General features: G+C 58.4%; 51 protein-coding genes (1 of these 51 cut by a window edge). 22 read left to right on the top strand and 29 right to left on the bottom strand.

Features of this window, described 5'->3' with window-relative positions:
- The 3 genes from ACR0MS_RS15620 to parC all read right to left on the bottom strand — a co-directional run.
- Positions 1 to 111, bottom strand: a 111-nt coding sequence (locus ACR0MS_RS15620; RefSeq protein ID WP_170744588.1) for a GTP-binding protein, incomplete at its 3' end; no start/stop codon positions are given.
- 113 nt (positions 112 to 224) lie between these two features.
- The gene (locus ACR0MS_RS15615; protein WP_480574735.1) at positions 225 to 818 is read right to left on the bottom strand and encodes a hypothetical protein; all 594 of its coding nucleotides are present in this window, start codon (positions 816 to 818) and stop codon (positions 225 to 227) included.
- A 97-nt stretch (positions 819 to 915) separates the two neighbouring features.
- Positions 916 to 3264: a DNA topoisomerase IV subunit A gene (gene parC / locus ACR0MS_RS15610; protein ID WP_480574738.1), complete on the bottom strand. Its 2349-nt coding sequence runs from the start codon at positions 3262 to 3264 to the stop codon at positions 916 to 918.
- A gap of 65 nt (positions 3265 to 3329) precedes the next feature.
- On the opposite strand from parC, the gene ACR0MS_RS15605 reads away from it, so the two are divergent.
- The 6 genes from ACR0MS_RS15605 to ACR0MS_RS15580 all read left to right on the top strand — a co-directional run bounded on the left by ACR0MS_RS15605 (position 3330) and on the right by ACR0MS_RS15580 (position 7703).
- Positions 3330 to 4076 carry an SH3 domain-containing protein gene (locus ACR0MS_RS15605; protein ID WP_480574741.1) on the top strand — a complete coding sequence of 249 codons (747 nt, stop codon included), beginning with the start codon at positions 3330 to 3332 and terminating at the stop codon, positions 4074 to 4076.
- A gap of 69 nt (positions 4077 to 4145) precedes the next feature.
- Positions 4146 to 4973: an SDR family NAD(P)-dependent oxidoreductase gene (locus ACR0MS_RS15600; RefSeq protein ID WP_480574744.1), complete on the top strand. Its 828-nt coding sequence runs from the start codon at positions 4146 to 4148 to the stop codon at positions 4971 to 4973.
- A gap of 80 nt (positions 4974 to 5053) precedes the next feature.
- Entirely contained in the window at positions 5054 to 5257 is a 204-nt protein-coding gene (locus ACR0MS_RS15595) for a twin transmembrane helix small protein (RefSeq protein WP_171125224.1), read from the top strand.
- A complete protein-coding gene (locus tag ACR0MS_RS15590) occupies positions 5258 to 5830 on the top strand; it encodes a cob(I)yrinic acid a,c-diamide adenosyltransferase (protein WP_480574747.1) in 573 nt (190 codons plus the stop codon). It begins immediately after the preceding gene.
- Between the two features lie 185 nt (positions 5831 to 6015).
- Entirely contained in the window at positions 6016 to 6774 is a 759-nt protein-coding gene (locus ACR0MS_RS15585) for an electron transfer flavoprotein subunit beta/FixA family protein (RefSeq protein WP_480574750.1), read from the top strand.
- A complete protein-coding gene (locus tag ACR0MS_RS15580) occupies positions 6774 to 7703 on the top strand; it encodes an electron transfer flavoprotein subunit alpha/FixB family protein (protein ID WP_480574753.1) in 930 nt (309 codons plus the stop codon). The genes ACR0MS_RS15585 and ACR0MS_RS15580 overlap by 1 nt, the downstream gene beginning before the upstream one ends.
- Before the next feature lie 48 nt (positions 7704 to 7751).
- Here ACR0MS_RS15580 and ACR0MS_RS15575 read toward each other — a convergent pair whose 3' ends face one another.
- Positions 7752 to 8573: a DUF6473 family protein gene (locus tag ACR0MS_RS15575; RefSeq protein WP_480574756.1), complete on the bottom strand. Its 822-nt coding sequence runs from the start codon at positions 8571 to 8573 to the stop codon at positions 7752 to 7754.
- A 162-nt stretch (positions 8574 to 8735) separates the two neighbouring features.
- Between ACR0MS_RS15575 and ACR0MS_RS15570 the strand changes: the two genes are divergently transcribed.
- The gene (locus tag ACR0MS_RS15570) at positions 8736 to 9611 is read left to right on the top strand and encodes a 3-hydroxybutyryl-CoA dehydrogenase (RefSeq protein ID WP_480574759.1); all 876 of its coding nucleotides are present in this window, start codon (positions 8736 to 8738) and stop codon (positions 9609 to 9611) included.
- Positions 9612 to 9684: 73 nt separating this feature from the next.
- Here ACR0MS_RS15570 and ACR0MS_RS15565 read toward each other — a convergent pair whose 3' ends face one another.
- From ACR0MS_RS15565 to ACR0MS_RS15535, 7 genes are read right to left on the bottom strand one after another with little or no spacing between them, the layout of a single operon-like run.
- On the bottom strand, positions 9685 to 10584 hold the full coding sequence (locus ACR0MS_RS15565; RefSeq protein WP_480574763.1) for a lysophospholipid acyltransferase family protein: 900 nt from the start codon (positions 10582 to 10584) through the stop codon (positions 9685 to 9687).
- Between the two features lie 39 nt (positions 10585 to 10623).
- Complete coding sequence (locus tag ACR0MS_RS15560; protein ID WP_170428736.1) at positions 10624 to 10893, bottom strand: HPr family phosphocarrier protein; 270 nt, start codon at positions 10891 to 10893, stop codon at positions 10624 to 10626.
- A gap of 2 nt (positions 10894 to 10895) precedes the next feature.
- Positions 10896 to 11303, bottom strand: coding sequence for a PTS sugar transporter subunit IIA (locus ACR0MS_RS15555; RefSeq protein WP_480574766.1), 408 nt, complete (start codon positions 11301 to 11303; stop codon positions 10896 to 10898).
- Positions 11300 to 12181, bottom strand: coding sequence for an RNase adapter RapZ (rapZ, locus tag ACR0MS_RS15550; RefSeq protein WP_480574770.1), 882 nt, complete (start codon positions 12179 to 12181; stop codon positions 11300 to 11302). Before rapZ ends, ACR0MS_RS15555 begins: the two co-directional genes overlap by 4 nt.
- A complete protein-coding gene (locus ACR0MS_RS15545) occupies positions 12178 to 12648 on the bottom strand; it encodes an HPr kinase/phosphorylase (RefSeq protein WP_480574773.1) in 471 nt (156 codons plus the stop codon). Before ACR0MS_RS15545 ends, rapZ begins: the two co-directional genes overlap by 4 nt.
- A 3-nt stretch (positions 12649 to 12651) precedes the next feature.
- Positions 12652 to 14370 (bottom strand): sensor histidine kinase, encoded by a 1719-nt coding sequence (locus ACR0MS_RS15540; protein WP_480574776.1) that lies wholly within the window; start codon positions 14368 to 14370, stop codon positions 12652 to 12654.
- 33 nt (positions 14371 to 14403) lie between these two features.
- Positions 14404 to 15108: a response regulator transcription factor gene (locus tag ACR0MS_RS15535; protein ID WP_480574779.1), complete on the bottom strand. Its 705-nt coding sequence runs from the start codon at positions 15106 to 15108 to the stop codon at positions 14404 to 14406.
- Between the two features lie 345 nt (positions 15109 to 15453).
- Between ACR0MS_RS15535 and ACR0MS_RS15530 the strand changes: the two genes are divergently transcribed.
- The 3 genes from ACR0MS_RS15530 (at position 15454) to ACR0MS_RS15520 (ending at position 18278) form a co-directional block, all read left to right on the top strand.
- The gene (locus ACR0MS_RS15530) at positions 15454 to 17052 is read left to right on the top strand and encodes a phosphoenolpyruvate carboxykinase (protein WP_480574782.1); all 1599 of its coding nucleotides are present in this window, start codon (positions 15454 to 15456) and stop codon (positions 17050 to 17052) included.
- 359 nt (positions 17053 to 17411) lie between these two features.
- Positions 17412 to 17702 carry a hypothetical protein gene (locus ACR0MS_RS15525; RefSeq protein WP_171125248.1) on the top strand — a complete coding sequence of 97 codons (291 nt, stop codon included), beginning with the start codon at positions 17412 to 17414 and terminating at the stop codon, positions 17700 to 17702.
- Positions 17703 to 17735: 33 nt separating this feature from the next.
- Positions 17736 to 18278 (top strand): hypothetical protein, encoded by a 543-nt coding sequence (locus ACR0MS_RS15520; protein WP_480574785.1) that lies wholly within the window; start codon positions 17736 to 17738, stop codon positions 18276 to 18278.
- Here the strand turns inward: ACR0MS_RS15520 and ACR0MS_RS15515 are convergent.
- Positions 18275 to 19039 carry a sulfite exporter TauE/SafE family protein gene (locus tag ACR0MS_RS15515; protein WP_480574788.1) on the bottom strand — a complete coding sequence of 255 codons (765 nt, stop codon included), beginning with the start codon at positions 19037 to 19039 and terminating at the stop codon, positions 18275 to 18277. The genes ACR0MS_RS15520 and ACR0MS_RS15515 overlap by 4 nt on opposite strands.
- Before the next feature lie 144 nt (positions 19040 to 19183).
- Here ACR0MS_RS15515 and ACR0MS_RS15510 point away from each other — a divergent pair, with 144 nt between their 5' ends.
- The 3 genes from ACR0MS_RS15510 (at position 19184) to ACR0MS_RS15500 (ending at position 22005) form a co-directional block, all read left to right on the top strand.
- Positions 19184 to 20875, top strand: a complete 1692-nt coding sequence (locus tag ACR0MS_RS15510) for an acyl-CoA dehydrogenase family protein (RefSeq protein WP_480574791.1) — start codon at positions 19184 to 19186, stop codon at positions 20873 to 20875.
- A 169-nt stretch (positions 20876 to 21044) separates the two neighbouring features.
- On the top strand, positions 21045 to 21599 hold the full coding sequence (locus ACR0MS_RS15505) for a hypothetical protein (RefSeq protein ID WP_480574794.1): 555 nt from the start codon (positions 21045 to 21047) through the stop codon (positions 21597 to 21599).
- A gap of 13 nt (positions 21600 to 21612) precedes the next feature.
- Positions 21613 to 22005: an META domain-containing protein gene (locus ACR0MS_RS15500; RefSeq protein WP_480574797.1), complete on the top strand. Its 393-nt coding sequence runs from the start codon at positions 21613 to 21615 to the stop codon at positions 22003 to 22005.
- On the opposite strand, the gene recO is transcribed toward ACR0MS_RS15500, so the two are convergent.
- From recO to era, 3 genes are all read right to left on the bottom strand, one after another.
- A complete protein-coding gene (gene recO / locus ACR0MS_RS15495) occupies positions 21989 to 22714 on the bottom strand; it encodes a DNA repair protein RecO (protein ID WP_480574800.1) in 726 nt (241 codons plus the stop codon). The genes ACR0MS_RS15500 and recO overlap by 17 nt on opposite strands.
- 154 nt (positions 22715 to 22868) lie before the next feature.
- The gene (locus ACR0MS_RS15490; protein ID WP_480574804.1) at positions 22869 to 23198 is read right to left on the bottom strand and encodes a DUF1491 family protein; all 330 of its coding nucleotides are present in this window, start codon (positions 23196 to 23198) and stop codon (positions 22869 to 22871) included.
- Positions 23195 to 24103, bottom strand: coding sequence for a GTPase Era (era, locus tag ACR0MS_RS15485; protein ID WP_420586268.1), 909 nt, complete (start codon positions 24101 to 24103; stop codon positions 23195 to 23197). Before era ends, ACR0MS_RS15490 begins: the two co-directional genes overlap by 4 nt.
- A gap of 289 nt (positions 24104 to 24392) precedes the next feature.
- Here era and ACR0MS_RS15480 point away from each other — a divergent pair, with 289 nt between their 5' ends.
- Positions 24393 to 25082 (top strand): hypothetical protein, encoded by a 690-nt coding sequence (locus ACR0MS_RS15480; RefSeq protein WP_480574807.1) that lies wholly within the window; start codon positions 24393 to 24395, stop codon positions 25080 to 25082.
- Positions 25079 to 25837, top strand: coding sequence for a hypothetical protein (locus tag ACR0MS_RS15475; protein WP_480574810.1), 759 nt, complete (start codon positions 25079 to 25081; stop codon positions 25835 to 25837). The genes ACR0MS_RS15480 and ACR0MS_RS15475 overlap by 4 nt, the downstream gene beginning before the upstream one ends.
- Before the next feature lie 3 nt (positions 25838 to 25840).
- Here the strand turns inward: ACR0MS_RS15475 and rnc are convergent, their stop codons facing one another.
- The 9 genes from rnc to folK all read right to left on the bottom strand — a co-directional run bounded on the left by rnc (position 25841) and on the right by folK (position 32928).
- Entirely contained in the window at positions 25841 to 26518 is a 678-nt protein-coding gene (rnc, locus tag ACR0MS_RS15470; RefSeq protein WP_480574813.1) for a ribonuclease III, read from the bottom strand.
- On the bottom strand, positions 26515 to 27354 hold the full coding sequence (gene lepB, locus ACR0MS_RS15465; RefSeq protein ID WP_480574815.1) for a signal peptidase I: 840 nt from the start codon (positions 27352 to 27354) through the stop codon (positions 26515 to 26517). The genes rnc and lepB overlap by 4 nt, the downstream gene beginning before the upstream one ends.
- Positions 27355 to 27407: 53 nt before the next feature.
- Entirely contained in the window at positions 27408 to 27830 is a 423-nt protein-coding gene (acpS, locus tag ACR0MS_RS15460; protein WP_480574818.1) for a holo-ACP synthase, read from the bottom strand.
- The gene (locus ACR0MS_RS15455) at positions 27827 to 28291 is read right to left on the bottom strand and encodes a hypothetical protein (RefSeq protein WP_480574821.1); all 465 of its coding nucleotides are present in this window, start codon (positions 28289 to 28291) and stop codon (positions 27827 to 27829) included. Before ACR0MS_RS15455 ends, acpS begins: the two co-directional genes overlap by 4 nt.
- A gap of 6 nt (positions 28292 to 28297) precedes the next feature.
- Positions 28298 to 29044, bottom strand: coding sequence for a pyridoxine 5'-phosphate synthase (locus ACR0MS_RS15450; RefSeq protein ID WP_480574824.1), 747 nt, complete (start codon positions 29042 to 29044; stop codon positions 28298 to 28300).
- Positions 29037 to 29735 carry a DUF2062 domain-containing protein gene (locus tag ACR0MS_RS15445; RefSeq protein WP_480574827.1) on the bottom strand — a complete coding sequence of 233 codons (699 nt, stop codon included), beginning with the start codon at positions 29733 to 29735 and terminating at the stop codon, positions 29037 to 29039. The genes ACR0MS_RS15450 and ACR0MS_RS15445 overlap by 8 nt, the downstream gene beginning before the upstream one ends.
- Before the next feature lie 16 nt (positions 29736 to 29751).
- Positions 29752 to 31884, bottom strand: coding sequence for a RelA/SpoT family protein (locus ACR0MS_RS15440; protein ID WP_480574830.1), 2133 nt, complete (start codon positions 31882 to 31884; stop codon positions 29752 to 29754).
- 26 nt (positions 31885 to 31910) lie between these two features.
- On the bottom strand, positions 31911 to 32264 hold the full coding sequence (rpoZ, locus tag ACR0MS_RS15435; RefSeq protein ID WP_142639234.1) for a DNA-directed RNA polymerase subunit omega: 354 nt from the start codon (positions 32262 to 32264) through the stop codon (positions 31911 to 31913).
- 94 nt (positions 32265 to 32358) lie between these two features.
- Positions 32359 to 32928, bottom strand: coding sequence for a 2-amino-4-hydroxy-6-hydroxymethyldihydropteridine diphosphokinase (gene folK, locus ACR0MS_RS15430; protein WP_480574833.1), 570 nt, complete (start codon positions 32926 to 32928; stop codon positions 32359 to 32361).
- Positions 32929 to 33068: 140 nt separating this feature from the next.
- On the opposite strand from folK, the gene ACR0MS_RS15425 reads away from it, so the two are divergent.
- The 6 genes from ACR0MS_RS15425 to ACR0MS_RS15400 all read left to right on the top strand — a co-directional run bounded on the left by ACR0MS_RS15425 (position 33069) and on the right by ACR0MS_RS15400 (position 36892).
- The gene (locus ACR0MS_RS15425; RefSeq protein ID WP_239344490.1) at positions 33069 to 33641 is read left to right on the top strand and encodes a LabA-like NYN domain-containing protein; all 573 of its coding nucleotides are present in this window, start codon (positions 33069 to 33071) and stop codon (positions 33639 to 33641) included.
- A gap of 187 nt (positions 33642 to 33828) precedes the next feature.
- Entirely contained in the window at positions 33829 to 34779 is a 951-nt protein-coding gene (gene ispH, locus ACR0MS_RS15420) for a 4-hydroxy-3-methylbut-2-enyl diphosphate reductase (protein WP_480574837.1), read from the top strand.
- Positions 34776 to 35228, top strand: coding sequence for a DUF3429 domain-containing protein (locus ACR0MS_RS15415; protein WP_480574840.1), 453 nt, complete (start codon positions 34776 to 34778; stop codon positions 35226 to 35228). The genes ispH and ACR0MS_RS15415 overlap by 4 nt, the downstream gene beginning before the upstream one ends.
- Entirely contained in the window at positions 35225 to 35812 is a 588-nt protein-coding gene (locus ACR0MS_RS15410) for a class I SAM-dependent DNA methyltransferase (protein WP_480574843.1), read from the top strand. Before ACR0MS_RS15415 ends, ACR0MS_RS15410 begins: the two co-directional genes overlap by 4 nt.
- On the top strand, positions 35805 to 36272 hold the full coding sequence (rnhA, locus tag ACR0MS_RS15405) for a ribonuclease HI (protein ID WP_480574846.1): 468 nt from the start codon (positions 35805 to 35807) through the stop codon (positions 36270 to 36272). Before ACR0MS_RS15410 ends, rnhA begins: the two co-directional genes overlap by 8 nt.
- On the top strand, positions 36269 to 36892 hold the full coding sequence (locus ACR0MS_RS15400) for a trimeric intracellular cation channel family protein (RefSeq protein WP_480574849.1): 624 nt from the start codon (positions 36269 to 36271) through the stop codon (positions 36890 to 36892). The genes rnhA and ACR0MS_RS15400 overlap by 4 nt, the downstream gene beginning before the upstream one ends.
- A gap of 52 nt (positions 36893 to 36944) precedes the next feature.
- On the opposite strand, the gene ACR0MS_RS15395 is transcribed toward ACR0MS_RS15400, so the two are convergent.
- Genes ACR0MS_RS15395 through def (ACR0MS_RS15375) form a run of 5 tightly spaced genes read right to left on the bottom strand, consistent with a single transcriptional unit; the run spans position 36945 to position 39392 of the window.
- Positions 36945 to 37181: a GlsB/YeaQ/YmgE family stress response membrane protein gene (locus ACR0MS_RS15395; protein ID WP_480574852.1), complete on the bottom strand. Its 237-nt coding sequence runs from the start codon at positions 37179 to 37181 to the stop codon at positions 36945 to 36947.
- Between the two features lies 1 nt (position 37182).
- Entirely contained in the window at positions 37183 to 37419 is a 237-nt protein-coding gene (locus ACR0MS_RS15390; protein ID WP_480574855.1) for a hypothetical protein, read from the bottom strand.
- A gap of 6 nt (positions 37420 to 37425) precedes the next feature.
- Positions 37426 to 38340 (bottom strand): methionyl-tRNA formyltransferase, encoded by a 915-nt coding sequence (gene fmt / locus ACR0MS_RS15385; protein ID WP_480574859.1) that lies wholly within the window; start codon positions 38338 to 38340, stop codon positions 37426 to 37428.
- A gap of 42 nt (positions 38341 to 38382) precedes the next feature.
- The gene (def, locus tag ACR0MS_RS15380) at positions 38383 to 38877 is read right to left on the bottom strand and encodes a peptide deformylase (RefSeq protein WP_480574862.1); all 495 of its coding nucleotides are present in this window, start codon (positions 38875 to 38877) and stop codon (positions 38383 to 38385) included.
- On the bottom strand, positions 38874 to 39392 hold the full coding sequence (gene def / locus ACR0MS_RS15375) for a peptide deformylase (RefSeq protein ID WP_171125297.1): 519 nt from the start codon (positions 39390 to 39392) through the stop codon (positions 38874 to 38876). The genes def (ACR0MS_RS15380) and def (ACR0MS_RS15375) overlap by 4 nt, the downstream gene beginning before the upstream one ends.
- A gap of 94 nt (positions 39393 to 39486) precedes the next feature.
- Here def (ACR0MS_RS15375) and ACR0MS_RS15370 point away from each other — a divergent pair, with 94 nt between their 5' ends.
- A protein-coding gene (locus ACR0MS_RS15370; protein WP_480574866.1) for a MalY/PatB family protein crosses the window boundary here: on the top strand, positions 39487 to 40404 show its 5' portion. The gene runs 255 nt beyond the window's last position; the window shows 918 of its 1173 coding nt (coding positions 1–918); the start codon lies at positions 39487 to 39489; its stop codon lies off the right edge, out of view.

The following is a 40404-nucleotide window of genomic DNA, read 5'->3' as shown; positions in this document are numbered from 1 at the left end:
ACCGAAATACTTGGTGATCGCTGCGGTCAGCGTCGTTTTACCATGGTCAACGTGGCCAATCGTGCCGATGTTGACGTGCGGTTTTGTACGCTCAAACTTTTCCTTTGCCATTCCTCAGGCGCCCTTTTGCGATTTGGGGGACCCTTGGTCCCGTGGTTACATCTGCGCGCGCGAGATATTTGGTTCGCAGGGGAAAATCAAGCACATCCTGCGTGAAAAGACGGTTAAGACGCCGGATTTTGCGTCAGCTCACCGGATTCCAGAGGCTGTATCAGGTCGGGGCGGCGTTGGAACCAGCCGTTCTCTTCATGTTCTTCGGCCAACCACTCTTCGACTCGGTCCGCAACCTTCAGGGCCAAACCGCTCATTTGCTCTTCTCTGGTCCGCGTATTGCCCGACCCGGTCAGGGCACTTTCACCGGTTGTATCTTCCAGAACCTGAAACTGTTTTCCCTTGGCCAGGAATTCCTTGTTCTTCACGTCATAGACGTTCACCAGAACAATCGCCGTGCTTTTTGGGTTGTAGATGACCGGAATACCCGGTGGGGCCAGCATGTACCCTTCGAGACTGATACCGATATCGTATTCCTGCGCGCCCTCATACCGGCCCAAGCGGATATCCACGGCGTTCTGAATTGCCGCCGTCCATTCATCCGGCGTGGCATCGCGCGAGACCGGGCCCTGCACGGCCTTGTCAGCAAAGGCATAGTTCACGCGCAACTTGAATTCCCCCAGCGACTCGGGCTCTTCATATAGCTGCGTCTGCGCGCACGCGCCCAGCAGGGTCAATCCGGTTATCAAGGTCAGAATGCGTAACATGATCTCGTCTCGATAGGCCTGTTTTTCTTTGACTTAGCGCACCAACCCGGCTTGTGCCAAGCTGCATCGACGGAATTCGACTGTTGCGGCTGCGCGATCACGAGAATTTATAGTCGCGCGGGAAGCCATATGGCGGTTTTTTCCCGACACTGGCACGTTTCGCAAGCCACTGGGACATATCGGCCTCATGCCGTGTTTTGTCCCCGCCCATGGACCATTTGAGCCCTTCTTCCCAATTAAAGGTCGTAAGGTCCGACAGCCCGCCATCCAGTTCCAGCGTGCCCTGCCGTCCGCGCGCCATATTGTACTTTTGTAGACGCACACCTTTGCCGCGCCCCATTTCAGGCAGCTCCTCGACGGGAAATACAAGGAACTTACCGTTTTGCGATACCACGGCCACGTGGTCGCCTTCGACCGGCTTGCAGATAACGGCTGTTTCTTCACCCTTGACGTTCAACACCTGCTTGCCGTTGCGGGTCTGGGCCAGAACGTCATCCTCGGGAACCATGAAGCCGTTGCCCGCATCCGAGGCCACCAGCAGCTTGCGCCCCGGCTTATGGATCATGATGTCGATAATCTGCGCCTCGTTCGGCAAGTCCACCATCAGGCGCAGCGGCTCGCCCATGCCGCGTCCGCCGGGCAGGTTGGCCGCGCTGACCGTGTAGAACCGTCCGTTCGACGCAAACACCAGCAGACGGTCGGTCGTTTCAGCGTGGAAGATAAAGCGGGGGCCGTCGCCATCCTTGAACTTGAGCTCGCGCTTCAGGTCGATGTGACCCGTCATAGCGCGGATCCAGCCCATCTGAGAGCACACGACCGTGATCGGTTCGCGGTCGATCATCGCCTCAAGCGGCACTTCTTCGACATTCCCGGCTTCGGCAAACTGGGTGCGGCGCGCGCCGCCTTCGTAATCTTTGCCGAAGGTCTTCTTGGTCTCTTTCAACTGCTCGGCGATCTTGGCCCATTGCAGGGCAGGATCGGCCAGCAGGTCTTCGAGGTTGGCGCGTTCCAGCATCAGCTCATCGCGCTCGCGGACCAGTTCCATCTCTTCGAGACGGCGCAAGCTGCGCAAACGCATGTTGAGGATCGCGTCAACTTGGACCTCGGACAACTCACCCTCGCCCGGTTTGGGCGAGACATAATCATTTTCGTCGGTCGCGCGAACGTGGTCGATACCCCAATCCTCGCGCATCAGCGCGGCTTTGGGATCGTCGTCATAACGGATGATGTCGATCACCCGATCAAGGTTGAGGAAGGCGACGATAAAGCCCTCCAACACCTCCAACCGATGGTCGATCTTCGCCATGCGGTGACGCGAGCGGCGGATCAGTACCTCTTGACGGTGATCGAGGAAGGCGCGCAGCACTTCCTTCATCGAGCAGACCTTAGGCGTTACCCCGTCGATCAGCACGTTCATGTTCAGGCTGAACCGGATCTCAAGGTCCGAGTTGCGATAGAGCATCCCCATCAGCACCTCGGGGTCCACGTTCTTTGATCGCGGCTCGAGGATCAGACGGATGTCATCGGCGGATTCGTCCCGTACATCCGCGAGGATCGGAATCTTCTTGGTCTGGATCAGTTCCGCGATCTTCTCGATCAGCTTGGATTTCTGAACCTGATAGGGGATCTCTGTGACGACGATCTGCCACTGGCCGCGGCCCAGATCCTCGACCTCGAACTTACAGCGCAGACGGAAGGACCCACGCCCGGTGCGATAGGCTTGCGCGATGTTCTCGGGCGGTTCGACAATCACGCCGCCGGTCGGGAAATCCGGGCCGGGCACATAGTTCAACAGCGTGTCGTCACGCGCATCCGGCGTTTTGATCAGATGCAGACAAGCATCGCAGAGTTCCGAGATATTATGCGGCGGGATATTCGTCGCCATGCCCACGGCAATTCCGCTGGCACCATTCGCCAACAGGTTCGGAAACTGAGCGGGCAGCACGACCGGCTCGGTCAGCGTTCCATCATAATTGTCGCGGAAATCAACGGCGTCTTCGTTCAGCCCCTCAAGCAGCGCTTCGGCCACGATGGTCATCCGCGCTTCGGTGTAACGCGAGGCCGCCGGGTTATCGCCGTCGATATTGCCGAAATTCCCCTGCCCGTCGACCAGCGGGTAGCGCACGTTGAAGTCCTGCGCCAGACGCGCCATTGCGTCGTAAATCGCGGCGTCACCGTGCGGGTGATAATTACCCATCACGTCGCCGGAGATTTTCGCCGACTTACGGAAACCGCCTGTCGCGCTGAGTCGCAGCTCGCGCATCGCATAAAGGATTCGCCGGTGAACCGGCTTCAGACCATCGCGCGCGTCGGGCAAAGCCCGATGCATGATGGTGGACAAAGCATAGGTCAGATAGCGTTCGCCAATCGCGCGGCGCAGCGGTTCAGCTACCTCGCCCCCACCTTCGGGGGCCTCCATGTTGGGGTCGTCGATCGTGTCGTTCATATATGATGTGATACGACGCAAGCGCGCCGCGGTAAAGCAACCCGCGCGCATTTTGCTGGGGACAAGTGGCGCTTTTTGCAACAGGGGGAGGCAAGCTCAGGATTTCCCCCAATCTTTCGACTCCGACCCCGGATTATGGTAGGCTCTCTTCAATTGAACTGCTGCCTATTTTACCTTTTTTGATTACCGGGGGATGCGCCATGTCGCGCCTTGTTCTTGTTACCTTTGCCGCGCTCGGGTGGTGTTTTTACGTCATGAGCGGCGGCCCCGATTTTGAACCGCGCGGACTGCGCGCCGCCCAACCAGAGCGCGTGGCCGCCGCACCCAAACCTGTGCCGTTGCAACATACCCGAGCCGAGCAATTGGTGACCAATGTCGCCCTGCGCACACCAACCGTTCAGGTAAAGCCGATTCTGGCGAAAGAAGACATCGTGGAAATCCTGCCGGAACCTGCCAGCCTCGAGACATTCTCGGGCCTGTCGGCTTTCGCCGATCAAAGCGCCAATATCACCTTGGCCTCCCTCGAAGACGGCATCACAGGACTGCGCCAGATCGCTGAAACCCAGCCGGAAGAATCCTCAGAATCGCTTGCGTCCGCTGAACCGCAAAAAGACATCCGCGAGATCTCGGGCACGCGGGTGAACATGCGCGACGGTCCGGGGACGATCTATCCGGTCATCGGCAAAGTATCCATCGGCCAAAAGGTTGAAGTCCTTAGCGATTCCGGCACCGGCTGGCTCAGGCTGCGCGTGTTACCCGAGCAACAGGTCGGATGGATTTCCGCATCTCTGGTCAGAAAATCCTCAGATTGACGCTGCGCTGACATTGTCCTGACCCCTGCCCCGCCATAGCTTTGGTGCAAGGTTAGGATCAGGAAGATCATGCAGAAAACAATTCTCATCACCGGCTGCTCTTCGGGTATTGGGCTGGACGCGGCACATGGTATGCGGGCGCGCGGTTGGCGTGTCTTTGCCTCCTGCCGGCAGCAACGTGACTGCGACCGCCTGAAGGCACAGGGATTCGAGAGCCCCCGGATTGACTATACCGACAGTGACAGCATCACGTCCGGCCTGCAGGATGTTCTGGATAAGACAGGCGGCACGCTCGATGCGTTGTTCAACAATGGCGCGCACGGCCTTCCGGGTGCGGTGGAGGACCTTCCGACAGATGGCCTCCGCACGATTTTTGAGGCCAATTTCTTTGGCTGGCACGAACTCACGCGGCAGGTCATCCCTGTCATGCGCGCGCAGGGGCACGGGCGAATCGTACAAAACTCGTCAGTTCTCGGCCTTGTCGCCTATCCCTGGCGGGGCGCTTACGTGGCAACCAAATATGCGGTCGAAGGGTTGACCGACACGTTGCGGCTGGAACTCGCCGACACGGACATCAAGGCCATCCTGATCGAACCCGGCCCGATCACATCCAAAATCCGCGAAAACTCGATCCCGGTATTCGAGCGTTTCATCAACTGGCAGAACTCGGCCCTCCGCGACCGGTACGAATCCTCCTTGTTGAAAAGACTGTACGAATCCTCGGGGCCGGACCGGTTCGAACTGCCAGCCTCGGCTGTGACGGACAAGCTGGCTCATGCCGTGGAATCCAAACGCCCACGCGCCCGCTACTATGTTACCACGCCGACCTATATCGCCGGATGGCTGCGCCGGGTCCTGCCCACACGCACAATCGACCGCATCCTATCGGACGTCTGAGGCGAAATTACCCGTTCGCTTTTTGACCGACTGAGGCTAGATGATAGCCCAACGAAACAAGTAACGCGGACGGTGTACTCATGGACCTATTGATGGTCGTTCTCCTGTTGGCCATGGCTGCTGTTGTTGTCGTGCTGGCGATCGGCATCTCGAATTTCGGCAAAAGCGGCAAAGAAGCCGCGATGAAAAGCAACAAGATGATGCGCCTGCGCATCCTGTTTCAATTCATTGCCGTCGTTCTGATCGTGCTCTACGTCTGGCTGCGCGGACAGGGAGTTCAATAGATGGTCGTTCTCAATAAAATCTACACACGTACCGGCGATGACGGGAAAACCGCGCTTGGCAACGGCGAACGCGTCGCGAAATATTCGGGCCGCGTGGCCGCCTATGGCACCGTGGATGAGCTGAATTCCTTTGTCGGCGTCGCCCGCACCGAGGCCGAAGGCGAAGTTGAGGCCGCGCTGTCGCGCATCCAGAACGACCTGTTCGATCTGGGCGCTGATTTCTGCCGTCCCGACATGGAAAAGGACGCCGAAGCCGACTATCCACCGCTGCGAATCGTACCTGCTCAGATCGACCGCCTTGAGGCTGAAATTGATGCGATGAACGAAACACTTGAGCCGTTGCGCAGCTTTATCCTGCCGGGCGGGTCGCGTCTGGCCGCGCAACTGCATGTCTGCCGCACTGTGTCGCGCCGGGCTGAACGGCTGGCGGTTGAGCTGACGAACATGGAGCCCGTCAACGATGTCGCGGTGAAATACCTTAACCGCCTCAGCGATTGGTTTTTCGTTGCAGCCCGCTGCGCCAATGAAAATGGCACGCAGGACGTATTGTGGGTCCCGGGCGCGAACCGCTGAACCCCTTAATGACACAGCAATAATCTTGCGCGCCGTTGCGTCAAAAAATACGAAACGCGACGTCCCAAGGCCATGACGTGACGATTTTGCTCTGTTGCCATTCGAATTGAGTCGTTATTCAGACCCCCGAGAGCATTGGTGGAGTCGCTTCGCGGCTTACCGGATTTGTAAGGAGAAAGCGCAAAATGAAGGTACTCGTGCCTGTCAAACGCGTGATTGACTATAATGTGAAGGTCCGCGTGAAAGCGGACGGTAGCGGTGTCGATCTCGCCAATGTCAAAATGTCGATGAACCCGTTCGACGAGATCGCAGTTGAAGAGGCGATCCGCCTGAAAGAAGCAGGCAAGGCGGACGAAGTTGTTGCCGTTTCCATCGGCGTCAAGCAGGCGCAGGAAACGCTGCGCACCGCGCTGGCCATGGGTGCCGACCGCGCTATCCTGGTTGTAGCCGCCGATGACGTGCACACCGATATCGAACCGCTGGCGGTTGCCAAGATCCTGGCCAAAGTGGTCGAGGAAGAGCAGCCCGGTCTGGTTCTGGCGGGCAAGCAGTCGATCGACAACGACATGAACGCCACCGGTCAGATGCTGTCGGCCCTGCTGGGTTGGAGCCAAGGCACCTTCGCATCCGAAGTCGACATTGAAGGCGACAGCGCCAAGATCACCCGCGAGGTGGACGGCGGTTTGCAGACCATCAGCGTCAAGATGCCGACCATCGTGACCGTTGACCTGCGCCTGAACGAGCCGCGCTATGCGTCGCTGCCCAACATCATGAAGGCGAAGAAAAAGCCGCTGGACGAGAAAACCGCCGCCGATTACGGCGTCGACGTCACTCCGCGTCTGGAAATCGTCAAAACCGAAGAGCCGCCGGCACGTGCCGCTGGTATCGTCGTAGGCTCGGTCGACGAGCTGGTTGCGAAACTCAAAGAAGCGGGGGCTGTGTAATGGCTGTTCTTCTTCTCGCCGAAGTCAACAATGGTGAACTGACGCTGGACGCCACCGCCAAGGCCGTCAACGCTGCGAAAGCACTGGGTGACGTGACCGTTCTGGCCGCGGGTGGCTCTGCCGCTGCTGCTGGCGAAGCCGCTGCCAAGATCGACGGTGTGGCCAAGGTTCTGGTTGCCGAGGATGCCTCGCTGGGTCACCGCCTGGCGGAATCGACCGCAGCCCTGATCGCAGGTCTGGCCGATGGCTACGAGCATATCGTTGCCCCCGCCACCACCGACGCCAAGAACGTGATGCCGCGCGTTGCAGCACTTCTGGACGTTATGGTCATCTCGGATGCGTCCGGCGTGGTTGACGGCTCGACTTTCGAGCGTCCGATCTATGCAGGCAACGCGATCCAGACCGTGAAATCCTCTGACGCCAAAAAAGTCGTCACCTTCCGTACCGCGTCCTTCGATGCGGCGGGCGAAGGCGGTTCGGCTGCGGTTGAGACCATCTCGGTCGGTGCCGATGCTGGCCTGTCCTCGTGGGTTGAAGACAAGGTTGCCGAAAGCGACCGCCCCGAGCTGACCTCGGCTGGCGTTGTTGTCTCGGGCGGCCGTGGTGTCGGCTCGGAAGAGGACTTCAAACTGATCGAAACCCTGGCCGACAAGCTGGGCGCTGCTGTTGGCGCATCGCGTGCCGCTGTGGACTCGGGCTATGCGCCGAACGACTGGCAGGTGGGACAGACCGGTAAGGTTGTTGCACCAGACCTGTATGTCGCTGTCGGTATCTCGGGCGCGATCCAGCACCTGGCGGGTATGAAAGACTCCAAGGTCATCGTTGCGATCAACAAAGACGAAGAAGCGCCGATCTTCCAGGTTGCCGATTTCGGTCTGGTTGCCGACCTGTTCCAAGCGGTGCCGGAACTGACCGAGAAGCTGGGTTAAGCCCACGCTTCGCATTGAAAAGAAGGCCCGCCAAATGGCGGGCCTTTTTCATTGCAGGTCCCGAATGCAGCGCGACAGGTTTTCAGCAATTGTCCTATGCGCGGCCGGACCGATCATGTGCTCGGCCATCGGCTGTTGCAATGTTCCGAACAACATATCTTCCAGTTCCTCCGATTGGCCCGAGACGTTGACGGACAGATCCACAACATCAAGGCAATAGGGACAGACAGCCTCCAGCATGTCTGCCGATACAGGAACCTCGGCACCTGTGCCATCTTCGTCTCCACCGGTCTGCCGTCGGACGTCCAGATTCAACAGGATCACAGGTGACTTCAGTGTATTCAGCACATCACTCAACAATTTGACCCAATTCTTGCGCAGGTCTTCCGCGACCGCCTCAAACCGCGCGTCCTGATGCCCTTTCAACAGCGCCACAAGATGATGCACGAAATGTACATCCGCAAAGTCGATCTCGGGATACAGCGAAATCAAATCCTCAGTCGGTGCAAGGAACCGGTCATTCCGCCGCGGATGCACGCGGTAAAACCGACTTGATTGCCCCAGAACGTCAGGGGCCTGCAGGACACACATCTCAGCCCCGCTGAGCAAGGAGCGCAGTCCGACGTCCTGCGTCAACGCGTCCACGCCACAAAAAAGACTGCCCAGATTCAGACAGCGGCGATCCAGTTGGTCCTCGAGAAGCGAGGGGAAAGGGCGCTCCACAAAGCGCCCAAAAGTCTCGGTTCCGCCGACACATGCCATGTAAGGCGTATCCAAAGATCGCTGCGGCCCCCGAAACCAAAGCCGTGATCCATCATATTGGCACACGGTATCCTCGGGTTCCCCCGAGCCTGTTTGATGATAGCTCATAACACTCACCCATTTTTCACCCGGGTGCCATCATGCAGCCGCAAGTCTTGAGAATTTCCTAATGTGCGCATTTGAAGCAAATTCCAGGGGCTTGATCCCCTTGCCGCCCACCCCAAACTGCCGATACTGTCGCCGTAACCCGTGGCACAAAGGCACCTGAATATGGATGTAAAATCGGTCGGAGTGATTGGCGCAGGCCAGATGGGAAACGGTATTGCCCATGTCCTTGCGCTGGCGGATTACGACGTTCTGCTGAACGACGTGAGTGAAGACGCGCTTAACAGCGCCATCGCAACGATCGAAGGGAATATGGCGCGACAAGCGTCGCGTGGAAAAATCTCGGACGACGCGATGCAGGCCGCGCTGAAGCGCATCAAGACGACCCTTGACTTGCCAGAACTGGGACAGACCGATCTTGTGATTGAGGCCGCCACAGAACGCGAGGCGATCAAACAGGCGATCTTCGAAGACCTTCAGCCGCATTTACAGCCACATACGATTCTGACATCGAACACGTCGTCGATTTCCATTACGCGGCTGGCAAGCCGAACAGACCGACCCGAACGCTTTATGGGTTTCCACTTTATGAACCCGGTTCCGGTCATGCAGCTGGTCGAGTTGATTCGAGGAATTGCCACCGACGAAGAGACATTCAGCGCGTGTAAAACCGTCGTGGACCGGCTTGGCAAAACTGCGGCCAGCGCCGAGGATTTCCCGGCCTTTATCGTGAACCGCATTCTGATGCCGATGATCAACGAGGCTGTTTACACCCTGTATGAGGGGGTCGGCAATGTACAGTCCATCGACCAGTCAATGAAGCTGGGCGCAAACCATCCGATGGGCCCGTTAGAGTTGGCGGATTTTATCGGACTGGACACGTGTCTGGCGATCATGAATGTCCTGCATGATGGATTGGCCGACACCAAGTATCGCCCGTGTCCTTTGTTGACGAAATATGTCGAGGCCGGATGGTTGGGTCGCAAGACGCAACGCGGTTTTTATGACTACAGGGGCGATATGCCTGTGCCGACCCGGTAAGGGGGCCAGCCCCCTCGCCCGGATTTCATCCGGGCTCACCCCCGGGATATTTTTGGCCAGATGAAGAGACGGATCAGGGTTTCAGCGACTCGCCAAGCCCCAACGTGTGCTTGCGGAGCCAGGCCATGAAGCCGCGCGGGTCACGCTCGAGCAATTGCATGTCTTCTTCTGAAACCGGATCACCGATAACCGGGGATTGCGGTTTGTTGCAGGAGCGGACGATCTCGTGCAACAGAAGCCCCTGGCGCAGAATCGCGGACATTTTATTGGCGATCTGGTAAGCGCGTGAGTTTCTGCCCGGAAAGAAGATCGGCACCACACGGGCACCTGATCGACGAATCATCTTGGCCGTGAATACGTTCCACTCGCGCTCGATCGCCGGGCCGAACCAGTCGTCAGACGACATCACCACACCGGACGGAAACAAGGCAACCACACCGCCATTTTTGAGGTGGTCCATCGCCTTGCCGCGCATTTCCAGCATTTTGGCCTGTGCTTCGGGATCATGCGGGAACGGGACAGGGATCATGAACGACGTCGCGGCCTCGTCCAGACCAGTCAGAACAGAGCGGGTCAGGATACGGTAGTCACTGCGCACCTGACCGATCAGCTCGGCCAGAATCATGCCGTCGACCATTCCATGGGGGTGGTTGGCGACCACAACCACCGGGCCGGTTTTCGGGATGCGGGCAATTTGTTCCTGAGGCGTGGTCAGGTCGATACCCATAACCTCAAGCGCGCCGCCCCAGAACCGTTGGCCGCGATAGTATTCGTTCTTCTTCTCGAACTTGTTGACCATACGCAAAATGGTCAGCTTGCCCGTGCACCATTCGATGGCGCGGATAGCTGTCGAAGTCCAGGCATCGTCGAAAGAGTTTGCGTAGGTCAGGGTTCTACGGTCGTAGATTTCGCCCTGGTCCTCGGTCCCATCCACAACCGGGCCTGTCTTGGTCTCGTGCGTCGTTTCCGCCAATTCCTGGTCTTCCCGTTCTTCATGTCGCGGCAGGCGCCGTCAGAACCCTTCCCCGAACTTGTCGTTCACCAAGGTTTCCAGCGCATCAGCCAACGCCTCAGCATCCGGTCCGGACGTCTCGACGTCAATAGTCGTTCCACGCGATGCTGCCAACATCAAAAGACCCATTATGCTGTCGCCTGACGCAGAAAGCCCGTCTTTTGACACTTCGGCCTGGGCGTCGAAGCCTTCGACCACCTCAACCAATTTGGCCGAGGCACGGGCGTGCAAGCCCTTTTCATTGATTATTTTCAAGCTTCGGTTCGTCATTCTTAATCAATCCGGTCTTCGTCCAACGTCACATTTTGCGCATTGATATACTTGCGTCCAGCCTCCATCGCCTGCCGCACGGCATCGCCGATTGGCAGGTGGCGGGATTTGGCCAGTTTTATCAACATAGGCAGATTTGCACCGTAAAGGATACGGCGATCCTGCGGGGCGCAGGCGCGTAAGCTCAGGTTGGATGGGCTGCCACCAAACAGATCGGTTACGACAACAACCCCGTCACCGACATCAACCCTGTCCGCGGCAGCGCAGATTTCATTCTGCTTGGCGTCGCGATCATGATCCGCTTCGATCGAGATCGCGGCCAAGCCGGGCTGTTTTCCGACCACATGCTGCATTGCGGCCAGGTATTCCTGAGCCAGCCCACCATGTGCAACAAGTACGATCCCGATCAATCCGGCCTCACATTCAACGATCGACGTTCCATTTCGCGGTGCCTAATTGCCACTTGCTGCCCCTGCTCTGCAAGGGCCTTTGCAACCGCCTCGGCAGTGGCAACTGATCTATGCTGTCCCCCGGTACATCCAAAGGCCACCGAAAGGTGCGCTTTCCCTTCGGCGCGGTAGGCGGGCAACAGGAGTTCAAGCAAATCAACAACCCGGTCAAAAAACGGCGCATAGTTTGCGTCAGACTGAACATAGCGCGCCACGTCCGGGTTTCGACCATCTTCGGCGCGAAGTTCCGGACGCCAGTATGGGTTGGCGAGAAACCGGCAGTCGAACACCATATCCAACCCCCGGGGCAAGCCGCGCTTGTACGAGAAGGACTCGATGGAAACCGCCAGATGGCGTCCACCTTGCGGTGCGAACCACCTCTCTACCTCTTCGCGCAGCTGGTGCACGTTCAGCGGACTGGTGTCGATCAACGTGTCCGCAATTTCACGGATCGGGGCAAGCAGCTCTTTTTCCTGCCGAACACCAGTTTCAGGGCTTGCATCCGACGCAACAGGGTGGCGTCTACGGGTTTCGGAAAATCGACGCACCAAAACCTCGTCGCTGCAATCGAGGTACAAGGTTGAAATGTCGACATGGTCCATACGTTGAACCTTGGCGATCAATTCGATGAACCCGATCGTCGAAAAATCGCGATTTCGCGCGTCTATTCCCAGCGCCATGGGGCGGTCGGTTGCAGGCCCTTCTAGCAGGCGCAGCAAAAGCCCCATCGGAAGGTTGTCGATGGCCTCGAAGCCAAGATCTTCGAGGACGCGGATCGCCGTAGATCTGCCTGCGCCCGAAGGTCCTGTCACCAGAACGATGCGCCGCTGAGTTGTCATTTGCTGGGCCATTCAGGGTCTACACGCCCCATTTTAAGTAGTTGTATCAGAGCTGGTGCCAAATTGGGGACACCCGCGCCGCGTAGCAAGGGAACAGTTTGCCTCAGGGCACGGATTTCCATTACTTCGGGCAAGCGCGCCAGCTCTGTCTGGTCCAGATCGACCACATAGCTCAGGTTTGCTGGTCCAACCGGTTGCGCGCGCAACAAGCCGATGCCACGCGCCTCAATCAACCCTCGGATCGCTGGCGGCGCGTCGGCCAGAACCTTTTCAGCCTCCATGCTAAGAACGACCCGGTCATCTGCAACCAAGCCTGCCCCAAACCCTATCAATTGCAGGGCAAGGGCCGATTTTCCTGCCCCTGAAGAACCAATAATCAGCAAACCCCGTCCGTCGATAGCAACGCACGTGGCATGAATAATGGCTGTATCCTGATCTATGACGTCCGAGAGGGCCTGACCGCTCATGACTTACACAGGCAGCCCCACGACAAAGCGCGCACCAAGTGGGTCGGACGTGACATCAGCCTCGGTCGGGCGAATGTTCTCGGCCCAGATCACGCCGCCATGCGCCTCGACGATCTGTTTCGAAATCGCAAGCCCAAGACCCGAGTTATTGCCAAAATGTTCCGCCGGGCGCTGCGAGTAGAACCGTTTGAAAACCTTGGTCAGGGCCTGCTCCGGAATGCCCGGCCCAGTATCTTCGACGACGATCAGAACACGGTTTTCACGGCGACGCACCCAGACGCGAATGGCGTCCCCGCTTTCACAGAAGGAGATCGCATTCGTGATCAGGTTGACAAACACCTGCGCCAGCCGCGCCTCAAGCCCGTGTATTTCGATCGGCTGAGACGGCAGATCGGTGATGTAATCCACACCCTTGCCGCGCGCCTCTTCCCCCAGATACTGGCTGATGTTACCCAACAGTTTCAGCAGGTCGAAGAGCTGCTCTTCTTCCTTGACCAGTTCCGCATCCAGGCGTGACGCGTTCGAGATATCGCTCACCAGCCGGTCCAACCGGCGGACGTCATGTTCGATAACGCTCAACAGTTTTTCGCGCTGATCTTCCCGTTTGACCATGCGCAGCGTGCCGACGGCGGATTGCAGGCTGGCCAATGGATTCTTGATCTCGTGCGAGACATCGGCCGCGAATTGTTCGTTCGAGTCGATCCGGTTGTAAAGCGCGTTCACCATACCCCGCAACGCACGACTGAGGCGGCCGATTTCATCGGGGCGTGCACTTAGATCGGGAATGCGAATTCGTCCCGGGTTCACCCCCGCACCGCGGTCTTTGCCCGACTCGGCGGCGGCGGCCAAGTCTGCCAGCGGGTTCGCTATTGTCGACGCCAGAACAAGGCTCAGGCCGATGGAAACCAAAAGCGCGACCACGAACATCTGCAAAATGCGCTCTTGCTCACGCCGGGCCAATGCGTCGATTTCTCCGGCAGGCCCGGCCATCGCGACCGCGCCAACAGGCGACCCCTTCAACAAAATGGGCGAGGCTGCAACGATAACCGTTTCACCTGCCGCATCTTTTACAGCCTGTACCTGCATCTGCCCTTCCAACGCAGTTGGAATCAGGGATTGCACACGCTGCGCCAATGTTGGCGCGTCATCCGGGTTGGCGTTGGTGAATACTTTCGACAGGCCAGTCCAGACGGCGTTCAACGCGTCGCTGATCAAGGTGCTGCCCGTCTGAACTTCGGCTTCCGACCTTAGAAGAATGGGCATAGGGGTGGTTGTTGTACTGCCCCGGGTCCACCCGATCAGAGTTCCCGACCCGTCGTAGACAAAAACCTCGCCGCCGACGGGAAGGCTCAGACCGGCAAGGGTGTCCTTGACGTCAAGCTCGGCTGCGCTCAGCGAAGGCGTGGCAGAGTTCTGGCGCAACTGCGCTTCGAACACGTTACTGACCAGTTGTGCGTCGCCCATCAGATTGCGCGCGGTTTGCTTGACCTGTTCGTCCCGCGAGTCATCCAGATAAAGCAAGCCGGTTACCAGAATAACCAGTGCAATCAGGTTGAAGGTGATGATTTTACGGGCCAAAGGCGACCCGCGCAGCGAAAAGAGGTTTCGACCGCGGTGCGATGCACGCAGTTCGGCCGAGTCTGGATCCTGTGGGATGACCCAGTCATCGCCCAGAACCACATCCCCGTCCCGCATTTCGCTGGCTTGTTCCGTATCGCGCACGAGACCCAACTACCCTTCGTTAAGCGGTCAAATTTATTCTTCGTTGTACCGGTAGCCTATCCCGTACAGAGTTTCGATCGCCGAAAACTCTGAATCGGCTGCGCGCATTTTCTTGCGCAGGCGCTTGATGTGGCTGTCAATCGTACGGTCGTCTACATACACCTGATCGTCGTAAGCGACGTCCATCAACTGATCACGGCTTTTGACAAAGCCGGGGCGTTGCGCGAGCGCTTGCAGCAGCAGGAATTCAGTCACTGTCAGGGATACGTCCGTGCCCTTCCAGCTCACCGCGTGACGCAGCGGGTCCATCCGCAACTCGCCACGCTCCATTACCTTGGCATCGCCTGTGCTGGCTGTTGTAACATCGCCCGAGGTCACTTCCTGCCGACGCAGCAGCGCACGGATGCGTTCAACCAGCAGGCGTTGTGAGAAGGGCTTCTTGACGTAGTCGTCGGCCCCCATGCGCAGGCCGAGCACTTCGTCGATTTCATCATCCTTCGAGGTCAGAAAAATCACCGGCATCTGGGTTTTCTGCCGCAGGCGCTGCAACAGATCCATGCCATCCATGCGCGGCATCTTGATATCCAAAACGGCCATGTCCGGCAGTTTCTTGTTAAACGCGTCCAACGCAGCCTGTCCGTCGTTATACGTTTCGACCTCAAAGCCTTCGGCCTCAAGCGTCATGGACACAGACGTCAGTATGTTTCTGTCGTCGTCCACCAGTGCAATCTTTGACATCGGGTTTGCCCCTATTCCTGCTCACTCATGCTTTATATCGTTATTAGTAAGGTATTTCTGGCGTTTTTAAGGCCGCGAATCAATCCGTATCTGCGAATCGTGCGTTTGTTGTCACACAGTTGCGGCAAAAAAGCCGTTAATGTTGCCAGAAAAGCGCCCTGATTTCCGACAGGAAATTCGTGATGGCGCTAAACCTGAACTTGGTTGCGCTAACTGCGCCAAACCGTCCTGTTCATGCCCCAAACGACCGTGATAAGACCCGGCTGTCCGCCGGAACGATCCGGTAAATTGCCCCAAGAGCGCACCCGGCCCAAAGCCTTCGCGCCGCCACAGGAGAAGACACACATGACATCTGGACGGGTTAACCCGCAATTCCGCCTCGAAGATCAGGGCATCGAGGGTCTGGGCAATGTCTATTACAACTTCATGGAACCGGCGCTGATCGAAGAGGCGCTGAAGCGCGGCGAAGGCACCCTTGGCAATGGCGGGGCCTTTCTGGTCACCACCGGCAAATTCACCGGCCGGTCGCCCAAGGACAAGCACGTCGTCAAGACTGACAGCGTTGCCGACAGCATCTGGTGGGAAAACAACGCGGAAATGAGCCCCGAAGGGTTCGACGCATTGTACGACGACATGCTGGCCCACATGAAAGGTCGCGACTATTTCGTGCAGGACCTCGTTGGCGGGGCAGACCCGGCCTACTCGATCAACGTGCGCATGGTCACCGAGCTGGCGTGGCACAACCTGTTCATCCGTCACCTGCTGCGCCGCCCAGATCGCGAGGATCTGGACGAGTTCACCGCAGACTTCACCATCATCAACTGCCCCAGCTTCCAGGCCGACCCGAAGAAACACGGCTGCCGGTCCGAGACCGTGATCGCGCTGAACTTCGACCGCAAGCTGATCCTGATCGGCGGTACCGAATATGCAGGCGAGAACAAAAAATCCGTCTTTACCCTGCTGAACTACATGCTGCCCGAAAAAGGCGTCATGCCGATGCACTGTTCGGCCAACCACGCCGTTGGCAACCCGGTGGATACGGCGGTGTTCTTCGGCTTGTCAGGCACTGGCAAGACCACGCTGTCTGCCGATCCGTCGCGCACCCTGATCGGGGACGACGAGCATGGCTGGTCGGACCGCGGCACCTTTAATTTCGAAGGCGGCTGCTATGCCAAGACGATTAACCTGAACGCCGAGGCCGAGCCGGAAATCTACGCGACCACCAGCAAATTCGGCACCGTGATCGAGAACATGGTCTTTGATCCCGAAACCAAGGAACTGGATTTCGAGGACGACTCGCTGACCGCGAACATGCGCTGCGCCTATCCGCTGGAGTACATCTCGAACGCGTCCAGCAGCGCGCTGGGTGGCCACCCCAAGAACATCATCATGCTGACCTGTGATGCGTTCGGCGTGCTGCCTCCGATCGCGCGGCTGACCCCGGCGCAGGCGATGTACCACTTCCTGTCGGGATTCACCTCGAAAGTCGCAGGGACCGAGCGCGGTATTACCGAGCCCCAGCCCACCTTCTCGACCTGTTTCGGCGCACCGTTCATGCCGCGTCGCCCGGAAGAATACGGGAACCTGCTACGCGACAAGATCGCCCAGCACGGCGCGACCTGCTGGCTGGTGAATACGGGCTGGACCGGCGGCGCCTATGGCGTTGGCAGCCGGATGCCCATCCGCGCAACCCGCGCCTTGCTGACCGCCGCGCTTGAAGGCTCGCTGCGCGACGCCGAGTTCCGCAAGGACGCCAATTTCGGCTTTGATGTTCCCGTATCGGTCCCCGGCGTTGCCGAAGTTCTGCTGGACCCACGGCGCACCTGGGACGATCAGGCCGCGTTCGACAAGCAGGCCGAGAAACTGGTCCAGATGTTCGCCGAAAACTTTGAACAATACCTACCGTTTATCGACGAGGACATCAAAGCCGTCGCAATCGGATAATCAGACAGGGGGCGATTTTCGCCCCCTTTTCTTTTGGCGGGACTCACAGAATCGTAATCTCTTAAAAGTTGTATTACGCTGTAAGCGCATACAAATGCGTTGCTCGGTTTTGAGGATTACGGTAACTCTACGTGTCATTGTGACGAAAAAGCCCGGCGCTTTGGCACCGGGCGGAAAGTGAAAAAAACATAGTGGTGGCTCAAGCGTACACTCACAAACACGCGAACTGAGCAACCCAATCGGAAGATAAGTTTAGAAATCAGGGGATGAGTGTCAATACGAGACTCGCTGAATACTGCGCACGTTTCGACCCGCTGAAATTGCATGGCGGATGACACAGGCAAGGAACAGGTAAGATCATGACGGAAATCTCGAAACTGACCGAACTGCGCAAGCTGATGCAGAGCATGGAGCGCACGCTGGGGCTGGAACAACTCTCTCCGGTGGAACGCGACATCTATTACGCGGCCGAGGAACTCTCGAAGGCCGATCAGGAAGTCCGCACATTCGGCCTGATCGAACATACGCTGGTTCAAAGTGTTTCGCGCCCCACATTTTTCCGCGCGCTGAAATCGCTGGTGCAGAAAGGCTATCTTTCGCAAAGCGGCAGCGCGAACCGGGGTCGGTATATCGTTCATGCACCCAGATGATGGCCACAGCCTGCACGATGGTGGTTGATCGTCGTGCAAAAATGGGCCTCTGACACATTCTACGCATCGCTGGCTTATGTCGTAGCATCCTTCCTCACGTTCGAGGTTCTGATGCCGCTGCAGAATGTTTTCTTTCCCGAATACCCCAGCCGGGCCAGCCTTTTGTTTCTGCCGCACGGGGTGCGCGTTCTGTCGGCGTGGCTGCTTGGCTGGCGTTCGATCTACGCGCTGCTTCCCGGCGTATTTATCGTGTTCGCGTTTCTGGGTGGCTCTGACGTATTCCTGCCCAGCCGCCTTATGGCTATCGCAATTGCTGTAACCACTGTTCCCGCGGTATTTTACCTATTGAAATGGGTGGGTTGGGATTTGTTCCCGCGCGCTGACCGCAAACCCTGCTGGTCCTGCATCATGGGCGTTGGTATCATTACCTCATTCCTCGTATCGGGGCTGACCAACATGGCCTTCGGCAGCGCGCGCGTGGAATATGTCGCCTACCTGATCGGCGATATCTCGGGCCTGTTCTTCCTGATGTTGGGGTTGTATTTCGCGTTTCGCTTTGCGGACAGCCGCCCCTAGCCAAACATGCCGCGCCGCAGCAGGTTCAATCCGGCAATCAGCAAGACAAGCAACGTGACCTTTTTAAACCGCGCCTGGTCAATGCGCGACTGAAGCCGCAAACCAATCCACATTCCGATCAGTGCAGGCAGTACCAAAGCCGCCGAAAACGGAGCCGTCTGGGAATTGAAGATGCCCGACCCCAGATGCGCCGCCAACAGTGCAATGGCACCCAAACTATAGATCACGCCCTGAACCCGCATCTGCACGGCTTTCGGCGTGTTAAGCGCAGTCAGGTAAAGAACGGTGGGCGGTCCCCAAACCCCGGACAATCCGCCGACAAACCCGGCAACGGATCCAATACCCGCCTCGATCCGGGTTGAGGGTTTTTCGAGGGTCAGCTTCAAACCCAAGACCTGAATCAAGGCGAAAAAGGTTACCGGAATACCAATTATCAAGAGAAACGTCCGCGCCGGGACAATGCTGACCAGTTGCGCACCCCAAAGCAGAAAAACCAGGCCGACGCTCAGGTAAACCCGAAACTGCCGGATGGCATCACTGGCTGCAGGCACCCCTTCACGAAGCGCCTGAAAACCGTTCGTCACCAGCGTTGGCAATATCAACCCGGCAATGGCCAGATCAGGCGGCAATATCATACTCAGCCCGGAGACCAGGATCATTGGCATCGCAAACCCGACCATGCCTTTGATCCAACCCGCAAGGAATGCGACGCCGAAGGCGAGCAGCAACTCCTGCGAAGAGAGGGCGGAAAACAACGTCATGGCACTGTGATACCATCCTTGAGTTTCTCTGCATTGCAAAAATGCTCAAGCAATTTTTGAACTTTTTCGTAGCGTAATTCGTATTTTTGTTGCGCTGCACGTGCAGCATGGTAAGACCATACGACCCAGAAAAGGACGTGATTCATGGCCCATGACGGACAGGATATGACCCAGATGACGACATCCGCGATTTTGCCCGACCTTCTGACTCTGACCCGCTCCGCCGTGCCCGCTGTCGAAGCGGTGTTCGAGCGCGCGCGCGAGTCGGTCCGGGCGATGGTAACCGAAGAGGATCGTGTATCTGGCGCGCTGATCGAAGCGAACCAAACCGCGGCACATGGGCTGGCTTGGCTTGCGACATACCAGCAATCCCTGCAGCAAATGCAACGCTGGGCCGAAGCACTGGACGCCGATGGCAAGTTTGGCGAAATCGAGCAGTTGCTACATCAGATCGCCTTCGGTGAGTACCTGCATCAGGTCGCTGGTGGCATCCCGATGAACCAGGGCGAGGTCGTTCGCCTGCAGGATATGGGTCTTGGCTGGGACGCGCTGTCAGGTTTTCAAATCCCCGAAATCCAGACACTGATGGCGCAGGCCAATTCTCAGGCCGCGCGCAGCCGTCTGGTTGAACTGATGGAAGATCAGGCCGGCGCCACGATGTTCGGCGCGTCCGGTCTGGACGAAGAACTCGAAATGATCCGCGACCAGTTCCGCCGCTATGCGCAGGAAAAAGTGGAACCCAACGCCCATGACTGGCACCTGAAGGATGAGTTGATCCCGATCGAGATCATCGAAGAGCTGGCCGAAATGGGCGTCTTTGGTCTGACCATCCCCGAAGAGTTTGGCGGGTTCGGTCTGTCCAAAGCCTCGATGTGTGTGGTGTCCGAGGAACTCTCGCGCGGTTACATTGGCGTCGGTTCGCTGGGCACGCGGTCCGAGATTGCCGCCGAGTTGATCATCGCTGGGGGCACCGACGAACAGAAGGCCCAATGGCTGCCTAAGATCGCCAGCGCCGAGATCCTGCCGACCGCCGTTTTCACCGAACCCAACACCGGATCGGACCTTGGCAGCCTGCGCACCCGCGCAACCAAGACCGAGGATGGCAATTACGAGATCACCGGCAACAAGACCTGGATCACGCACGCGGCGCGCACTCATGTTATGACCCTGCTGGCCCGCACCAACCCAGACACCACCGACCACCGTGGCCTGTCGATGTTCCTGGCCGAGAAGACGCCGGGCACCGACGAGAATCCCTTCCCCACCGAAGGCATGACCGGCGGCGAGATCGAGGTTCTGGGCTATCGCGGCATGAAAGAATACGAGCTTGGTTTTGATGGCTTCAAAGTCAAAGGTGAAAACCTGTTGGGCGGCGAAGAGGGCAAGGGCTTCAAACAGTTGATGGAGACGTTCGAATCCGCCCGCATCCAGACCGCTGCCCGCGCCATCGGTGTAGCGCAAAGCGCGCTGGATATCGCCACGCAATACGCGCAGGACCGCAAACAGTTCGGCAAATCGCTGATCAACTTCCCGCGCGTCTCGGGCAAGCTGGCGATGATGGCGGTCGAGATCATGATTGCGCGTCAGCTGACCTATTTCAGCGCGTGGGAGAAAGATCACGGCCAACGCTGCGACCTTGAGGCTGGCATGGCCAAGCTGTTGGGCGCCCGTGTTGCGTGGGCCGCCGCTGACAACGGCTTGCAGATCCACGGCGGCAACGGCTTTGCGCTGGAATACAAGATCAGCCGCGTCCTGTGTGACGCACGGATTCTAAACATTTTTGAGGGGGCGGCCGAAATTCAGGCACAAGTGATCGCTCGGCGTTTGCTGAGCTGACATTTTTGGCAACCCTGTTTCCCCAACTTGACCCGGCGTTCGCGCCGGGTCTTTTTTGTCGGCAGGCGACGGCTGCCTTTGGCCGGTCGCTCAGTTCGTTCTATGAATCCTGACAAAACGACGATACAGCAGCCAAGACGTTCAAACAGTTCCAAATGCGAAAATCAGAATGATCCGATCTTTACTGGTACTTGGCGCGACCTTCCTGACCCTTGCGCTTGGCGGCTGCACGACCACGCAACCCAGCGCCGGTCAGACCGAAATCGACACGCTTGCCGCGGCCATTACGGATCTTGACCCAAGCGTCGATCCCGCCGAGGCGCAAGAGGCTGCCCGCATTTCATACACGTATTCGCAGCAATTGGCGCGGGACTGGAATGTCACGGACCCGGCGATCATTCACAACGCCAAGGTCATCAACGGGTTTCGGGAGCGAGGATTGTGCAATGACTGGGCCGAAGCCATGTCCGCACGTCTGCGGCAGGAGGATTTTCGGACGCTGGACGTGCATTGGGCCACATCGCCGCCAACGTCGTTTCGTATCATCCACCACTCGGCCCTGATCAGCGCCAAAGGTGCCTCGATGTATGACGGTGTCATTCTTGACCCCTGGCGAAACAGTGGTGCGTTGTTCTGGGCCCCCGTCCGCGAAGACACACGGTATAACTGGCGACCTCGTAGCGAGGTTCGCGAAGAGCTGTTGAACGGCGCAATACCGTATTGATAAGGATACCGGCATGATACGCCTCGTCTTTGCCTTTCCCCTACTGGCACTATTGCAATGCGACAAGGACGAAACGGTGGCCGCCTATGGCGCTGCCGACCAGACTTGGGTGCTGCAGGAAATCGACGGTGAACGCTTTCCGGCAAGCGCCCTGCTGAGGTTCCCCGAAGACGGCAAGATCGCAGGCAATGCCCCCTGCAACAGCTACAGCGGCACGCTGAACGCGCCTTACCCTTGGTTTGAAATCACCGACCTGACGGCCACGCGCGCGGCCTGCGCCGGGCTTGAGGCCGAAGGGTTCTACTTTGCGGCGCTGCTGGCCATGACCCAGTCCGAAGTGTCCGGCGATGTCCTGATCCTGCGCAATGACGACGGGCATGAAATGGTGTTCAAAGCCGCCGAGTAAACTGATCCACGAAACGGGCCCGCGCCTCGGGCAGAGGGTTATGACCAAGTGAAGGGGCCAGATGATGCTCCAGAAAGTAACCTGTGGTCCGCAAGCCCTGCGCAATCTCAGTATCCGGGGCTGTTCCTTCTCCCTTCAGACACGGCGGCAATGGGAGCAGCCGGTCAGCCCATTCCCCCGCGCCTTGCCCACTGACCGCGCGGCCGGTTTTCGGCGAGACAAAGATCAGCCCCTCGGTCGCGCCGGTCACAGCACAGGCTGACAAGTCGAGGCCAAAACCCAGTTCCTCAAGCAACGCCAGTTCCCACCGCAGGTAGGCCAGTGGCCAAATCTCATCGTGGCCCAGCAGGTCCATCAACTGTTCGGTTTGCTTATAGACCCCCGGATGCGGCTCACGCTCGGGCAGGCTGAAGGACAGCAACGCCACCACCGCGTTCAGACCAGACAGCGCCAGCCGACCAGAGAACGCCGCCGCTGCGCGGGACCGCAGGGGTTCAACCTGAAACGTGCCTAGATGTTCCTCTAGCCGGGCCCGCCAGAGCACATCCACCTGTGCCCCCGATTGCAGGATCGGAGATATCTTGCGGCTGGCCCCACCGCGAACAACCCCGGCATGACGACCGTGGGCTTCGGTAAAGACCTCGATGATCGCTGAGGTTTCGCCATGTTTGCGAGACGTCAGAAGGATGCCATGATCGCGCCAGTCCAAGTTTTGATCCTGTGGAAGATTGTGCTGTGCGCAGCAAATCCCAAGCTGGTGTAGTGTGCAAGGGTATCAGACGTGGGCACCCCGGTGTCATGACGTTTTGCGCTTGGATTCGTCGATGCGAGGGGCCCGAATTGCGTCGCGCCCTGCTGGATCATCACTCCAGCCCGTCCTCACCCAAAAGATGCCGTCCTTGCCGGTCTTCAACCTCGATCACCCAAAGATCGGGGTCAAAACTGCGTTGGCGCTGAATGGCGTGGTCCACGTCTGTCTCCGCACCACTGGATAATTCCACCCATTTGCGCTCACCGCTCATCAGGTCAAAGCTGCGTTGGAATGCCACTGCCTGACCATCCAGCGTGTTCATCTTGACCAGTACGGCGCCCGCCGTATCGTCGCCATGGGCCACGACAAAAGCCGGAATATCCTGAAGCCGCAGCCGCGCGATATAGGCGTGAACCCAGAAATCTGCGGTCAGTCGGGTCATGCGTTTCCGTCTTTGAAATCCAGCCCCATTTCCGAATACCGCTCAGACTCTTCCAGCCAGTTCGGTCGGACTTTGACTTGCAGGAACAGGTGGATTTTCCGGTCAAGGAACTCTTCCAGTTCGGCGCGCGCCGCTTGACTGACTGCCTTGATCGTCTCGCCGCGTTTGCCCAGAACGATCCCTTTGTGGCCGTCGCGCATGACATAGATGACCTGATCAATCTTGGCCGAGCCGTCCTTGCGCTCTTCCCAGTTCTCGGTCTCGACGGTCAATTGATAGGGCAGTTCCTGATGCAGGCGCAGCGTCAGTTTCTCGCGGGTCATCTCGGCCGCAATCATCCGAAGCGGCAGATCGGCAATCTGATCCTCGGGATAGAGCCACGGGCCCTCGGGCAACTCTGCCGCCAGCCATTTGCGCAAGTCGTCAACGCCGTGGCCTTTCTCGGCCGAGATCATGAAAGTTTCGGCGAAGGGATAGCGCGCGTTCAGATCGCTGGTCAGCGCCAGCAGCTTTTCACTGGGCACCTTGTCGATCTTGTTGATCGCCAGTGCGATGGTGCGGCCTTGCCCGATCTCTTCCAGCCCTTCCAGGATACGCTCGACCCCTTCTGTGATGCCGCGATGGGCCTCGACCATCAGAACGACGACATCGGCATCTGCGGCCCCACCCCACGCGGCGGCAACCATGGCACGGTCCAGACGGCGACGCGGTTTGAACAGGCCGGGTGTGTCCACGAACACAAGCTGCGCGTCCCCTTCCATCGCAACGCCACGAATACGGGCCCGCGTGGTCTGAACCTTGTGCGTCACGATCGAGACCTTGGCCCCGACCATTCGATTCAGAAGGGTGGATTTGCCTGCGTTGGGCTCTCCGATCAGAGCGATAAATCCGGCGCGTGTGGTCATGTGTCCTGCGATCCTGTTTGCAAGTGCGCACCCCTATATCAGAAAGACCCAATGGGCCAGAGGCATTTGTTGCAAGACAGCCATGCGCAGCCGCCCCGGACCTTCGCTTAAATTGCGCAGACGAAAAAAGGCCAACGGCAGGCCCGAAACTCTGTTAGCGTGAAACTGTATTATTCAGGTGGAAAACGTGTTTTCAGCTTTTACCGGCATCAGGAGCAGGACAGGCATAATCTTTGCTGTGCTGCTTTGTTCTCTGACTATGGCCGCAGGGCTGGCACAGGCTAAAGAGGTGAAATTTCGCATCGCTGAAACCGTGCAGGTCAAGGACAAAGACCTACCCTACACCCTTTTCGTTACTCTGAAAGACACAGGCGAAACCCGGTTGGGAATAGATGCGTTTTTGGATCTTCGCTCGCTTCAGGACCTCGCACCGTGGCTGTTTTCCAGCATTCTGAAAGAAACCTGCCAGCAAAAGTTTGCATTGGCCGTTTCAAAGGTCTCAGCCCAGGCAAACGCGCTGGTGGCAGACGGTCAGGTTCAGGCCAAATTCTATGCCTGCGACACGGAGGATCCCAAAACGCATTACCGAGGGGTTTTGCTGTTTGGACAAAATGTGGATGTCGTGGTCAAAGCCGCGGCCGAGGTTAAACAGAACTGTCTTCACTTGCGTCTGCAAGATGTGGATCTGGACTTGCAGGGGTTTGTCGGAACGGTGTCTGACATGATCGGGCTCACGGAAAAGGCCCGCTTGTTGATCCTTGAAAAAGGCGCCGAAGTCTTGGCGGAAAACCCCGTTTGCCCGGAACTTCCAGGTGAATTGAAAGGCTTGTATCCGCGCTTCACCGCTGGCGGGATCAGGGAAATTGGAAGCGACGGGGTGGGTGCTGCACTCAGCGGGTCGGTCGACACCAGTGCAAGAACGCTGTTGGATCTGCTCGCGGTGCTGCAGGAAAACCAACGGTTCGGGGTCGTGGAATGACGCGGTTTTCTGCCCTTGTTCTTGGCTTCGCCCTGGCCTTCCAGCCAGCGAACGCCCGTGACGTGCAGCTCGATTTTGAGCGGGCACTGGGATCGGATGGCACCGAATTGCCATACCGGTTGAGCCTGACACTGAATGAGGTCGCACCGACCCGTATCTCAGTGGATGCTCTTCTGGATCTGCGGGACCTTCAGGCTTCGTTGATACGGGGCCTGAAGGATACTGAATTGGCCGACTTATGTAATGCCGAAGCGACTTTGGACAGCATTGATGTGGTCGCCAAAGGACAAGATGTGAATGTCCAGGGCCAAATTGCGATGGAAGCGTTCCAATGCGATCGTCAGCTTGGGCAGCCCCCTAGACGTCAGGAAAGTATTGCAGCGAATACTATCGCATTTTCCGGCGCGGCCTCTGTTCGGGTGCAAAACCAATGCGTGTATTTCGAATTGACCGGGCTGGAGCTAACCCTCGAAACCCCGATCCTCGACGCCGACGCGAAACAGGGATTTTTGCAGGATGCGCGCAGCATCATCGAAAAGGCCGCTGAAACCCTGCTGAAGCGCAACCCAATTTGTCCTTCTTTGCCGCCGGAACTGTCGTCGATCGACCCGCGCTATGACTCGGGCGGCACGGTCGAAATTGATGACGGTGGGGTTGGCGTTGCGCTGGAAGGGTCTTTCGACGTCAGCCCGGAAACGATCCTGAATATCTTGAAGGTGCTGCAAGAGCAGGGGAAACTACCGCCCGCACCCTGATCATCAGGTCAATCTGTCCAGCAGCGCTTTTGCGGCTGCCTGCTCTGCCTGACGTTTTGACCCGGCGGTTGCCTGCGCCTCGGTGCCGTCCTGAAGGCGGGCTGCAATGGTGAAAACCGGCGCATGATCCGGGCCGCTGCGCTTTACTTCGACGTAGGACGGGGGTTTCTGTCCCCGCGCCTGCGCCCATTCCTGTAGCGAGGTTTTCGCGTCGCGCGCATCCGCTTCGACATTGTGAATCCGGTCGCCCCACAGCCTCAGGATAACCTCGGCCGCTGTCTCGAAACCGGCATCGCGATATACGGCGGCAATGACCGCTTCCATCGCGTCCCCCAGCAGGGCCTGTTTGCGACGACCGCCTGACAGCATCTCGGACCGGCCCAGTTTCAACACCGCGCCCAGATCTATCTGGCGCGCCACATCTGCGCAGGCCTCTTTTCGGACAAGGGCGTTAAAACGCGGGGCGAGCTGACCCTCGGACGCTTTTTTGTCGCTTTCCAAAAGCGCCGTCGCCATCACAAGGCCCAATACCCGGTCGCCCAGAAACTCCAACCGCTGGTTGTCCGGTCGTGTCGGCGAGGACACGGACCCATGAGTCAGCGCGCGCACCAGAAGTTCGGGGTTCGAGAACTCGTACCCCAATCGCTGCTGAAAAGCCTTTATTTCAGCCGATAGCTTCAATTGACCGACTTGAAGAACCGATCGCCCCGCCAGGTCCAGAAGAATAGCATCGAGCGGCCAGCGGACGAGAACATGATGCGGTCAGCGCGACCGATCAGGTCTTCATACGGGACATACCCAACACCCCCAGCCGATTGCGGCAAACGGCTGTCACTGGAGTTGTCACGGTTGTCGCCCATAAAGAAATAGTGGCCTTCGGGCACGGTGTAGATGCCGGTATTGTCCGACCCCTGATTGCCGATATTAAGCACATCGTAAGACACGCCATTGGGCAAAGTCTCAATCACACGGGACTTTTCGCAAAGACCGCCAAAGCCGACCGGACCGTTTTCGCACCGTGGTCGCAGCCCTTGCGAGCCCTGAGGTTCAGAAATTTCGGTGAATACCCCGTCGGGTTGCTGTGGGACCGGGGTGCCATTCAAAATGATCTGCCCCTCGCGGATCTGGATACGATCACCCGGCAAACCGATCAGGCGCTTGATATAGTCGCGCCCGTTCACCGGATGGCGAAACACGATCACGTCGCCGCGCTGGGGCTCTCCACCCCAAATGCGCGTGTTTTCTTCGCCCTGCATCCATCCGCAGATGTCTTCGGCGTCAATATTCAGGCCAACGCTGGGAATGATCAGGCTGGGGCAGGACGCGTAGGAGTACCCATAGGCCATCTTGTTGACGAACAGAAAATCCCCGATCAGCAGGGTCTGTTTCATCGAGCCCGACGGAATCCAGAAGGGCTGAAAGAACAGCGTGCGGAAAACACCTGCGATCAACAGCGCGTAGACGATGGTTTTGATCGTCTCCCACACGGGATTTCCGGTTTTGACGTCCTCGGCCATACTGCTCTCCGGTCCTTGGTTTGTTGGGGTGCTACATGCGCGGCGCGGCAGGGTTAGTCAAGGCTGGCCGCTGCGTTCGTGATGGCGCGCGCCTCGATCACCACAAACGCCTGCGCCCACGGGTGGTCATCGGTCAGAGTGACGTGGATGATCGCCTCATGGCCTTCAGGTGTCATCTCGCGCAGACGCTCGGCCGCCCAACCCGTCACATGCATCACAGGCTGGCCGGTTTTCAGGTTGGTAACCGACATGTCCTTCCACGCGATCCCCATACGCAGCCCGGTGCCCAAAGCTTTGGAACACGCCTCTTTCGCAGCCCAGCGTTTTGCATAGGTGCCAGCTGTGTCGGCACGGTTTTCGGCCTTGCGCTGTTCAATCTCGGTAAAGACGCGGTTGCGGAACCGGTCGCCGAACCGGTCGAGCGTGCCCTGAATGCGGTCAATATTCGCGAGGTCTGTGCCGATGCCGAGGATCATTTGCCGCCTTCTTCCTTACGCAAATAGGCGGAATAGCCGGATTGGACGCCGAAAATAAAAGAGAACCGGCAAATGACGATCAGAGCGGCCAAAAATGCTAAAAGCTTGATGCTGATCCAGATGAAGGCTCCTAAGCTAAGACCCGGAAACCTCAAGTCGTCAAAGACATAGAGAAACGCTGCCATAGCAAGCACTGCGCTGAATGCAGTCAGGACCATTTGTCGAGCGAGTATCCAGCTTTTGATCGGTGGGCCGCACTGCATCCCGCGTCGCCCCGCATCCAACCCATACATCAACGCAGCAAAGAACATTCCCGCAACAATTGGAAACCCTTGGAATGGCCATTCAAAGTCAAAAGTGCTTCGCAACCAACCAAGCGACAAATAATTCACCCACAAATAACCGAGAAACCATCCCCGGTGCAGGCCGACCTCGTGATTTTTGGCAAATAGAGCTCTCACGAATTTCTAGCCCCGCGCCTCATCCATCAGCCGGCGCATTTCGGCAATGGCGGGGGTGAGGCCGCGGAAGATGGACTCGCCGATCAGGAAGTGGCCGATGTTCAATTCCCGAACCTCGGGGAAAGCAGCCACGGGTTGAACCGTGTCATACGTCAGGCCGTGGCCCGCGTGGACCTCAAGGCCCAGCGAATGGGCAAAGGCGGACATCTCGCGCAGGGCTTGCAACTCTTGGTTGGCTTCGTCCATGTGACCCTCGGCAAAGGCGTCGCAATAAGCTCCGGTGTGCAGCTCGATCACTTCTGCGCCAATGCGGTGGGCGGCCTCGATCTGGCGCTGGTCGGCGGCGATGAAGATGGACACGCGGCAACCGACGTCCCGCAACGGTGCAATGAAATGCGCCAGCTTGTTTTCCTCGCGCGCGACCTCAAGCCCGCCTTCGGTGGTACGTTCCTCGCGCTTTTCGGGGACGATACAGACGGCGTGCGGCTTATGGCGCAGGGCGATTTTCTGCATCTCCGGCGTGGCGGCCATTTCAAAGTTCAGCGGAACGGTCAGAGCGTCCATCAATGCCTCGATATCGGCATCAACGATGTGGCGGCGATCTTCGCGCAAGTGAGCGGTGATCCCGTCGGCGCCAGCTTCCTCTGCCAGTTTTGCGGCGCGCATCGGATCGGGATACGCCCCGCCCCGCGCATTTCGAATGGTCGCAACGTGGTCGATGTTCACGCCCAGACGCAGATGATTGTCAGACATCGCCTGATTCCTTTCCCGAACTTTTGCCCGAGCCTAGTGCGTTTGAAACTGGAACGGCAGCCTTGGTTTCGGCCAGCAGTTTGATTTCATCGAACTTTGCCTTGATCTTGGCACGGCGGCGCTGCTGATAGGTGCGGATCAAAGGCAGGCTGAGGTAGTAACAAATCGCACCGGCCAAAAGGCCGGGAAGAATACCCCCAATCAGATAGGGGTAAAACACCTCGCGATAGAAGATGCCAAGCCCGTGCCAATCCGCGACACGGTCGGTGAACATGGCGATCAGGTTGTCCTTCAGGTCGCGCAGGGCATTGGCGAATTTGCCCATCAACCCCTGCGTGTCGCCTTCCTGAAACTCGGTCCCAAGCAGGAAGTGTCCGGTCTGCAGACATACAACCCCAATCGGAACATAGGTCAGCGGGTTGCCAAAGAATGTCCCACTCAAAGCGGCCAGAATGTTGCCATTGATCAGACGCGCACACACCGCGGCCACGACAAAGTGCAAACCATAAAAAGGTGTGAACGCGGCAAAGACCCCTGCCCCGATCCCGCGCGCAATACGCTCAGGCGAATCCGGCAGACGGCGGACACGATGTTTGACGTAGTGAAAGGCACGCGTCCATCCGCCTCGGGGATAGACGAATTCGGATGCGATCTGGACAGGCGAGCGTCGATCTCGGCGCTTGAAAACCACTCCTGATCACCCCTTCCTAGCCAGCCGCCATAGCGGTTTTGGTCCTGTCCCTGTAGCGTTCGACCGCGGCAACATCGCTTTCGGCCTCAAGCATCAGCATCAGCGAATGCAATTGCTCCAGATCTCGCAGTTCGACATTGATCAGCAAGCGGTAAAAATCCGGTTTGCGGTCGACAAATTCCAAGTTTGAAATATTGGCCTTTTTCTCGCCGATCAATGTGCAAATACGCCCCAGTACCCCGGCGTCATTTCCAATGGTCAGGTCCAAGGTCGCACCATAAACAGCCGGGTGCGTTCCGGTATGCCAGTGCAGATCAACCCAGCGGTCGGGCTCGCCCTCAAACTCGGTCAGGCGGTCGCAATCAATGGCGTGGACCACCACGCCTTTCCCGCGATAGGTGATGCCCACGATCCGCTCGCCCGGCAGCGGCTGACAGCAGGGCGCGCGGTCGAATTTCTGCCCGGGTTCCAGACCGATCACAGCACGGCGCAGCGGGATCGCGTCGCCATCATCCTGTGTCAATTCCGGGTAAACCGCGCTGACCACATCATGGGCGGTTAGTTCCGCGCTGCCGAGCCGCGCCAGCAACTCGTGCCGGTCTTTCAGGCGAAGGTGTTTGGCGGCTGTATCCAGCGCCTTGTCGGTCGCTTTGCGCCCGACGTGATCAAAGCCGGACCGCGCCAGCTCCTTGCCCAGCTTGATGAACCGCTCACGATCCACTTCGCGCAGGGCACGGCGAATGGCGGTTCGGGCCTTCCCGGTCACCGCGATCTCAAGCCACGTGACCTGCGGGGTTTGCCCGTCGGCGGTGATGATATCCACCGATTGCCCATTCTTGATCCGTGTCCACAACGGAACCCTGATGCCATCCACCTTGGCACCAACGCAGGCAGACCCGATCCGGGTGTGGATCGCATAGGCAAAGTCAATCGGCGTAGCCCCACGCGGCAGCTTGACCACATCGCCCTTAGGCGTGAAGCAGAACACCTGGTCGGAATACATCTCCAACTTAACCGCTTCGAGGAAATCTTCGTGATCCTCTTCGCTGTCAAACTGTTCGGTCAGGTTGGCGATCCATTTCGCCGGATCGACCGCAAACGGGTTTTCCGAGCGGACACCGTCGCGATAAGACCAATGCGCCGCCACACCGGTTTCTGCCACATCATGCATCTGTCGGGTACGAATCTGAACCTCGACCCGTTTGCCATCGCGCCCCGACACGGTTGTGTGGATCGAGCGATACCCGTTCGATTTCGGCTGGCTGATGTAATCCTTGAACCGTCCCGGCACAGCGCGCCACCGCTGGTGAATTGCACCCAGCGTCCGATAACAATCTTCTTCGGTCTGGGTGATGATGCGGAACCCATAGATATCAGACAGGCGCGAAAAGCCCTGATCCTTTTCCTGCATCTTGCGCCAGATCGAATAAGGCTTCTTGGCGCGACCGAACACCTCGGCTTCGATCCCGGCCTTTTCCAGCTCGCGCCGCATGTCGCCCGTGATGCGATGAATCACGTCGCCGGTTTCGCGCTGCAATGTGATGAAGCGGCGAATGATCGACTGGCGGCCTTCGGGGTTCAGAACGCGGAATGCGAGGTCTTCCAACTCCTCTCGCATCCACTGCATCCCCATGCGTCCTGCAAGCGGCGCGTAGATATCCATCGTCTCGCGCGCTTTGACGACCTGCTTTTCCGGGCGCATCGCCTTGATCGTGCGCATGTTGTGCAGACGGTCAGCGAGCTTCACAAGGATAACCCGCAGGTCCTTGGACATCGCCATGAACAGTTTGCGGAAATTTTCGGCCTGTTTGGTTTCGCGACTGGAAAGCTGCAGGTTCGTCAGCTTGGTGACACCGTCCACCAGTTTGGCGACCTCATCGCCGAACAAATCTGACACCTTTCCGTAATTGGCCTTGGTGTCCTCGATCGTGTCATGCAGAAGGGCGGTGATGATCGTCGCATCATCCAGACGCTGTTCGGTCAGGATGGCAGCAACGGCAACCGGGTGGGTAAAGTAAGGCTCTCCCGAGTGGCGGAACTGGCCTTCATGCATCTGCATGCCGAACTCGTAAGCTCGGGCGATGCGGTCTGCATTTGTCTTAGGGTTGTAGTTGCGGACCAGCGCAATCAGATCGTCAGCAGAAATCATCCGGTCCGCACCTTCGTTCGAGGGGATTACCCCTGGCCTTGAGCCTCCATCAGAGCGCGCAGCAGCTTTTCTTCGGACATGTCATCGTCCGCAGGCTTATCGGTTTCCGCACCCATCAGCAGAGCCATCTGATCTTCTTCCGGCTCGTCAACCTCGATCTGGGTCTGGTTGGCTTCGATCAGGCGCTCGCGCAGCTCATCCGCGCTTTGGGTTTCATCCGCGATTTCGCGCAGCGAAACGACCGGGTTCTTGTCGTTGTCGCGGTCCACGGTGATCGGGCCACCAGCGGAAATCTCGCGCGCACGATGGGCGGCAAGCATCACCAGCTCGAACCGGTTTGGCACTTTGTCTACGCAGTCTTCAACCGTCACGCGGGCCATAGGGCGCTCTCCGTTACTGAATCCATGTCAGGAAGAGGTTTATCTAAGCGCGAATCCCCGCCTTGACAAGCAGGAAATGCTGCAAATGCACCGTTCACATTGGGGTGACTGCCGCAACATCGTCGGCAGGAAGGTCCGCCAACAATTCCGCTATGGTGCGCCCTAACACCGGATGACGCCAATCCGGGGCGACATCTGCCATGGGAACCAGCACAAAAGCGCGGTCCTGAAGACGTGGATGCGGCAGGATCAACTGATCCGGTGCTTGTTGCTTTTGATCTTCTGCCGACAGGGTTCTCCACCGCTCGTAACCCTCACGATCGGGCAACACCTGATCTTCATAGCACACCAGATCCAGATCCAGCGTCCGCATGCCCCAGCGCTGAATCCGCTGGCGGCCGTGGTCATGCTCGACCTCATGCAGCAGATGCAAAAGCTCTGCCGGTGTCTTTTCGGTTTCGATCAGCGCGGCCGCATTGACATAGTCCGGCCCCGCTCCGGCTGGGAAGCACGGCGTCTCAAAAAAGCGGCTGACGGCGCGAATCACCACCCCCTGACGCGGAATTGCGTCAAGTGCCTTTTCCAGTGTCACCTTGGGCCCTTGATCCCTCAAATTGAGATTTGCGCCCAGTGCGATCACCGCTTTTGACGTAAATTTGCGCATTCTACTCCCTATATTCGGTGAATTGCATACTTGCGATACACATTAAATGCCCTAATTATAGGCGTATCAGCGCGCCGCCTATTTCCTAGACTCACTCACGTAACACTCGGCGCTCTGGTTTGTACCGGAAGGAACTATTTATGTTTTATAAAGACGAACGGCTAGCGCTGTTCATCGACGGCTCGAATCTTTATGCGGCCGCCAAAGCACTGGGGTTTGATATCGACTACAAGCTGCTGCGTCAGGAATTCATGCGTCGCGGTAAAATGCTCAGAGCTTTCTACTACACAGCGCTCTTGGAAAACGACGAGTATTCGCCGATCCGTCCTTTGGTTGACTGGCTGCATTACAACGGCTTCACCATGGTGACAAAACCGGCAAAGGAATACACCGACAGCATGGGGCGTCGGAAAGTCAAAGGAAACATGGACATCGAACTGACCGTCGATGCAATGGAACTGGCACCGCGCGTGGATCATATCGTGCTGTTTTCGGGCGATGGGGATTTCCGCCCGCTGATTGCCAGCCTGCAACGTCAGGGCGTGCGTGTATCGGTCGTCTCGACCATTCGCAGCCAGCCGCCGATGATCTCGGACGAACTGCGCCGCCAGGCGGACAACTTCATCGAGTTGGAGGACCTGCGCGACGTGATCGGCCGCCCTCCGCGTGAGGTGCCCATGGAGCCGCGCAGCGTTGCGGCCGGTGGGCAATAACACCCGGTCACTCACAGCCGAGTTGAAAACGGCGCGGTCAGGCTCAACACCTGACCGCGCTTCTTTAACTAGAAACAGGTGCTAAAACACCTTTTGGCTAACACTGATTCATGTCAGATCAATGACGCAGTCCTGTCTGGACCAAGGCCGGGAAAAGACTTACCTGTGGCCTTAAGGAGACCGAGACATGAACAAGCCCCCGCTGACTTTGTACCTTGCCGCGCCGCGCGGGTTCTGCGCCGGTGTCGATCGGGCCATCAAGATCGTTGAAATGGCCCTGCAAAAATGGGGCGCACCGGTCTATGTGCGCCACGAGATCGTGCATAACAAATTTGTCGTCGACGGGCTGCGCGACAAGGGTGCCGTATTTGTCGAGGAACTGGACGAATGCCCGGATGACCGGCCAGTGATCTTTTCCGCCCACGGCGTGCCAAAATCCGTTCCGGCCACAGCCGCGCAGCGCGAGATGATCTATGTGGACGCGACCTGCCCCTTGGTGTCCAAGGTCCATGTCGAAGCCCAGCGCCACTCGGACGCGGGCCTTCAGATGATCATGATCGGTCATAAGGGGCACCCGGAAACGATTGGGACCATGGGCCAACTGCCATCAGGCGAAGTGCTGCTGGTCGAAACGGTCGAAGATGTTGCAAAGGTTCAGGTTCGCAATCCCGAAAAGCTGGCTTTTGTGACCCAGACCACCCTGTCGGTCGATGACACAAAGGACATTATCGCAGCCCTTCAAGCCCGGTTTCCTGCTATTGTCGGACCGCACAAGGAAGACATCTGCTATGCGACGACCAACCGGCAGGAAGCGGTCAAGGCGGTTGCGCCAAAATCCGACGCCTTGCTCGTGGTTGGTGCTCCCAATTCATCCAATTCCCGGCGTCTGGTCGAAGTCGCCTCGCGCGCCGGGTGTGACTATGCCCAGCTTGTGCAACGCGCGACCGATATCGACTGGCGCGCGCTGGAGGGGATCTCCAGCATTGCCATCACCGCAGGCGCCTCGGCCCCCGAAGTGCTGGTCAACGAGGTGATAGATGCCTTCCGCGACCACTATGACGTGACGGTCGAGATGGTGGAGACCGCCGTCGAAAACGTCGAGTTCAAGGTCCCGCGCGTGCTGCGGGAACACGCATGAGCGGCATACCAAGAGCGCCGCTGTTTCTTGGATTGGCCGACCTCATCCCGTTTATCTGGGGCGCTCTGACCTATCTGAACGGTGATCTGAACGACTGGGGTAAAGAAGCGCTGGGGCCTCGGTTCGTCGGCCCATATGTCCAGTTGTTTTATGGCTCTGTCATCCTGAGCTTCATGTCAGGTGTTTTGTGGGGGTTCGCGACCAAGACGTCTGGCAGCAAGGCAGCAACCTGTTACACGCTTTCGGTCCTGCCCGCGCTGTGGGCGTTCTTCAAGACAGGCGGCGGCCCGGTCAGTGCCGGAACAAATCTGATGTACGGATTTGCCGGGTTGCTTTTATTGGACGCCATGTTTTCATACTGGCGACTGACCCCGGTCTGGTGGATGCGGTTGCGCATGTTGCTGACGGCCGTTGTCTTGGCCTGCCTTGCCGTCGGAGTATACCTGTGACCGATAAAAGAACGATCGACGCTTACACAACCCGCGTTGCAGAATACCTGAGTATCCCCCTGCCCCCCGAACAGATCGAAGCGCGCATGGCCTTTGCCGAAGCGGTTGCAGATGGCGGCTATGTTCTGGACCTCGGCTCTGGCCCCGGTTCAGACAGTGCCTTCTTGCAACGCGAAGGGCTGCGGGTTCGCGCGCTGGACGCAACACAGGCCTTTGTCGATCACGCCCGGGAAAATGGCATAGATGCGCATCTCGGCACGTTCGATGACGTGACCGAGGTTTCAGAATATGACGGCATCTACGCCAGTTTTTCGCTTTTGCACGCCCCGCGCGAAGATTTTCCACGTCACTTGACAGCGATCCACCGCGCTTTGAAACCTCAGGGCGTTTTCTTCCTCGGCCTGAAACTCGGCACGGGGGAACATCGCGACGAGCTGGATCGGTTCTATACCTATTTCTCGCAGACCGAGATCGAAGCAGCCCTCGTAGCCGCCGGATTTACCATCGACCAGATTACCACCGGCGTTGGCGCGGGGCTGGCCGGGTCTTACGACGGCTTCATTCTGGTGCTCGCCCATGCCTGACCTGTTTGCCTATACAGACGGGGCCTGCTCCGGCAATCCCGGTCCCGGCGGGTGGGGCGTGTTGCTGCGCGCGATGGACGGCGACACCGTTCTGAAAGAACGCGAACTGAACGGCGGAGAGGCCGAAACCACCAACAACCGCATGGAACTGCTGGCCGCGATCAGCGCGCTGGAAACACTGGAACGGGCCTCGAAGATCACGGTCGTCACAGACAGCGCCTATGTAAAGAACGGGGTGACCGGCTGGATATTCGGATGGAAGCGCAATGGCTGGAAAACCTCGAACAAAAAGCCCGTCAAGAATGTCGATCTGTGGCAACGACTGGATGAAGCGCAGACCCGCCACGATGTAACGTGGGAGTGGGTCAAAGGGCATGCCGGTCACCCCGAGAACGAAAAGGCAGACGAACTGGCCCGTGCTGGCATGGCCCCGTTCAAGCCGAAGAAGGAAAAGGCGTGAGCGGGCTGGCACTGCTCGACTATGCCTCGGTCTTTGTGTTCGCGTTGACGGGTGCCTTGGTTGCAAGCCGGGCGCAATTGGATTTGGTGGGCTTTGCGTTCATTGCCTGTCTAACCGCGGTCGGCGGCGGCACCGTGCGCGATCTGCTGCTGGACCGGCACCCTGTTTTCTGGGTTGGGCAACCCAATTATATCCTGATCGCAACGGGTGCTGCCGCGCTGGTGTTCTTCACGGCGCACCTTATGGAAAGCAGATATAACTGGCTGGTCTGGCTGGACAGCTTCGCCCTGTCCATTGCGGTTGCCGCTGGAACGGCTGCCGCATTGTCACTGGGTCATTCCGGTATCATCGTCGTTTTGATGGGGATCATCACGGGTTGCCTCGGCGGATTGATGCGCGACGTGGTCTGCAATGAGGTCCCGCTGGTCCTGAAGCAGGGCGAGCTTTACGTGTCATGCGCCTTTGCCGGTGCTCTGACGGCCGTCCTTGCGACCCGGTCAGGACTCGACGCCCTTGCAGCGCTGGCCGCTTGTGCGCTTGTCTGTTGGGCTCTCAGAGCTGGATCGTTGCTGTTTGGCTGGCGATTGCCCGTCTACAAAAGCCGACCACCCCGTCGTTAGCTACGAAGCCTGCGCCAAGTATCGTGTGTTGGTCCGACAGCGGCCAAGCAGATCAGCGGCGCTGATATTTTTGCCAGATCCAGATCACCAGCAACGCGCCCAGAACGGCACCAACGAAACCGGACAGCCACCCTGCTACGGTTATCAATGCGCGCAGAAGAAACCCTCCGACCAGCGCGCCGACGATGCCAATGAGCATCGTTGTTGGAATGTCAGCCTCGATCCGCATCAGACGTGTGGCCAGAAATCCTGCGGCCGCGCCGATCACGATCAGAGCGATTACGGGCATGTCATTTCCTCCAATGCGTCGGCACGATGATCAGCGCGCCAATGGATGAGATTACGGCATTCAGGCCGGGCGCGCCAAAGCTGATGCCGAACATGATGCGGATGAAATAAAACAGAAAAGCCCCGCCAATGCATATGATGATCGAAGGGACATATCCGTTCTGCGTGAAACCGGTCTTCTCTGACAGATATCCCACGATCCCGGCGATCACGATTGTGCCCATCAGGATCATGAACATACGGTGTTACTCCGATTGCAGCAGCGTGCCAGCCGGGATTGGCCAGCCGCGCAGGAACGTCTCTGTATCCTGCGCGCCTTTGCCCGCCCTTTGCAAGCGCAGGAGCTTCACGGCCCCTTCTCCGCAGGCAACGCACAGCGCGTCGTCCAGAACCTGACCGGGGGCGCCCTGTGCCTCGGCTAAACAAGAGGCCAGCAGTTTGACCCGCTCGCCTTCAACCAGAGTCCATGCGCCGGGAAAGGGTGACAATCCGCGTATCTGGCGATCGACCTCAACCGCCGGGCGGGTCCAGTCGATGCGTGCCTCGGACTTGTCGATCTTGGCGGCATAGGTCACGCCGTATTTGGGTTGCGGGTTCGGCGTCAGCTCTGGCAGGGTGGCCAGCGCCTGAACGATCAGGTCTGCGCCCATCACAGAAAGCCGGTCATGCAGTTGGTCGGTCGTTTCCTGCTCTCCGATATCGGTAGCCTGTCGCAGCAAGACGGGGCCGGTGTCCAGCCCTGCCTCCATCTGCATGATACAGATACCGGTCTGTGCATCGCCGGACATGATCGCACGGTGAATCGGCGCGGCCCCTCGCCAGCGGGGTAACAGGCTGGCATGGATGTTCAGACACCCATGTCGCGGTGCATCCAGAATGGGCTGAGGCAACAGCAAGCCATATGCCACAACGACCGCCACGTCAGCTTGCAGGGCGGCGAAAGCGGATTGTTCTTCTTCGGCCTTCAAAGAAACCGGATGGCGCACAGTCAAGCCCAGCGCCTCGGCCCGTGCATGAACCGGGGTCGGGCGGTCTTTCTTACCCCGCCCTGCTGGGCGCGGCGGCTGACAGTACACGGCGGCAATCTCGTGCCCGGCCTCAACCAGCGCATCCAAAACCGGCACCGAGAAGTCGGGCGTTCCCATGAAAACTATACGCATGATCTGCTCCGGTGCTTGGGTGGAGCCGGGCTGAAGCCCGGCCTACGCGAGTTTCTTTGCTTTGCGCAGCAGCATGTCGCGTTTGACCTTGCTGAGCCGGTCGAAATACATCCGCCCGTTCAGATGGTCGATCTGGTGCTGTACGCTTGTGGCCTCGATCCCGACAAAATCGCGGCGGTCGATCATGCCCTGTTCGTTCAAAAACTTGACGGTCACTGCACGCGGCCGTTTCACCTTGGCCGAGACACCGGGCAGGTTCGGGCTGGCCTCATCATGTTCACGCATCTCGATCGAGCTGTGCAGAATCTCGGGGTTTGCCAGTCGCACCGCCCGGCCCCGCTCGGTCGAGCCATCCACGACCGCCAACCGCAGCATCACGCCGATCTGAGGCGCGGCAAGGCCCACGCCGGGCATCGCCTCCATCGTATCCACCATGTCATCCCAGATCGCGCGGATATCGTCGGTAATCTCGGTCACGGCCTCGGCCTTGGTGCGCAAGCGATTGTCGGGCCATGGCAGGCAAGTACGGACCGTCATGCGCGCGCCTTTTCACGCTTTAGCTTTTGCATCTTGCGCGTGATCATCTGGCGCTTGAGCGGTTTGAGATAGTCGATGAACAGCTTGCCGTTCAGATGGTCAATCTCATGCTGCACGCAGGTCGCCCAGAGGTCATCGAAGGTTTCCTGCTGCGCATTGCCATCGCGGTCGATCCACGCCACCTCGACGACTTTGGGTCGGGTCACTTCGGCAAATTGCTCGGGGATCGACAGGCAGCCTTCCTCATAGACGTTGGTTTCGTCCGAGGATGCGATGATCTCTGGGTTGAACATGATCAGCGGGCGCGGTTCCTCGCCTTCTTCCTTGACGCAATCCATCACGATCAGCCGATCCAGCACACCGATCTGCGGCGCGGCCAGCCCGATGCCGGGGGCGTCATACATGGTTTCCAACATGTCATCGGCCAGTTGACGCAGCTCGTCCGACAGGTCGGTCACAGGGGCGCAGACCTTTTTCAGGCGGGGGTCGGGATGGATAAGAATTGAGCGTTTCATGGGGTTGATTTAGGCCATCACTCGCCCCACCGCAACGCCCCCCTTGCACCTGTCAAAATTGTAGCTAGCTTTCCTGCGGACAGATGGAGAAGACATGACTTTCAACGACCTGATCGACCGCCGGGGCACTCACAGTTCAAAATGGGACAAGATGGAGCAACTCTACGGCGTGTCGCCGCAGGACGGGCTGGCGATGTGGACGGCAGATTCCGATTATCCCAGCGCACCCTGCGTCATTGAGGCCGTTCGCAAGGCCGCAGAACACGGTGTTTTCGGCTATTCCTGGGCGCACCCTGATTATCTGGCATCGGTCCAATGGTGGATGAAGACCCGTCACGGGTGGGACATCGACACAGACTGGGTTCTGACCTCGCAAGGTCTGGGCAACGCGATCGCGCTGTGTCTGGATGTGTGGACCGAACCGGGGGACGGCGTGGTGATTTTCACGCCCGTCTATCATGAGTTCGCCCACAAGGTGGACAAATCCGGTCGCCGTGTCGTGGAATGCCCATTGGCGCGAGAGGGCGACGGTTACACCATTGATCTTGACGACGCGCAGTCGCGCTTGGATGGGTCAGAAAAGATGCTTCTCTGGTGTTCACCGCAGAACCCGTCTGGCCGGGTTTGGACTGCGGATGAATTGCGCGCCGTGGCAGCCTTTGCCGAACGCAATGGGCTTGTGCTGGTGTCCGACGAGATCCACCATGATCTGGTCTATCCCGGCAACACCTTTGTCCCGATGGACGTGGCCGCCCCTGATGCGCGCCCGTGGACGGTGACCCTGACGGCGGCCTCAAAGACGTTCAACATTGCTGGTCAACGCACCGGCAACATGATCATTCCCGACCCGAAACTGCGCGCGGCGATGGTCCATCGTCTAAACACGCTGGACTATGCGCCCAGCGCTTTGGGCGTGGCCATGATCATGGCGGCTTATTCGCCCGAGGGGGCCGCTTGGGTCGACGAACAGGTTGCGCATCTGGACGGTAACCGAAAGCTCTTTGACGCGGCG

The sequence above is a fragment of the Ruegeria sp. CJ2 genome (genome assembly GCF_056536745.1).
Note: the sequence above shows the minus strand (reverse complement) of the source record. Positions and strands in the feature narration are given on the sequence as shown.

Coding starts and splice junctions, on each gene's coding strand:
- ACR0MS_RS15615 (WP_480574735.1), bottom strand. CDS start 818: ATGTTACGCATTCTGACCTTGATAACCGGATTGACCCTGCTGGGCGCG.
- parC (WP_480574738.1), bottom strand. CDS start 3,264: ATGAACGACACGATCGACGACCCCAACATGGAGGCCCCCGAAGGTGGG.
- ACR0MS_RS15600 (WP_480574744.1), top strand. CDS start 4,146: ATGCAGAAAACAATTCTCATCACCGGCTGCTCTTCGGGTATTGGGCTG.
- ACR0MS_RS15595 (WP_171125224.1), top strand. CDS start 5,054: ATGGACCTATTGATGGTCGTTCTCCTGTTGGCCATGGCTGCTGTTGTT.
- ACR0MS_RS15590 (WP_480574747.1), top strand. CDS start 5,258: ATGGTCGTTCTCAATAAAATCTACACACGTACCGGCGATGACGGGAAA.
- ACR0MS_RS15585 (WP_480574750.1), top strand. CDS start 6,016: ATGAAGGTACTCGTGCCTGTCAAACGCGTGATTGACTATAATGTGAAG.
- ACR0MS_RS15580 (WP_480574753.1), top strand. CDS start 6,774: ATGGCTGTTCTTCTTCTCGCCGAAGTCAACAATGGTGAACTGACGCTG.
- ACR0MS_RS15575 (WP_480574756.1), bottom strand. CDS start 8,573: ATGAGCTATCATCAAACAGGCTCGGGGGAACCCGAGGATACCGTGTGC.
- ACR0MS_RS15570 (WP_480574759.1), top strand. CDS start 8,736: ATGGATGTAAAATCGGTCGGAGTGATTGGCGCAGGCCAGATGGGAAAC.
- ACR0MS_RS15560 (WP_170428736.1), bottom strand. CDS start 10,893: ATGACGAACCGAAGCTTGAAAATAATCAATGAAAAGGGCTTGCACGCC.
- rapZ (WP_480574770.1), bottom strand. CDS start 12,181: ATGACAACTCAGCGGCGCATCGTTCTGGTGACAGGACCTTCGGGCGCA.
- ACR0MS_RS15545 (WP_480574773.1), bottom strand. CDS start 12,648: ATGAGCGGTCAGGCCCTCTCGGACGTCATAGATCAGGATACAGCCATT.
- ACR0MS_RS15535 (WP_480574779.1), bottom strand. CDS start 15,108: ATGTCAAAGATTGCACTGGTGGACGACGACAGAAACATACTGACGTCT.
- ACR0MS_RS15530 (WP_480574782.1), top strand. CDS start 15,454: ATGACATCTGGACGGGTTAACCCGCAATTCCGCCTCGAAGATCAGGGC.
- ACR0MS_RS15525 (WP_171125248.1), top strand. CDS start 17,412: ATGACGGAAATCTCGAAACTGACCGAACTGCGCAAGCTGATGCAGAGC.
- ACR0MS_RS15515 (WP_480574788.1), bottom strand. CDS start 19,039: ATGACGTTGTTTTCCGCCCTCTCTTCGCAGGAGTTGCTGCTCGCCTTC.
- ACR0MS_RS15510 (WP_480574791.1), top strand. CDS start 19,184: ATGGCCCATGACGGACAGGATATGACCCAGATGACGACATCCGCGATT.
- ACR0MS_RS15505 (WP_480574794.1), top strand. CDS start 21,045: ATGATCCGATCTTTACTGGTACTTGGCGCGACCTTCCTGACCCTTGCG.
- ACR0MS_RS15500 (WP_480574797.1), top strand. CDS start 21,613: ATGATACGCCTCGTCTTTGCCTTTCCCCTACTGGCACTATTGCAATGC.
- ACR0MS_RS15490 (WP_480574804.1), bottom strand. CDS start 23,198: ATGACCCGACTGACCGCAGATTTCTGGGTTCACGCCTATATCGCGCGG.
- era (WP_420586268.1), bottom strand. CDS start 24,103: ATGACCACACGCGCCGGATTTATCGCTCTGATCGGAGAGCCCAACGCA.
- ACR0MS_RS15475 (WP_480574810.1), top strand. CDS start 25,079: ATGACGCGGTTTTCTGCCCTTGTTCTTGGCTTCGCCCTGGCCTTCCAG.
- lepB (WP_480574815.1), bottom strand. CDS start 27,354: ATGGCCGAGGACGTCAAAACCGGAAATCCCGTGTGGGAGACGATCAAA.
- acpS (WP_480574818.1), bottom strand. CDS start 27,830: ATGATCCTCGGCATCGGCACAGACCTCGCGAATATTGACCGCATTCAG.
- ACR0MS_RS15450 (WP_480574824.1), bottom strand. CDS start 29,044: ATGTCTGACAATCATCTGCGTCTGGGCGTGAACATCGACCACGTTGCG.
- ACR0MS_RS15440 (WP_480574830.1), bottom strand. CDS start 31,884: ATGATTTCTGCTGACGATCTGATTGCGCTGGTCCGCAACTACAACCCT.
- rpoZ (WP_142639234.1), bottom strand. CDS start 32,264: ATGGCCCGCGTGACGGTTGAAGACTGCGTAGACAAAGTGCCAAACCGG.
- folK (WP_480574833.1), bottom strand. CDS start 32,928: ATGCGCAAATTTACGTCAAAAGCGGTGATCGCACTGGGCGCAAATCTC.
- ACR0MS_RS15425 (WP_239344490.1), top strand. CDS start 33,069: ATGTTTTATAAAGACGAACGGCTAGCGCTGTTCATCGACGGCTCGAAT.
- ispH (WP_480574837.1), top strand. CDS start 33,829: ATGAACAAGCCCCCGCTGACTTTGTACCTTGCCGCGCCGCGCGGGTTC.
- ACR0MS_RS15415 (WP_480574840.1), top strand. CDS start 34,776: ATGAGCGGCATACCAAGAGCGCCGCTGTTTCTTGGATTGGCCGACCTC.
- rnhA (WP_480574846.1), top strand. CDS start 35,805: ATGCCTGACCTGTTTGCCTATACAGACGGGGCCTGCTCCGGCAATCCC.
- ACR0MS_RS15395 (WP_480574852.1), bottom strand. CDS start 37,181: ATGCCCGTAATCGCTCTGATCGTGATCGGCGCGGCCGCAGGATTTCTG.
- ACR0MS_RS15390 (WP_480574855.1), bottom strand. CDS start 37,419: ATGTTCATGATCCTGATGGGCACAATCGTGATCGCCGGGATCGTGGGA.
- fmt (WP_480574859.1), bottom strand. CDS start 38,340: ATGCGTATAGTTTTCATGGGAACGCCCGACTTCTCGGTGCCGGTTTTG.
- def (WP_480574862.1), bottom strand. CDS start 38,877: ATGACGGTCCGTACTTGCCTGCCATGGCCCGACAATCGCTTGCGCACC.
- def (WP_171125297.1), bottom strand. CDS start 39,392: ATGAAACGCTCAATTCTTATCCATCCCGACCCCCGCCTGAAAAAGGTC.